The following is a 57671-nucleotide window of genomic DNA, read 5'->3' as shown; positions in this document are numbered from 1 at the left end:
AATGCAGAGATGTTCGTTTAATCATCGTTGAATTCCTCCTTCTTACTCCATGAAAGCAGTTATGGGCCGGTCAAGACCGGCTCCACAGCTGCTTATGGACGGTATTTATTGCACCTGCTTGCGAACTTCCTCCGTAATTTCACGTCCGCCTTGATCATTCCACTCTTTTACAAATTCATCAAAGTAATCCAACGGTTTGTTGCCCAGCACAATTTTCATAAATGCTGTGTCTTCCAATTTCGCTAGGTTAACCCATTTGCGTTCCATTGTTTTGGTCTTGCCATAAAACTCACTGTATACGCGCTTGATGTTCTTCTCAGCCACTAATGGTTGTACACCGATAACACGTGATAACGGTTCACCGTATTTATCATTGTTTTGGCTTAGCCAGTCTTCTCCCTGCTTCCACAATTCTGCTACTTTTGCTGCATCTTCAATTAAATATTCAGCTCCTGCATAGGCTGCTTTGTCCACTGTTTCACCGGCAGCCATCTTCACAACCAGTTCATGCAGCTTTAATACCTCATCAGCTCTCCACAAACCAATATGAATTGGCAGCGCATTGTCATGCACTGGCGGATTTGCATTTTCGTAAGGATTCAGCGATTGTTCTTCATATAGCATCCGTATTTGCCAATTCAGCATTTTTATTGCAGCCTCTGGATTAGAGAAGCCCTTTTTGACAACCAATATATTTCCAACCGGATTTTCTTGCTTTGCATAATACGTGTCATCATCGGAATTTTTGAGTGTATACGCACGCCATTTAGCCGTCGGATCATTCTTGATAGAGTCCGATAGCGGAAACCATCCTGCCCACCATGAGCCAAAGAAAATACCAGCTTTGTTGCTTGCGATAAGCTGCGCTGTTTGGTCCGATTTCATAGCGCCAAATTCTTTGAGGAGTAGCCCCTCTGCATACATATCTCGAAGAATTCCCAATGATTCCTTGGTTTCAGGTGTTGTTGAACCGTATACAACCTCTCCATTGTTATCTTTTGTCCAAATCCCCGGAAAGGATTGATTCATATTGAATACCGCGTCATATGAAAGCATATCCGCTTTAAAGAAATTACTTTGTCCAGGAATACCTACCGTATCGGCTTTCTTGTTGCCATCTGGATCCTGATCGATAAAAGCTTTAGTCACTTTTTTCAATTGTTCCAAGTTGGTCGGCGCTTCTAAATTAAGCTTATCGAGCCAGTCCTGACGTACCCAAACAATGGGAGAGTTATTATCGATGGTTCCCATAGCAGATATACCATATATTTTGTCATCTACTTCAAGCGTTTCCAATGCTTTGCCGCCATCTGTTTCATATAGCCTTTTCAAGCCGTCTGAAGCATATTTCTTGTATACATTTGTCAAATCTTCAATCATGCCATTCTTGGTCAATTCTAAATACTCGTCTAGTCCAACAATGAACATATCCGGGATGTCATTACTAGCAATAGACAGCTTCACTTTCTGAGTGTAGGCATCCCCGCCTTTTACAGTCCACAGATAATTCAAATCAACTTGCAATTTGTCTTCCAGCAAGCGAGTCCATTCATTATCGTTGATAGAATCTCCGGCTGGAAGATTCAGATCGATACTTCCCTCGCTTTTCGCCATATTAATGGTTACTTTTTTGGGAAGCTGCTCGAAAGGATCTGCCGCGGATTCAGCGTTGTTGTCTTCTTTCTTCCCGCCTTCATTTATTCCGGTCTCACTGGAACATGCGCTAGTGAATATCAACATGAGAGACATAAACAGTAGTACTGCTGTTTTTTTCAATTTAAGAAACCCCTTTCATAATTAAAAAGTATATTCTCTAGCCGTTTTTCACATTATAGCACCGCTTGCTCTGAGGACGAGAAAGTCAAATGTCCTCATTATCTGCGGTTTTTGTGTTTAAATAACGCTAATAAAAAAAACGAAAAGGACAATTAACACACCTTTGAAAGACCATTTTCCACCATAAGGGTATTAAAAAAAACGAAGCCGCCGGTTATAATACCAGCACTTCGTTTTATTCATAATAGGTTTTTTCATTATCGCATGCTTGAGCGATACTGGCTTGGCAGAAAGCCTGTCCGCTCACGAAAAAGCTTGCTGAAATACTTTTCGTCCTGGAACCCCACCAGTTCAGCTATACGATAGACGGGATAATTCGTTTCCATTAGCAGTGCTTTAGCACGGTTTAATCCAACGTTCTGAATATATGTAGAAAATGAAACACCCACTACATCTTTAAAGCATTTGCTGAAATAGCTGCGGCTCATATTTACATGCAAGCACAGCTCTGATTGCGGCGGTTGCTTGCCTTCACACTGATGAATATAATCTAATGCAATTAATATCTGCATAATAACTTCTTCTGTATAGTTGGTCCGTATTAGTCGGCTAACTGCTGCTTTACGAATATCACTCATCCACTGAGAAGCTTGTTTCCAATGCTCATCTTTACCCATAGATTTCTCTTCAAAAATATCAGCATAAACCGGTAGACACTGTGCCCAGTATGTACTGGATTCTTTCAGTATTGCTGCATAATTTCCAGATTTTCTATGCTCCATTACACTAATCATTCGTGTGAACAAGCTATCATCCAACAGCCATTTCACCTGAAACCATAGCTCCTTCATGTCTTCACTGGAGGTTGATGCCTCTGCTTGCGTAATCGCCTCGGGTCTATCGCTTTGGGCTTCGCCCATACGTAATACAATTCGCTGCAAGGCTTGTTCCATCACATCTATCTCTAGTTGCGTCTTCACTAAATAATCCACTGCTCCAAAACGGAGCGCCTTCTGTACGTACTCAAATTCCTGGTGACAAGTGAGAATAACCGTTGAAATGTCAGGATAGAGCGTACCCACCCTATTAACTAGATCCAAGCCATTCATCCCTGGCATTGAGATATCGACGAACATTAGGTCAAAGGTTTCCTTTTCAAGCAGTTTGAGTGCTTCCTCAGCATTCCTGGCTTCACCAGTCACTTCGATCGAGAACTTATCCCATGGCATCGTCATTTTTAATCCGACACGTACTAAATGTTCATCATCTACGATCATTGCTCTTATCATCAAATGACACTCCTTCCATTTTAAGAGGTAATATCATCGAAACAATCGTTCCCTTGCCTTCTACACTTTCCATTTTGAATTTAGCCTGCTCCTTATAGTAAACATCCAGCAGTTTGACGACGTATTTCAACCCAATACCAAGTCCCGTCTTCTGTTCCTCATTTCCCTTATCCGTTAATAAGTGCTGCAATTGTTCCTGATTCATACCCGCCCCATTATCAGACACACACATTTCAAACTGATTTTCATTTATCCTACGAATTGTAACCGATATTTTTCCTTTATCATCAGGAAGCCCGTGATACAAAGCATTCTCCACCAAAGGTTGCAAAATGAAACGAGGTATAGGCACGTCCATTAAGTCAGGATCAGCATCCACCTCTACCTGAAATATATAATTATAACGAATATTTTGCAGTTCAATATAATTAGAGAGCGCCTCCACTTCCTGACCCATTCGAACGATAATATTCTGCTTGCCCAAATTGTAATGCAGTACACGGGTAAAAATAGAGACAAGCCGGTCAATTTGCGGTTGCCGATGAATTCTCGCCAACCATTGAACGGTGTTCAGTGTATTATGTAGAAAGTGAGGATTGATCTGAACTAAAAGTTTCTCAACCTCCATTTCGCCTCTACGCTTCTCCTCATGCTTAATCTCTCCGATCAATTCAATCAGCCTGTTACGCATATCGTAGAACCTATCCAAGAGAATATCGAATTCATCCAAACCGGTCTGAACAGTCAGAGAATCTGTCGGTTGTTGGCCGGTAAACAATCGCACTTCTTTCGTTATGATTTGAAGCGGTCGATACACCATTCGCCAGATGACAAAAGCGAAAATAAGACCAATACTGAGCGATAACACCGAAATATATGTATATTGCCGCCACCACTTTGTTGTTTCAGCTTCATATTCCAGCTTAGACACGGCCATTACAAGCGTCCATCCATAACGACTCGAAGATTCATACATTTGAAAATTTCCATCCAAGTTCAGTTTAATAATGTCTGATAACCCTGTACCTTTCGGGGCCAACTCTGTATCATCGCTATAAGCTATTTTACCGCTGGGATCGACAAGGAAGTATAGCGCTTTCATACCGAGTTGACTAGGAGAAAGTATATCTTTAAGATTATCAGCTCTAGTCTCGACATATACGTAATAAGTGGGCTCATCATCGCTTGCCTCTCGCATTATAGAGAACACAAGCCGATTTTCAGCCCCCTTGGCCAGCGATGGGTGCGGACCATAAAAAGATATGCGGTTAGCCTGATAGAATAATGGCAATGCCTCAAGATTCAGATCTTTCGTAATAGGCAAGTTTTCAAACCGAAACTCAACCTCTCTGCCCGGAAAATAATAAAATAATTGTCCCAAGTTAGGGTTGGATAAACTAATAAGATTCATAGATTTTGTAATATCTTTAAAAAGTACAGCTCGATCGTAAGGGGTATCTGCCTGAAAGAAGTCGTACACATCCTGCCCGGTGCCGCTGTCAATGGTAAGCATTTGGGATGCGTCACTCAAGTTATTTAGTATTCTTTCAAGCGCTTCCCTCTCTAGTTTGACACTACTCGATAAATCCTCATCAATTTTGGTAGTTTGGACCACCGACATCCATTGAAAGGATATATATCCAATCAAGATGACAGGAACTAAGACAATGAACACCAGAAGAATACTGAGTCGTCCCCGCAAGGTTTTAGGTAAAAAACGTTTAGGGATTAACTTAATATTGCCGAATTGCAACATGAAACGTTCTCTCCTTAGCTTCTATTAAGTCTCTTTCACATTAATTAACAATACGTCGATGTGTATCATTATGGCAAGCTTGCAGCACCATCTATCTTAATAAAGGTGAATCTATTTCTCTACTTTACTGATCATATAATGGCCCAAAAATTAAAAAGAGAGTACCGTATAGGATACTCTCTTTCATTTAGGCTAGATTGATATTGATATTTATAAGGGTGGATTCTCTCTGTATTATCCTGAGAGTCGCGTATTTCTATACAGCTCGGTGCTATACTCTCTCTCCCTCTCCAGCTGCCACATTCGTGAGTACATGCCTTTGTGTGCCAGCAATTCCTCATGTAAACCACGTTCGCAGACAACACCGTTATGGAGAACGATAATTTCATCCATTTGCTCAAGGCCGGATAATCGATGTGTAATCCATAGAACAGCCTTTTCTTGAAGCATCGGTGCTATATTAATATGAAATGCCTGCTCCGTCAAAGGATCTAGTCCGGTTGCTGGTTCATCGAATAAGATTGCAGGTGCCTTACGCACCAACGCCCTTGCCAAAGCAATTCGCTGACGTTCGCCTCCAGAGAGCTTCGCTCCCCATTCACCAATAATCGTATCATAGCCATTTGGCAGCCGCATAATGGTCTCATCTATTTCAGCAAGCTGTGCAGCTGCACGCAAATCGTCCAAGGTTGCTTCAGCTCGGCCTAGTCTTAGATTGTCGGCAACTGTAGCATTAAACAATTGTACATGTTGGGAGACGACCGCGAATTGAGATCGTACGGATTCCTCCGACAATTGGCTGAGCTCCGTCCCATTAATGGTAATAGAACCAGCTTGATAAGCCCTTAGTTTAAGCATTGCTTGCAGAAGCGTACTTTTTCCCGACCCGCTCTCACCCACGACAGCGATTTGCCTTCCCTGTGCTAATGATAACGTAACATCACGTACAGCAGCAGGCTCATCTGGGGCATACTGCAGGGCAAGCCCTTTTACAGCCGCACTCCAATGCGCTGGACGCTCTTCAACACTACGCAACCCAGATGACTCATACTCTGTTTCTGCCCTATTCTCCTCCAAGCTAAACAATCTCTCGCCGGAAGCAAGGGTCTGGCCAAATTGCTGAAAAGCAAGCGGCAGTGGCGATACTGCCTCAAAGCAAGCTAGCGATATCAATACTAGCGCTGGAATAACAGCTCCGCTAATGGAGCCAGACGTTACTAGCGGAATAGCCATAATGAGAATGACCCACATCGCTAGATGGGAAAGACCTGTCATGGTTCCACCTGCTATAGCAGCAATTCTGTTCTGACTCTGCTGAGATACATTTAACCTCGATTGAATATGCCCAATACGCTTTTGCATCGTTTCTATCTCACCGAAGTTAATTAGTATGGCTAATCCACCGAGCATATCGGATGTTTCTTCATACATATTGGAACGCGCCTCGACCAATGCTTCTCCGCGGCTCCTGCCAAGTCTATGACTGATCCAAGGAACGACAAGCCCGGAAAGAAGCATCATGCCCGCAAGCAGCAAACCAAGCTCCAACTGCTGTCTAGCCATCAGAACAAAACCAAGAATGATTGTTAGTACGAAAATAATAGACGGAGCAACTATTCGCAAATAAAAGTTTTGCAGTTGATCTACATCACTGATAACCGAACCCAGTACATCTCCGCTTCGTTTATTCTCAAACAGCCGTACTCCTTTCGGCTCTAGCTTTCCATACAGCCAGACACGCATACGGTGAAGGATACGGAAGGTCAGATCATGAGAGGCAAGACGTTCCAAATAACGAAGCACACCTCTAGAGATTCCAAAGAATCTGACACCAACAATCGGAATATAGAGCAGTAATACGTTTTCTGGACGCAGCGCAGCCTGAGCAATTAAATGCCCTGAAGTGCCCATCAATCCGACATTTGCGGCTACCGTTGCAAAGCCGAGCATAAGGGCAAGAAGCGCTCTCCACTTATAAGGTGCGATGAGACCCATGAGCCGCATGAGGGTTTTCAGTTGGCCGTTGCCTGCTTTTTCTTTCGTTGTCTCCAACTTTGGCTTGTTCTGTCCCGTCTGTTCCTTCAAAAAAATGACTTCTCGCTCCTCCTGAGACAATGGAAGCATACGAGGCTCGTTCATCTTGTCTCGGTTGTAAGCTGCAATCATTTCTGCGAAAAGTCCTCCCGCAGCAATCAGCTCACCAGGGGAGCCTATCTCAACCACTCGACCTTTCCTCAGCATAATAATTCGATCCGCTTGATGTACCGTTTCTAGTCGATGCGCAACCGTTACGGACAAACGTCCTTGCAGCCATGTATGAAGAGCGTCACTCACACCACGCTGATGAATGCTATCCAGCCCAGAGGTCGGTTCATCAAGTAGAACTAGACTCGCATCACGCAGCATCGTTCTTGCAATCGCAATACGCTGTGCCTGCCCGCCCGACAAACGAACAGCTTCACCAAGCGAAGTATTGTAGCCATGTGGCAGAGCTTTAATAAAAGCACCTGCTTGCGCTCTATGAGCAGCGACTGCAATTTGCTCATCTGTTGCTTCTGGTCGGCTTAATCGAATATTATCCTTAACCGTCCCATGGAAGAGATGAATATGCTGTGAAAGCACAGATTGCTCTTTTCTCCACCAACTCATAGATAGCTGCGACATCTCAATACCATCTATTAAAATACGGCCTTCCGTTGGTTTAACAAAACCCTGAAGCAAATCCAGCAGTGTGCTCTTGCCAGACCCGGTAGGTCCGGCAACTGCGATTCTCTCGCCCGGCTCTAAGGTGAGCCATAGATTGGATAGGGCGAAACGCTCCTCTCCAGCATAGCGAACACTGACACCTTCAAATACAATACGATAACCATTTGGTCGATGCGGAAGGGTTTGGGCACCTTCACATTCCGTCCACCCGCTTGGCTCCGTATTTAGAATGTCGAATATACGGCTTGCCGCCGTTACACCATTCATGCCTGCGTGAAATTGGGTGCCTAACGCTCTAACAGGGGCATAAAACTCCGGTGTAAGAAGCAGCACTAGAAATGCCTGCTCGAACCCTATCTCTCCTTCAACTAACCTCAGACCAAGAAAAACTGCAATAATAGCCGTACTAAGTGTAGCAAACAGCTCCATCGCAAACGCAGACATGAAAGCAAGTCTCAAGGTTCCCATCGTAGAACGGCGATGCTCCTCACTAATTCTTCCGATTATGTCCAACTGCGCACGGCTGCGATTGAAAATTTTTAAGGTTGTCAATCCACGCAGCACCTCATGGAAATGACCGCCAAGGCGACCGAGCATTTGAAACTGTCGATCCGTCTTCGCTTTAGCCGCTTTTCCAATTAGAATCATAAACACCACTAGGAGCGGCAGCGTTACAATATATACAACGGCAGAGATCCAGTCCGTACCTGCTACAACGAAGAATACAGCCATAGGGACAAACATAGATAGGGCCATTTGCGGCAAATACTTAGCTAAATAGTTTTCCAACTGCTCGACGCCTTCGTAAACCGTTCCAAGCAGCTCACCGCTCTGCTCGCCTTTTGCATACTGGGGACCAAGATCTCCAAGCTTTCGGACGAGTCGGAGACGAAGATCACTCTTAATGCCTTGCGCCATTTGAGCCGATGCATAGTCGCTTGCCATTTGAAGCAGCCCGCGGATGGCAATAATACCGAGCAGCATATACAGTGCAGGCATAAGAGCAGATAGACTGCTTCCGCGCAGAAAGGCACCATCTACAACCCCGGCAAGATACAGGGCCTCCGCTATTAGCAGCAAGCCGCCCACCGAACCAAAAATGATACTTGCAGCAAACAGCTTGCGGCTTCCAGGAACTTGTTGGAATAATTTTTTTATCATAGCGTTGCCCTTAATAATCCAAATGATCGTTCATACTGACCCGTTTGCGGAATATCCAATAATTCCATGCTTGATAGGCAATAACAATCGGTACCATGGTAAGAGCGACGACGGTCATCACTTTCAGTGTATAGGCATTGGATGCTGCATTATAAATCGTCAGCGACCATTCCGGGTTTAACGACGAGATCATTACATTCGGGTAAAGACACATAAACACAGTAATGGTGGATAGTGTAATGGTTGCGCCTGTCATAATAAATGCCCAGCCATCACGTCCTGCCTTAAGGAAGAAGTGAACAGACAGTAAAGCAAAGCCTGCCAAAATAGGTACAGAACCCGGATTAATACCTTTACCTGTGAACATATCCGTCTCAAAATAACTTAGCACAACGAAGATAAGCAGCACTGCGCTCGTTATTGGACCGATTTTCAAAGCTAAATTCCGTGCTCTCTCACGCAGCTCTCCTTCTGTTTTTAAGGAGAGGAACAATGCGCCATGCAGAAGGAATAGAAGGACAATGCTTACACCTGCCATTACTGAGTAAAATGAGATCAAATCCCAGAATGAACCGATATAGTTCATATTCTCATCAATGGGCACGCCTCTCATCAGGTTCGCCAGTGCGACACCCCAAAGCAGCGGGGGCAGTAAGCTTCCAGAGAATATGATCCAATCCCAAGTGGTACGCCACTTTGGATTCTCCAGCTTGCTCCGAAATTCGAAAGAAACCCCTCGGCCGATCAGTGCTATGAGCATGAGGAACAGCGCCATATAAAATCCGCTGAACAGCGTCGCATACCAGTTTGGAAAGGCCGCGAACATAGCGCCTCCCGCTGTAATTAGCCATACTTCATTTCCGTCCCAGAAGGGACCAATTGTATTTATAAGCACTCTTCGCTGCGTATCTGTTTTGCCTAGGAACGGCGTCAGCATGCCGACGCCGAAATCAAAGCCTTCCAGAAAGAAAAATCCAACGAACAGCGTTGCGATTAAATAAAACCACAAGGATTCCAGCATAGCCCTTGCCTCCCGCATTTAAATTCGGCGTCAAATCGCCGTGGTATGAATCTTCTCGTTATTCAGCATTCCGTGCGTATTATGATCATCGGTTTCTATGCCTTTACGCGTATAATGGACGACTAAATAGATAAAGATTGCCGCCAAAATGCCGTAAATGACAGTAAAGCCGATTAAACTCGTCGCTACCATACCGGATGAAACCAGCGGTGATACTCCGCTTTCTGTCTTTTGCAGACCAAATACAATCCATGGCTGCCGCCCAACCTCAGTCATAATCCAACCTGACGAATTCGCGATAAAAGGGAGAGCCATAGCAAAGGTCATGAGCCTTAAGAAGATACGATAATTCTCCAAACGCTTGCGAATCATTGCCCACGTACCAAACATAGCTAGAAAAATCATAAGCATTCCTGATCCTACCATGATCCGGAAGCTCCAGAATGTTGTCCGTACCGGCGGAATATAATTGCCTGGACCATACTTTTGCTCATATTCTGCCTGAAGCTCCAGTATGCCAGGCACGCTGCCGGTAAGCTTGTTGTAGCTCAATATACTTAACGCATAAGGAATCTCGATTTGAAATCCGTTTTTTTGCGCTTCTGGATCAATGGAGGCAATGACTGTCCATGGTGCACTTTCTCCGCTCGTATTCCAAAGTGCTTCAGCAGCAGCCATTTTCATAGGCTGAGAGGACATGAGATGCTGCGATTGCGTATGTCCAGCTGTAGCTGTTAGAATACTGGAAATAAGCGCAACTACGATACCAATTGAGAAGGATGTTTTAAACAAGTCTACCTGCTGCTTACGAATAATCTTATAAGCACTAATTCCTGTCACAAACAGTGCTCCAGTTGCAAGTGCGCCGTAGATAACATGCGGGAACTCTACCCAAAGCTGCTTATTGCCAAGCAAGGCAAAGAAATTAGTCATCTCCGCGCGTCCATTCACAATCTCATACCCGACTGGTTCTTGCATGAACGAGTTGGCACTTAAAATCCATAATGCCGAAAGCGTTGCTGCAATCGCTACTAGCCAAATGGATGCCAGATGCACCTTTTTGGAAAGGCGATCCCAACCAAATATCCAAATACCGAGGAACGTAGATTCCAAGAAAAAGGATACTAATGCTTCAACAGCAAGCGGGCCTCCAAATACTGCTCCTACGAAGCGAGAATAGTCTGCCCAGTTCATGCCAAACTGGAACTCCTGCATAATGCCTGTGACGACACCCACTGCAAAATTCAGCAGAAAAATTTTACCCCAAAACTTTGCCAATTGCTTGTACTTCTCATCATTCTTCGTTACGTACATCGTCTGCATAAAAGCGATCAAGTAGGCTAATCCGACCGACAACGGTACGAATAGAAAATGATATACGGTTGTAATACCAAACTGCCATCTAGCTAAATCTAATGCTTCCACAATAACAGCTCCCTTCATTCGGATTAAGTATAAATCCTTGTTTGGCCGTTTACTGTGATCTTCCGCACATCATAAGACTGATTTTTTACCATTTTTGTGACAAAACAAAAAACACCCGCTCTCCCCTGCACAAGATGCAGAAAAGAGACAGGTGTCTCCATAAAGAATAAATAACTAGGAGCATAACCCTAGTAAAACTATATATTTACATGATAGCTTGAAGTCGTATAATCGCTTGCGCGCGATCGACTACCTCTAATTTACCGTATAGATTACTGATATAATTGCGAGCCGTACCCTCAGCAATATGCAGCGTATCAGCAATTTCTCGATTATTCAACCCCTGTATAATTAGCTGTGCTAATTCCTCTTCCCTCTCTGTCAGCGTAATACGCTTCATGCTGGTTGATTGCCATTGTTCATAATCTAACGTCAGCTGGTTCAGCCTCGCCGTTAACTTGGCTGCCACGGCAGCAGGAAGAATAAATTGGTTAGCTACCGTGTCGCGTATCGAGGCGATCATTTTATCCCCGTCCATGTCCTTCAGCATATAGCCATTTGCTCCATTTGCCATGCCATCCACAATATAGTCTGCATCAATAAAGGTAGTCAAAATGAGAACAAAAATTTCCGGGTGGAGCCCTTTAATTCGCTTTAAGGCGCTGATGCCATTCATAATTGGCATCTGAATATCAAGCAGCACCAGATTAGGCCGGAGCTCTTCGGTCATTTCACAAGCCTCTTTGCCATTACTAGCAACCCCAATTACCTCGAAATCATCCTCTAAATCGAGGATTGTTTTTAGACCTTCCCGCGTCAGCATCTGGTCATCGGCGATTAAAATTTTTATTTTTTCCATTATCTATCCTCCATTGGATCGAGCTGAATACGGTAAATTAATTCGCAGAAGACAACCCTGTTGTGGTCTTGAATCGATAGATAAGCTGCCGCCAAGTTGTTCAGCACGGTCTTTCATCGCTTTCAAACCAAATCCCATTGCTATTTCACTAGCACCTGCTCCGTTGTCTTCCAGCCTGAACTGCAAATACGATCCAAAAGGTTTCAAATGGAAGCGAAACACCTTGCTTTCACCATGGCGAATTCCGTTTGTTAAACCTTCTTGCAGCGCATAATAAATCATCTTCTTATGAGCAGTAGGCAGCTCTGGCAAATCATGAAATGCCGCATGAATGACAACTCCCGTATTCCGCTCCGTATCTCGTACAAGCTGATTTAACATGCCTGCTAGATCCGCATATTTATCCTCCTTCAGCATATGGACGGACCCACGAATCTCATTTAAACTGTGCCGAACAAGGTCCTGCGCTTCCTTAAGCCGCTGCACGCCACCCTCCATATCCTTTTGCATAAGGCGCTTTCCTGCTTCAATTTGAAGAATGGTTGATGTAAGCGTATGTCCGACAATATCATGAATTTCTTGCGCAATACGATTCCGTTCCTCATAAACGGATACCTCAGCGAGTGCAGCAGAAGTTTCACGCATCGACCGCTCTAAGCTGTGGGTCCGCTTTTCAACCTGCTCCTCCAAATTATTTTTTAGATATTGAATCCCTGAGTAAAGTCTGGCATTCTCGATGGAGATCGCACATTGCGATCCAAGCAGCTTTAATACACTAAGCCGTTGTGGTGTAAATACACTAGGCGACAGCTTATTTTCCATATAGAGCAAACAAATCAATTTGTTTTGATGCATGATCGGGAGGCAGAGAACCGACTTTAACCCGTTATTTTTAACATATACATTCCGAGCAAACATTCCTTCTTTTGCCGCATCATGCAGGACGACTTCTTCTCTCGTTCTTGCCGCATAGCCGATTATGGCAGCCGGAACCAAGTCTGAATCTTCTTCTAGTGGAATCGTTTCTATACAAAGCTCCTCAGCCGTTCCATGCGCCTCAATGACCCAATTATCCTCATAGCCAAAAATGAGTGCACCAGACTCCGCTCCTGCATTGTGAAGCATAATGCGCATTAACGTGTGAAGCAAACGATCCATTTCCATTTCACCTGATAAAGCTTGAGCAGACATGACCGCTGAAAGATAGTCAACGCGCTCCAAACCTGACTCACGTCTAATTTGCAAAAGATGACTATACTTCCGTTCCATGTCGGCCGCTTTTGCAGCTGCACCCCATTCTATATAAGCCTCATATGCCTCTGTCATATAGATTTTTGCGAGCTGCTGCTTGCCTTGTCGAATGCCGTATTTGCCATAGCACTCAGCTGCGATAGCCACATCATGAATATATCCATACCTGCGGGAAGCATTAATAGATTGTTCGTACAGCTCCTCAGCTTGACGATACTTTCGAATAAGCCGTGACATTTCAGCTTTGATCAGCAAATATCTATGCAAATAATTTTCCGGACAACGAGCAGCGAGCTTTTTTAACATATTTAAATTTTTTCTTATTTTTGATAAGTAAACATTTTGTTGCTTTATTGATGCTTCCTCATATAACTGTGCCCATACTAATGACTCATACGAGTATTGAAGGGTACTGTCAACGCCGACATCTTTACGCGATGCTACAAGAACAGCCGCTTTTTCCAATGCAATTCTAGCTTCATGATATCGTCCAAACAAATAACTCGGTAAATACTGATAGACGTAAACCAGCTCTTGAATGGTATGAAACTGATCCCCATGGACAGACTTGGCGAAATCCTCGCTCATTATATCCTCTTTTGCAAATGGATCATCTGGGACTCGGTAACCAGTCAAACTGCAAAGAATAGCGACGCTTACTGTCGCTTGCTTCCAATGAAGCGTATTATTATGCCGTTGAAACTCTCCCGCATGTGCAATTAACCGATCATAAATATCTCCCAGAGGATGACCATATTGCAAAAGAACGCCACAATTGATTAGCACACTTTGATTCCCATGCCACAAATCTCCGGATTCCAATCCTACTTTCCCAGCATGCTCGGTAAAAGTCTCTAGCATAGTCGGGGCATACGTTTTCCAACTATCGAAGCACAAGGTGAAGGAAGTCAACGTCTTCACATGTAGAATGGGGTACGGCTTCGATAGGTTGCATGCGAGCATCCCCCATCTAAATGCCTCCTCACTACGATGAAAGTAGAAATAGAGGAACAAGGCATATCCAATAAACCCGATTGAACTCTCGGGAGCCATACCGTGATCCAGTGTTAGTTCGACCAGTGTGAAGGAAGCGGCAAGCCAGCCTTTCTTATTCACATAAAAACATGCATTACTCGTATGAACCAATACAGACAGGGCTGCTCTTAGCGTTTCATCTGTCATGGGCGGTAGAAGATGCAGAGAGTCTATTGGATGCTTCCGAATTTTCCTTTTCAGTCTTAACAAATGCAGCGTTAATTCCAATGAACCCGGATTGAAGTTATGACGTACATGTAATAGTTCTAATGCTTTACGACCTAATAAAATAACCTCTTCATAGTTGTCATTGGCTGCTTCTATTTGAATCTTCATGATATAAACAAGCGCTTTGTCCAAATTTGTCGCCGCTTTGCTCAGCAGCAAATTAAATAAATCATTCGACGTCTCAAAATGAGCGCATAAATACTCTGCCTCTGCCTGTTCGATGAAAGATTGGAAGGTCAGCTTATAGCTATTTTCCCAGTTATTCTCCTCCAACAGTCCCGTAGCCTGGCGTAAATAATTTAATGAAGTCTCATATGCAGTCAATTGCTTTGCTTTAAGGCCTGCTTTCAGGTTCAGCTCTGCCAATTCCAGTTTTTTTTCTGGACACACTACTATTCCCCATGCATGATTTAAATGGTCAATGGCTTCAAATAGGTTAGCGTCTTCGCCTAATCTCATACGATTGACAAGATGCGTACCAATCCTCATATGAAGATTATGCCGTTCAGCATCAGGAACAAGCGCATAGGCGGCTTGCTGAATACGGTCATGCTGGAATTTATAAACTTCTTCATCTTCACTCATGACAAACTGCAGCAATTGCTCCCGTACAGCAATATCAAGTACCTCTGAGAGCTCCTTCAAGTTTAGCTCTGTAATGAAGGCCAGTGTCTCTGTCTTGAAGCTGCTGCCTAGAAATGCAGCTCGTCCAAGCGTATAAACCATCTTATAGGGAAGATGCTTCAATTTTTCCGATATATAAGCTGCCGCATTATCAGGAATGCTAATTTCACTAATATGTTGTAAATCCCATTGCCAGCAATGGTTTAATTCATCGAAGCTTACTTGTTTGTCGTCAATTAAATCCTGAAGAAATTGCTTAAGAAAAAAGGGGTTTCCTTCCGTCTTTTTAAGCAATACCGCAGCCAGCTCATTAGTACCAGCAGCCTCATAATGCATAGCATCGTTTAATAGCTGGCTTAGATCGGCCACTTCAAGTGCCTCCAAATGTATTCGACTTGTCGTCGTTTTACGATCAATAAGCTGCCGATCTAATCGACTGACTGGATGCAGTGTCGAAATCTCTCCATCTCGATAAGCTAATACAACGAGTAAATGTTTTGTTTCTCTATCCTCTAGCAAATAAGTAAGATATTGAAGCGAGGCTTCATCTGCCCACTGGAGATCATCTAGAAACAAGACCAAAGGCCGATCCCGACGGAGAAACAGCTTAATAAATCGATTTAAAACAAGATGAAAACGTTGCTGGGCTTCAACTGGCTGTAGGGGCTGTATGATGGGTTGTTCACCAATTAGAAACTCCAAACTGGGTACTAGCTCAATAAGTAGACCTCCGTGGCCTTCAACCGCGTTAAGAATATCAAGCTTCCAGACTTCCACCTGCAGTCTGCTTTCCATTAATAATTGACCTACTAGTTCTCTAATGACTTGAATCCATGCATCATAGGGCTTCGGAGTATGATGTGGATCGAACTTGCCCATAGCGAAAAACCCTTCGAAAGATTCAGCTTTTCGAAGGGTTTCCTTCACAAAGGAGGTTTTCCCAATTCCTCCGCTACCGCTCACCCAGACTGTTTCCGCTGATCCATTTGCCACTCGCTGCAAAGCTTCTTGCAAGCTTAGTTGCTCCAAGTGTCTGCCGTAAAAATGAGTCGGAACAATCCAGTGATTCGGGACATCATAGCTAGCCAGAGCAAAGGTATCTACTTCTCCAGTTGCATGAAATCGAGTCAAACACTCCTCCAGATCCCGCTTAATTCCGAAGGCACTAACATACCTAGCTTCAGGTATTTTTTCCATGCATTTCGCAATAATATCTGAAATCATCTTAGGTATAGAGGGCTGCTTTTTATAAAGAGGCTCAGGTGTACTAGCCAGATGATGATATACAATATCCAGCACATCACTAGGCTCGAAAGGCAGATCACCCGAAAACCATTCGTATAATGTGGCGCCTAAAGAGTAAAAATCAGAACGATAATCTGGCTTTATTCCCGTTCTTCCCGTTTGTTCTGGTGATATGTAAGGCAGTATGGCGTCCGCTCTCTCTGTTGCATGCGATAAAGAGCTTTTTCCCATGTTAGTCGTACAGGTGCGGATATCTATAAATCTCACTTCATAGGTATCAGGATTAACCATCAGATGAAAAGGAGTAATCTCATTTAATGTAATATTTTCACTATGTAAATGCATGAGACTGTCAGCTGCAGCTGCGGCAGTTGCGAGTAAAGCAGGCAGCTCAAACAAACTGGATTCTGATCGCAATAGCTGACCTAGAGTAGTTCCCCCCATATCACGAAAGAGCAGAATCGGCCGATCAACCATGATTTTCAAATCATACGCTTCTAGTGTTCCCCTGCCGCTCAGTCTCTTAAGCATGTCATACTCATATTGAAAAGCAGCAACCACGTTTAATCCCGGATATTCATCACAGGTCGTTTTTGCGATCACACTTAGACCGTCCTCTAGGCGGGACAGTCTGTATAGCTTTATATTTTCATTATTACTTATTTCCTCAATGGTCTGATAACCGGATATCTCGATCATGAAGCCGCACTCCCCAGTTGCATCAATGTGGTCAGAACGCTCGTTATGAAAAGATATATTCTCCAATATTTCTATAAAAAATTATAATTAGTATAACATTGAAGCTATCTTAGTTAACCTAAATATAGTCTAATATTTCATGGTCGAATAGTGGTTGTTGTCATTACTTTTGTCATATTACAAAAAAAATTCACAACCTATTCCAGTTGTGAATTTTAGAGAATGATATAATCATACAACCATTGGGAATTTGAGCGAAAAGACAGCACCGCCCTCTTTACGATTGTCTGCTGTAATAAGGCCGCCGCAGCGTTCAATAATCGCACGTGATATGGCAAGCCCCAGCCCCGATTCACCATCCTTTCCTTTCACAAAACGATGGAATAAATAAGGAAGCAGCTCATCTGCTATGCCATTTCCATCATCAGATACGGATAGAACAATGCGGCCTTGGTTAAGGGAAGCTTGAATGTAAATATGATTATTTGCATGCCTAATAGCATTTGAAACCACATTGAGCAGTGCTTGCATTAGCTTCTCTCGGTCTGCACGAATAGTCAGTCCTTCATATTCATAATAGGAAGTATGCAGTTTGATACTTTTCTTTATAAGCATGGGATTGATACGTTCAATCGTCTCCGTTAATAAATCACTCAAGCATATATTTTCCGGCTTATAAATATCCTCCTCACTGTCCAACTTTGCTAATAGCGTCATCTCCGTTACTATATTTTTCAATCGATCGCTTTCACTCAAAATAATGTCTAAGCCCTTGCGAACATGCTCGCCTTCAAATACACCATCTCTGATTCCTTCCGTGTAGCCAGCAATAGACATTAACGGTGATTTTAGCTCATGAGAAGCATTTTGGAAAAATTGTTTCTGCGCTCGGTTAAACCGATTCAACTCATCCGCCATTTCATAAACGGTCTGAGCGACAGCACCAATCTCTCCACCCGCCTTAACTAGACTAACCTTTGAAAATTGGCGCCCCTTCACCTTCGTTAATTCTTCTTTTAACCGCATCAGCGGTTTTATTAACTTTCTCGTAATCAAATGGCTAATTAGGAGCATACACACTCCGCCAACAAAAAAGACCAACAGCAGTCTGCCAAGCAGCGCTTGCTCGATTTCCTTGATTTTGCTGATCGGTGTAAGAAGCGTTAAAGTCCCCTGAGGAATGGCGGTTACCTCTGTAAGATAACGCTGATCCGTTCCATTCCATATCTGTTCCAGATTGACTTTGCTAACGGATTTGATACCCGTTACTTCACTCTTATTAGAACTAGTCGTCTGTAATTCACTCTTTAATATATTGCCATTCGTATCTGTAACAATTGCTGCTATTCCAGAGGCTATCGGTGCAGCCATTAGTGTATCATCATATAGCTCCACGTTAAGATCAGGTTGAAAGGTTGTACTCGCACTTAACGTCGCTGTCATCTTAGCCCCCATCAGCTTTAGGTCTTCTTTCTGTGCAACCATAAAATGGTCAAGCAATACAAAATGGATCAAAACCGCAGTTATCGATAATACGACCACTAATGCTATAGCAAACGCCAAATTAATTTGATGAACGAGCTTCATATTAAAGCACACCTCGATCCATTCTCATTCGATAACCATGACCCCATACCGATTCAATGGGTAAATGCTCTATTTTTTTCCGAATCCGTTTAATAAGATGATCGACTGCGCGATCGCTGCCGAAATAATCATCACCCCAGACAAGCGTTAGCAAGTCGGTTCTCGCAAAGGCTCGATTTGGCTGTTCAATAAATACTTTAAGCATAGTGAATTCCTTGCTAGTCATATCTATTTCCTCCCCAAGCCAAAACACGCGTCTTTCCTCCAGCATTAATTGAAGCCCGCCCATTCCGATCTGAGCTAATGGCATAGAAGCATCAGATTGGCTATCTTCATATTGATTATATTTATACCAGCGCTGTAGCTGCCGCTTGATCCGAGCCACCAGCTCGCGAGGACTAAACGGCTTAACCAAGTAATCATCACTGCCCAGCTCGAGCCCTAGTATTTTATCCACTTCGGTGTCTTTGGCAGAGATCATAATAATAGGCACATCCGCAACATTTCGAATCCGTCTGCATAGCTCATAGCCATCCATGCCAGGCAGCATGATATCAAGCACCCATAAATCTGGAGGATTATTTTGCAATAATTCAACCGCATCCTCTGCATTTTCCAAACCAATCGTTTGATAGCTTTCTTTCTGTAAATAAATCTCAACTAAATTACGTATATGATAGTCATCATCCACAACAGCGATGCGATAATTGTTATTCACATTCAAGGACCTCCTGATTATTTCTCCTGTAAGTATACCAAGTTGCCGATTCCAATTGGGGCGTGCCATTGTTTTTCCACAAATACACCAATGTTCTGCCACACCCATTCTGTAAAGTAGAGCAAGTAAGACAAACCCATTAGGAGTGTGAAACCATGAACCATAAGTTGATTATTTCTAGAGTTGCGCTTTCTTCTGCCATATTATTGGCCACCGTTGCCAGCCCAGCATTGTCAAATGCAGCCAGTTCACCAAAGCCGGTAGAACTCCAAACGATGCAGAAAACAATATCCAATGATGCCGTTCAGATAGATAATGGCTTTGCTGTTATTAACAGCTTTACTGATCCATTGGAATTGGCTGAAAAATATGCCCCCGAAACCTTAAATGACTGGAAAAAAACGTTGGAGCAATACGAGAAAACAATTGGTGCAACTGCAAAATTGAGCTTTACTAAAATGGAAGCAGCACCTTCAAGTTTAACTAGCCTAGAAGCGATTCACGTCTCCAAAATAGACTCGGTTCCTTCTACAATAGCCGTGAAAAGCTCAGCAGACCTGACTGCTTCCGTTACGTTTGTAAAGGCGGATGATACCATAAAAGCATTAGACGATATTAAAATTCTCCCTTTGGATTCACATGCAGCAACAGCAGTTGCGGTTACTAGTGAAATCAAGGATGCTGACCTGACTTTTATTAAAGCAGAAATTAAGCTTGCTAAAGCCGTTCAGGCCAAGGATCCTAAGGTGATTAAAGAATCATTGAACGAGCTTCTAAACGCTTATAAACAACAAATCGCTGAATGGGAAACAACCAAATAAATGGTACTGCAATACCCGCTAATAGCATTCAAAACCACAACCTCATGAGGTTGTGGTTTTGAATGTATTGGCAACCGCTGCGTGAACTTTGACATTTCATGTGAATATCGCTACGATTATTTCTATCATTTTCGCAGGAGGGTCAGCTTATTTCATGAATAATACTCGCATTTACTTAAGACATCTGGAAATAAACGATGCAGCCTCGCTTCTTGCTTTAAGACTAACGAACCGAGATTTTTTTCAGTCTTTCGAACCGATCAGAGATGAAGTCCACTTTACGCTAGAAGGGCAGCAAACAGAGATTGCTGATAGTATGCAGGGACAAAAAAATGACCAAGCTCATATTTGGGGAATCTTTCAGAAGGAAACAGATGAGCTTATCGGAAGAATAGCATTAACAGGCATTGCTCGCGGTCCTTTTCAAAATGCAAATATGGGTTATTTTATTGATCAGAAGCATAATGGACAAGGCTATGCGACGGAGGCCGTTTCATTATGCGTGGGATTCGCCTTTGAGCAGATCGGATTGCATCGTGTGCAAGCTGGCGTAATGCCAAGAAACTCAGCTTCGACTCGAGTTTTAGAAAAGGCGGGCTTTAGACATGAGGGCTTAGCCAAAAAATATTTGAAGATTAATGGTAATTGGGAAGATCATGCGTTATTTGCCATTACAAATGAAGATTTGGAATGACATAAAGAATTGGTGAGAAATAAAGATTTTCAAATAAAAAGAAGCCCGGTTTCTTTCAACCGGGCTTCTTGTATTACAAGGTAATACCAAGTGTTGCGATTTCAAATGGTTTAATGGACAGCACAACGTTTCTACCGCATATATCAGTTAATTCGCATTTCCCTTAAGCTTTATCATTCTCGCTTATTTTGATATCTACCTCATGCGGTCGGTATACAGATAGTACATGCCCATTTCGATCGGTTGCAAACAAGACTGACCGCTGCTGTTCTAATTGGAATGAGTAAGAAACCCCTGTTTCCGCATCCTTCACGGCAATGTCCCCATCCCAAGCAAACTCGGATACAAAAATGTACAGAAATCCTTTTTTGTAGCTCATCTTACGGCCATACACACCGGAAAGATCGCCGCCCTTCATCCATTCCAAACCGCTTTTCACACCTGCTGCTTCTGTTGCGTACTTGTACAGCTTCACAAGCGGCTCCGTCCGATTATTCAATTCAACAGGCAGAGGGCTCCAAATGAGTCTTCCTTCACCAAACGGAATATCAACCACTGCTGAACCTTTTTCTACGCCACCGTCAAGACCTCCTGTGTGGACTCGTTCTTCCTTAACCGTCTCCGCAATTCGGCGATTTCCATAAGAAATAGGCAGAGCTTCTCCCCCAAGAACCAGCCGTTCCTCTCTCTGTACGTTGACAAGCTGTGTCTTGCCAAGCACATCCTGGAAGCGATTGGATTCATGCCAGTAAGAGTCGAGATTAATCGCACCTGTTACTAGCAAGACTGCGCCCGTTTGCTCCACCATATGGAGCAGCTGCTGCATTGCTTCATCATCCACATTATGAGCACTTGGCAGAATAATAAGCTTTGCTGGCTGCGCTTCAAGATCCCTTAGGTGATATTCCGAGGCGCCGCGAAAAGGCATATTCAGCTCGTATGCCAAAGCACGGGTCAGATGTGTCGTTGCTTCAAAGGCCAGTTTCCGATTTGAGAAATCATTCGAATACGGAAATACAACCGCAATCTCCTCTAAGTCACGATCTCCTAAAATGCTGCCGATCTCACTCATAAAACGCCCGAAATCATAAGAAACATCAGCCTCCGGCTTCTCCGTGCCATCCGCGCGAAGCGCCCCGATTTGTGACTCATTCGCGTTATCCATGTAGAAATTGGTATTCCAAATCCATTGAATAGCTCCCGCTCCACCCGTTGCAAAAGCATAAGCATACTTGCGCTCCAGGAAGCTGCGCAGCTCCGTCTCGGTACGCTTGGCTCTGCCATCAGGTGTCTCAACGTACATAATACCGGTTTCTTGTACAAGATTCGGCTTATTTGCCGTTTTCGCAAAAATACCGTCCCACAGCAAATGATCATTTAACCACCAGGAGTGAACGGTTGTATAATCAACAGCCTCCTCATAGAAGAAAGGAGAAGGTCTTTGTGCCCCAAGCGCTTCATCCTGTCCAACCGTAACGAGATGATCCGGGCATAGCTCCTTTATCGTATCGGATAGCTGCATCGCCCAAACATTGTGCATATCCATCGAGAACAATACGTAATCCAGCCAACGTGTTCCTTTCTTGCCTGAATGAATATCTTGAATGTTGAAATTAATTTCATTCGCTTCAGGCGGTTTTGCTGTTGCAAAATCCGGCAGCTGTGTCGGCGACATACTCCAGCGTTCTTGAAGGATTTCAATGGAGCCATGACGCTCCTCCAACCACTCTGAGAATGCACGCAGCTCGAATGGATCGCGGCAAGACCGTGGACCATCAGAGAAAATCTTCTCAGGATCAAACATCGAAGGCTCATTAATAAGATCCCAGTCTATATTCGTTGTATCCTTATGTCTGGAGACAATGGAGCGAATAAACCGTTTTTGTGCCTCCACACTCCGTGGGTCCAAATACGGATTAAGCCCTTCCCATGGCTCAGGTGTAAAGGAGAAGAAGGTAAACGTTAGCTGCAAATCATGACGCTTTGCCGTCAATACAAATGCATCGATTGCCCGCAGCACCTCCTCTGAGGCATGACCGTCAACCTGCATAATGTTTCGATAAGCGGTCCATATGCCCGTACGAATCCAGTTAATGCCGGCCTTTTTCATTTGCGCCATATCGCGATCCCAGACATCGGCATTTGGTAAGAATAGAAATTTCCTCGCAACATCGGATGTCATATAGGTCATTCCTACAACAGGAAGCGTATTTCCATCCTTCACAAAAAAGTCTCGTCCCGCACTAATCGGTGTCCCCTGCTTCAGCAGCTCCGCATCAAAGCCCCAAAATGCCCCCTTAAGAATGCGAATTTCTCCATCCGGTCCTTCTGCTTTGCAGATGACACGATATAGACCACACTGAATATCAATCGGAATCGGCAGACGGACAATGGTTAGTTCATCCTTTACCTGCTCCTGCAGCTCCTTCGTCCATACTGCAGCAGCATCACCATCACGCTTAATAGAAATATGAAACGTCCATGTATCAGAAGAAGAGGATGGTCTGAGAGTGCCGCGGCTAAGTCGCTCCGTTTGCAGCGTCAGCTGTGCGCGTTCACCATTTTCATAAGAGGCATAATTAGGCTTTATCCATAGCTCGGTAACTCCCTTGCTGATAAATTGCACCCATTGAGTGATTTGTTCTAATCCGCCCTCCGTCCAAAAACCATCCCGCAAATTTTGACTGACGAACAGCCACCTTGCGCTCTTGAATGGACCGCCATTATGCTCCCATAAGACAACAGGAGCGGATACTTCTCGGTCATCTGCGGTTATCCCTTTGAGCAGCGAATAGACGCGCGTATCCATCGGACCAGATGAGCCCATCTGATGAGGAAGGTCACTGCTCTTCGTTACATGCGGAACCAAATTCCATGTATCCGAAAGGGGCAGCAGCGCTTCTCCTCCAACGAGGAGCGGTATTTCCGATGCAGCTTGATAGCGAACCACACGGGTGCTGTCTACCTTTAATGCTTCATGTATGTGTAGCTCCTGATGATAGACTGTCTGCTCAGCTTCTACTATCCATTGCCCGTCTTTCAGACGAACAGGATATTTAAACGGTGCTCCCCCGATGTTGAGCAAGCCGCCTCCCCGCTTCAAATAACCGAGAATCGCCGTCCACGCTGACTTAGGGAAATAAGGAGCATGCATATTAATAAAGCTGCCTCCACTGACTTGCTGCAAAGAAGCGGCAAGATCTGCCGCCCCCACTATCGTACCGATATTCGATAACGCTTCCGTCGCTGCTGCAAGATCCATTGCTCCGCTAATCGGAAACTGCGGATCGAAAAATAGAATGTTTTTACTCATAGCAGACCATCCTTCATCGCTCTGTATACAAGCTGAGAAAATAGACTGTTCGACCAAGCAAACCAGCTTCTGGTGAACACCTTCGGATCATCGGAATGGAAGCCCTCATGCATAAAGCCCGTATCCGCATCCGTCGATTCCAGCATGAGAATCATCTCAAGCTTTTCCTCATTTGTTAATGCAGTAATGCCTTGCATAGACAGCGCCATATGCCAGATATAGCCTGGCGGTGTATGCGGACTGCCTATGCCCTTCGCAGCTCTTCCTTCATAATAGAAAGGATTTTGCTTGCTGAGTGCAAACCTTCTGGTATTCTGATAAATTTCATCATCCGCCGTAACGTAGCCCAGATAAGGAATGGAGATTAATCCTGGCGTCCCAGCATCATCCATCAGACAATAATTACCGAAGCCATCGGTTTCGTATGCATAGATAGGTCCGAATTCCGGATGACGGTAAATGCCGTACAACTGGATGCCATGATCAATATCCGCTTCCAGCTCTTTAAGCTCCTGTACCAAATTCATGTCACGGAATACCCATTCTGCGAACTCCTGCATTTGGCGCAGCGTAACAACCGCGAACATATTACCCGGAATGTTGTAATGAAAATCGCAAGCATCATCGCTTGAACGGAAGCCCGACCATACCATTCCTGTGTAATTAACAGGCATGCCAAGACCTTGATTGCGAAGCGAATCCGTTGGAATACCATTATTGCGTGTAAAACGGTACGGCGATTGCTCAAAATGACGCTGTTCCGTCTTAAACAATGCAAGAATGGTACGCATCGCTTCCTTGAAGCCTGCATCGAAGATATCTGTCCGCTCCGTTTCCTTCCAGTAGGAATGAGCTAACCGAATGACGAAGCATAAAGAATCGATCTCGAATTTACGCTCCCAAACCCATGGGGACATGTCCGTCACATCGGATGTGTCCCAGTGCCAGTCATTTGGGGATTCATTAAAGGCATTGGCATAAGGATCAATTCCGATATAAGCAATTTGACGCTTTATTAAGCCGCTAATAATACGCTGTAAGCTCTCATCATTTTTGGCAAGCGGTACATACTGTATAACCTGCTCCACGGAATCTCTCAGCCAAAGGGCTGGAATATCGCCGGTAATGATGAAGGTTGTTCCGTCATCCATTAGCTTTGTTGTCGTTTCCAGCGTGTTAGGAAAACAGTTTTTGAACAGCTGCAGCAGCTTTGGCCGATGAGCAAGCTTTTGCTCGGCCTCTTTCAGTACATCTAGTACCGCTTGCGGCAGGTCCAGCTTAGGCATTTGTATTTTCGGGAGTCTGAATTTTTCCATACCGTCTCGCTCCTTTATATCTTCTTATGGAGTTCTTGATGAATAGCCTCGAGCAACCGATGCGTCTCATCGCAGCCGTACTCCCAAAACATAATCCCAGCTAGTTGATTGCTCTTCACATAATCGCTTTTATGTCCAATTGATTCTTCATCGTCATAGGAGATGAAGCTCGTTCCGTTATAAAGATAAGGCGCCTTCGCCTCATTGTCCCAGTAACGAATATAACCATTCTTATTAATGTAATCCGCCGCAAGAGTGGTAAAATCAGGTCCATAGCCGCCCGTGCTTCCAGCCATTTGGTGAAGCCCGTTAGCGATATTAGGAACGTTATTCCACACCCGAGAATAGAATGCCGCACCAATGACGATTTTCTCTCTCGGCACGCCCGCACGGATGAATAGGTTAACGGATGCTTCCGTACTGATGCGGAACAAATCCCCAGTTGGTGTATACAGATTTGTATGGTGACCCGTCAGAACCTGAAATCCGCCGCGCATATCGTAGGTCATCAGCTGTACAAAATCCAAATACTGCTGGACCTGATCCATTTCTGTTCCATCTACATAATATTGATCCGCACCTGCTGCAATAGTCAGCGAATAATGGCGATTATCTTGTGCGCCTTTCAAATCCAAAGCTTCGCGCATCGTCTTTAGAAGCAAGGTAAAGTTCGTCTTATCATCAGGACTCGAAGCAATGCCAGCCTCGCCGTAACAAGGATACTCCCAATCCAAGTCGATTCCATCGAATGGATAGTCGGTTAGTATCCGAACGGCAGAGTCAGCCATACGTTTTCTTCCGGCTTCTGTTGATGCCGCTTCGGAGAACCCGCCAGCACTCCAACCGCCAACAGACAATAGAATAGAGAGCTCTGGATGCTCACGTTTAATCTCTCGAAGCGTATCCGTATGCTGCAAATGATCCGTAGTGATCTCATCTTCGCGAACATGGCCAAATGCCACATTCAAATGAGTTAGCTTATTCAAATCCTCCCGCGTCATTTCGGGAAGCTTCGAATCGACGGCATAACCCGCCACAATATAATTCCGTTTTGTCATTACGTATCGCTCCAATCTATATTTGTTGTTGGTATACGCTGGCTAGGACCTGCAACGTTTCCTTCCCGGTTCCAATCTTGTATCCTGAAGTTGTATACCGAATTTGGTCTTGGTTATCCAGTACAAAGAGATGAGGGAAACCAGCTTCATTAGCTTGAGATTCTGCTATAAAATCCGGCAAAGAAGCATAGGTAGAATCTCGGACAAACAGGGTATGGGATGGCAGCTTTGGATATTTGGCTGGGTCAAATGATGTTGTCCACTCCGGATTACCGATAATAAAAATGATCGGAGCACCGAGCTCCGCAAACGGCTCAGCAAGCTCGCTGATCTCACGAATTAAATGCTTGGTTGGCTCCCTTTCCGGTTCCATCCAGGCCACCACAGCTCCATTCTTGCCTATAAACTCTCCGAGTGTCTTGTCAGCCCCATCCAGTGTGGTTAGCATACTATTCCGATTCATTGTACCGAGAACAGGAATTTCAAGCGGCACCTCGCGGTAGGTTAGCTGAGCATCCGTCTGCTCCCCTGCCTTCACCGTGAAGTAAGTAAAGCGCACTCTCACCGTACCATCCTTCAGACGAATACCCGACGTCATGCGATAGGAGCCTTGTTCCAGCTCAAAGGGCTCATCATATACGTCCGATTTGCCGTGAGGATAGACTAGCGTCTTATAAATACCCTTCTCCAATCTAGCAAATGTAAAATTACTAGAGTATGAAGCAGAAGGCGCCTCTACTGGCGCATTGCTATCTGGAAGCAGTCGCAAAGTTCCGCTATCTATCTTCTCTTTTTCCACTATAGTTCCATATGTAAATAATGCATCATGCCAACTGCCATTCAACATATATTGCGGCTTCTGTTCGCTTGGGTGCAAGCGCGCCGGAATGCCCAGACTTCGGCAGATCGCCACAAACAGAATAGCCAAGGAAACAGGGTCTCCCATCTTCATCTTAAAGGTGCCAATCGGATTTCCTTTGCCCATTAAGTTCGGAAGGTCCTCCCAAATCCCGTATTCTTTATCCAGACTGCGGACAAGCTCGGAAGGATCCTCTCGATAAGCTGCAGCTTCCTTATCCGTGAATGCATGTTGGAAAAAATGCCTATACGGTACGATCATTTCATATAACACACGCGGGCATAGGATATAGGAAATGAATGTTTCATCCGATAGCTGTCCCTGCTGTTTCAGGGAGCCAATTAGATGATCGTCAAGTACAGGAAGGAATGTATCAATAAGATCCTTCTCGTTCATGCTCTCCAGCAAACGAAGCGGCCATTCCCCATACTGGGAAGAACGCTCTAGCAGGAATGCAGCAATCTCCCGGCTGTTTCCGCGAGCCTTATGCAGCACATCCCATACCCGCTCCTGTGGAAGAGCCATTTTCTGAGCAAGCTCCAATGCTTCTTCCTCGTTCATAAATGTATGTTCATATTGCGTTCGGATTCCTGTACCTTCTTCAAGCCGATTATTATGCAGCTGGAGCTTTTCCTCGGAAACCTGCTCCGAAGTCTCTCCCATGCCTTCAGGCGGGGGAACCATATCAAAGTCCGACACGCCTTCTGGCTGCTGCATCTGACTCAGAACAATTTCAAAGTGTTCACTGTCAGCAACTGTAATCTTCTCGACTCCCCACTGATTATCCTTCACTGCACGGATTAATAGATCGCCAAAGCCCGTCTTCAATACGGCTTCACCCTTTGTATTTGTTGGCATCACAGCAATGGGGTAAAATTCAGCCATGTTGTAAACCTCGAAATACACATTCGCTCCGCTAACCGGTTGACCATGCTCGTCCTTTACAAGAACGGTAATACTGCGCGTTGGTGCATACCCTTCAAGCAAATTGATTTCTGTAAACCAATCGTCGGCGAGTGTAATGTCCTCAGGCCCCGGATAATTGGCAAAAATCCGTGTGTTAATGAGCATTGCCCGCCGAGCAGGGGGAGTGAACCATCCTTGATTCAGACGAGCTTCTGGTTCGCAGGCGCCAATATAATACCACTGTCCATCAGCCCATGCTTCAACCCATGCGTGGTTATCATCACAATGGGCCCAGCGCGGTGTATAGACTTGGCGAGCAGGGATGCCGATACTGCGAAGCGCAGCAACCGCAAGCGTCGATTCCTCACCGCAGCGTCCGCGCGCATTTCGGATCATGGTAAGCGGTGAAATGGTTCGCAAGTCGCTTCCAATATAATTAGCCTTCTCGTGGCACCAATAATTCGTCTCTAGAATAGCATCTGCCATGGATAAGTGACCGGTACGATCCGCCAATTCATGATATAAAATACCGCGAGAGTCCTCGATATTTTCCGTATTCACTCGGTATGGCATGACAAAGTGCAGGAAGAGGTGATCGGGAATTTTCCAAGGTACTTTTCCTCGAATCTCCAATGTTTGACGCACATGGCTTAAAAATAGCGATCCATCATAATCAGCCAAATCATTGACTGGCATATAGGCAAATAAATATTTGAGCGCCCAAGTCTCTTCATTCGTTAGCTTATTCTGAAAAACATCGAACAACTCATGCGCTCTTGCCTTTGCGATTTGCTGCTTCTCGCGAAATTTACTTTCAATAAGCGCCATAGCCTCTTGATCTAATGAGAATACCGAAGTCTGTACAGTCATTTGTCCTCTCACTCCTTCCATAGCTTTCCGTCCTCTTTGATACAGAACGTGGACTTCCCATCCGTTGTCGGCGCAGAAATCTGAAACAGGGACCTTGTCGTCTCAATGATAGGTGTAATACTCCATTGCTCTCCGTCATTCATGAGTAATTGAGGATCAGCAGCAAATTCGCCATGACTTTCAAAGTAATTACGCTCACGATAATAGAGCTTCCGAAGCTCCCACTTTATGCGCTCATCCGGCGGCAGCTGGAATGATTCTGGACCGTCTTCATCAGCAAATACGACGTATCCCCATAGCTCCGGATAATGCATATTAATAAGACCCATCGGTGACCATACCCAATTATCTTCTGGAAACGATTTACCCGTCTCAGGATTGATAACCTTCCGGTATTCGCCTCCTTCTACCTCGACCTGCCATTCGACACGTGAAAAATTAACGCGCCAAAAATCGCCTTTTACCGGCGGATTCCCCTGAGATGCGCATTCACGCAAGCTTTTCCAAGGCATAGCTACCTCGACGCTCCATTTCCGATTGGTTGCACTTGGCTGATTCAGCTCGCCATCAATATATACCGCCGTCTGAAGTCCGCTAATATCCCAGCCATTAATCGGAGGACCTCCGTCTCGGTAGGGTTTGACTAAGAGAAGATCCCATACCGTGTTTAGCGCATTAATTTCAAACTCATAATAGTTATGGGTATCGCCATCCGGATCAATGAAAATCTCAAAATCATTATCATAGAAAATAACCGATTCCCGCTCCGTCAATGTTGCCCAAATCTGATCTTCAATCATTTCCGCAGCAAAATAGAAGTATTCATCATCCCATAGCATTTTTACCCGGGTCTGCTTTGCTGGCTTCGGGCGAAGGTCACCCTCAATATCGACAAAATCCTCCGTCCAATCCACCGCTGCCCAGAATGATTTATCGACACGTCCGTCAAGAACGAGCTTCTCCGTTGCGCGTTGGCATATATAGTGCTTGGGCGCATATTCGATGTTCGGCTCCTGCAATCCGCTTAGATTCATAGGATCTCCTCCAGTTGTCTGTATCCTTATTTACGAAAATCTCTTAAAGTGAACATTCATCCCAGAAGCGCCGCAAGTTGTCCATTGCGATGCGAGAAGCCGCTTTGCATTCTTCCATGCCTTCAAATTCTATGGTGATATAACCATCGTAGCCGGATTCCTTAATAAGCTTGACGATTTTGCGAATCTCAATATCTCCGTGTCCAACAATTGCACCGCGCAAGTAATTTCCGTTCGAAGTCAAAAACCAATCGCCGCCGCCCGGATGCTGATCGTATGGACGGAAATAAAAGTCTTTAAAATGAATGAGCGATGCGTAAGGCAGGTTTTTTTTGACGCCAATAATGGAATTCTCGTCTACACACATAAAGTTGCCGACATCAAGCGTCGTCTTGAAGTTAGGACGATCAACTTCATGCAGAACTCGCTGTACGCGGTCACTCGACTGTACACTGAACCCGTGGTTTTCAATGGTTGTCGTAATGCCATACTGTGCAGCATAGTCTGCAATTTGCTGACTGCCCTTCACCATAAGATGGAGATTATCCTCGAACCACTTAATGGTCATCTGTTCTTGCGAGATGGTAAAAGCAGTAACATCATGGCGAATATGCTTCATTCCAAGGCGGTGTACAAGATCAACATGCTCCTTAACCCGGGCCACCTCCTCGTTGAATAGCTCCAGTGTATCCTGCACAAAATTCGCCGGCATTGAATAATTGGACAACGCAATGCCCGCTTCCTTTGCTGTCTCACGGACGGCATCTGCCAATTCTGGATTATCTATTAAGGTATAGCCATATGGGACAATCTCCATATGCTCACCGCCGTTATCCGCAATCCAGCGAATGGCATCAAGAATACTCATTTCTCCCGATTTAATGGCATTTAATAGACTATAAGAGCTTAATCCAATCTTCATTGTCTTCTCCTCCTTGGAGCTTTTTTCTAGTTATGAGTGACTACAACGCCAGAACCGCCGTACATATCCAGTTCTTCATCAAATTCGAGCTTAAGCACCGTGACTTGATTATGCGTATCTTCCGGTGTCATATGAATCCAAGTCGTTCCCGGGATATTAAACCACGGCACGCCGCCATGAATTTCATGCGTTAGTTCCTTGCCGGAATGCAGCACCGTTATTTTCTTGATCGGGTTGGATAATCCTTTTAGACACACGTTCTCTTTCGGATCATCATATACAAAGAGGTACAAGCTCTTTCTGTCCTTCGAAACAGTACTGCCGCCCAAATAATAACGTGGCATAATGCCTTCATCTGTCCCAAATACAGCTTCCTCATGCGTTCGAATCCATTCACCTAGTCCTAACAAAATATCTTCTTGTCTCTTATCAACTGTTCCATCTTCCATGGGCCCGATATCGAGCAACATATTGCCTCCCAAGGTAATGCAGTCACAGAACATCCGAATAATCTGATTCAAAGATTTATACTTTTCATCCGTTGGCACATAGCCCCACGAACTATTGATCGTTGTACAGAACTCCCATGGTCCTTCCGGACGTGTAATAGGAATCCCTTGCTCCGGCGTTTTGTAATCCCCATGGCCTTGCAGGCGGGAATTGATGATGATATCCGGGTTGAATGATTGAAGATATTGCTTAAACTGGGGTAAATTCCACTGCTCCGCGCTTCGTTCCCAATCCCCATCGAACCAGAGAAGATCAACCTTCCCGTAGTTGGTTAAGATCTCTCCCAGCTGATCATTATTAAACTGCAGGAATCTATTCCATTTTTCTTCATCCTGAATGCCGTCAACAGGGCTCGAAAATTTATTTACACTGCTTAAATCATCAGGTACCCTGCCGCCTTCAAATACACTTGGATAGTCGGGATGCGACCAGTCGATCAGTGAATAATACATGCCAAGGCGAATGCCTCTTTTGGTAACAGCTTCCGCATACTCTTTAATCAGATCTCGTTTCACCGGCGTCTTCTTCACAACGTTTAAGTCGCTGTACTGTGTATCCCATAGCGCTACTCCGTCATGATGCTTGGTCGTGAGAACGGCATATTTCGCTCCTGATTGTTCGATCAAATCAGCCCATTTATCAGCATCAAATTTGGATGCGGTAAACCCATCTAATTGCTTCATATATTCCTCATAAGGGATTCTCCCGTTATAGAAGGACCATGACTCAGAAACCCCATCTACCGCATAAATACCATAGTGAATAAAAATACCCAGCTTCGCTTCCTTAAACCACTCTTGCATCATTTACCGCTCCTTTTAATTAAGATAATAGAAATAAATGTGTAGTTCCTCTGTCGCTATTCATCGCTCACAGTATAGATATGTGCTATTGCAATCAAAGCTTTATCGTATTCTTCTGCTCTATGTCCAAATTTCTAAATTGTTGATATGATAGGATAACAAGCATGGGTTGGCAGAAATCAGGAGGCTTAAAATGAAACGACAATATTTTAAATCCAAACTTTTTCTAAAGTATATTTGGTCTTATATGTTCATTTTGCTTATTCCCTTAATTCTTATGACGATATTCATTTATCAAAACGCAGTCACCAATCTACGTTCCGAGATCGAACAATCAAGACTTAATCAATTAACGCAAGCTAAACAAATTATTGACGGTCGGATGAAGGAATTAAGTGAGATAGCCTCCCGCATCTCCTATGACCAGAGGCTGACTCCTTTTCGCGTTCATGATTCTTACTACAGCGGGGAAGCCATTCAAGCGCTGGATCAATATAAAGCAACAAGCTCCATTATTGGAGATATGTTCTTATACTTTCACAAGGATGAGAACGTTTACTCTGCTAGTGGATTATCGAGTTTTGATGTGTTTACAAGTCGTTTTAGCTTTAACAACTGGAAAAAAGAAAAGGTTTATCAGGATCTAAACAGCGTCAAATTCCCAACAATGCGTCCAGCTGATACGCTTATTCGCAACTCTACTATGCAGAATTCGATGCTAGCCTATCTGGTTCCCATTACGCCTAACAATCCTAATCCGCATGGAACGATTATGTATCTAATTAAGGAATCGGAGCTCACGGGCTTAATTGAATCCATTTTAGGCAATTATCAAGGATTGACCTATATACTAGACAACAATGGTCAAATCCTAATTGATAATCAACAAGGGGAAACATTAACACATACTGAAGCGAAATCCTTATACGGTCTTACGCCTGGTATTCATAATAAGATATTAAATGACAAGCCACACTCCATCGTATCCGTAACGTCGGAATACAATGGCTGGACATATGTGACCGCTATGCCGAGTTCACAGTTTTTCAGCAGTGTTTTGCATGTTCGCAGCTTTATCATTATGCTATTTACCATCGTCGTTATCGTTGGGGCTGCAATTGCACTCGTTTTCGCAAGAATGCAATATCAACCCATTTCAACACTTTTGGAATTTGCAAATTCTAAATCTAAATCTAAGCACCCTGCAGATGCTTCTGACACAAGCGGCAACGAGCTTGATCGTATCCGAACAGCACTGCAAGAGTATAGCTCGCGTGTAGATCTTCAAGAGCCGTATGCACGCAATCATTTTCTGAGCATGCTGCTCAAGTTTGGGAATGCTCAAAGTCTTACGCCTGAGCTTCAGGAAGCATTTAATCTTCATTTCGACCGAAGCCATCACTTTGTTATGGTGATTGGATGGGACGATAAGCTTGATGAAAGACAGGAAAGACAGGAAATTCTTCAGCTGCTTGCTGGAATTGAATTTCCGGAGTTGGCTGCTTATGCCTATAGCGTAGAGCTCCCTCAACCGGATCAAATAGCGCTAATTATCAGCTTCAATACCGATCAAGCGAAGCAAGAATTTGATTCTATTCGCCACATTGCAGAAGCGGTGTACAGCGGCATGCTAGAAACATTCCATGTTAATCCTACGATTGGCGTTGGAACCTGTTACTCCAGCCCGGATCAGCTCAATCAGTCCTTTATCGAGGCTTGCTCTGCATTTGAATTACGTACAGCTAACGGTGATAGCTCGGTCACATATTTCGAGAAATTGCTCTTAACGCCAGACCATACGTTTTGGATTCCGAACAACTCGCTGCTTAAGCTCTCTCAGAGTCTAAAGCAGGGAAGCTATGATGTGGCTGCACAGATCATTAGTCCATCTATCCGAAGCCTGCAATCATCGGAGCTGTCTACTTTTCTTAAACGTTGTATATGCTTTGACATTCTAAATTCGATGCTAAAAACCGCATCTGAACTGGGCATTCCTAATTTAATACAGGAAATGGCTCCGAATATGATGTACAGCCAATCATTAGATGAATTGGAGAGCGGTTTTCTCAATCTTGCTTCCCGAATCTGTACGCAAGTGGAACGCAATAATCAGAAAGAAGTACAATCGCAAATTGATCGAATCGTATCCTATATTGATGAGCACTATACGGATCAAACACTCAGTCTAGACATGATTGCTTTTGAGTTTGATATCTCGCCATCCCATGTAAGTCGGTCATTTAAAGAAAAAATGGGACTTAACTTCATTCAATATATTTGGCAAAAACGATTGGAAGAGGTTAAGCGTCATTTAAAAACGACCAACGCTCCTCTTAAAGACATTATTATTCAAGTTGGTTATCTGGATACACCTAACTTTATTCGCAAATTTAAGAAAGAAACGGGCTATACGCCTGGACAATACCGCAAGCTATACTGGGAGAACGGATCGATAGAATCGCTGACCGAACTCGATGATGAATAAGGAACCATAAACAAACACCCGGTCATCAGCTCGCATGACCGGGTTAGGTTTCTTGTTACTTCATGCTGGAATCGTTTTATTTGACTGAGCTCTATCTGTCGTATGCGCTTTGATAAAGCTCAGCGATACGGTCACCGCCCATTTTTTTGATTTGAGCACGATACTTGTCCCAATTAGACATTGGTTCTTGACCGGTTACAAATTTCGCTTCCATTTGTTTCACGTATGTGTTTAGGTCTGATAATAAAGCAGATGCTTCAGATTGTTCCGAACTTGTTAAGTACACGTTAGGATAAGGAGTTTTTGCAATGGGTAAAAGCTTTTCTGCATTTTCCTTATTGATCCATTTGTCAAAATCGTTCTCAATCCCTATGCTAAGCTCAGCAGAGTTCATGCCTGGCGGAACAATAGCATAGTTCGGAGTAATGGTTCCCTTATACTCATTGCGATCGCCACCGCCTGGAACAGGAAGCCATTCCTTCGCATGTGTAGCCTTGTCTGTGTATTTCCACAGTAAATTTTCAGGACCTTGACCAAATAACGTTGCACCTTCATAGCTGTATAGGTAATCTACCCAACGCATTGTTGCTTCTGGTGCAGGATTGTTGCTTGTAATCGCAAAGGTACCGTTTGATGATATACCTGGATGTTTTCCATAAACAGGAGTACCAGCAATATCACTGCCAACTGGTGTCATTAATGGATTATCTTCGCTTGGCTCACCGCCTAGTGTAAAGAACGGGTAGTAGTCGCTGAACAACGCAACTTGGTTATTAGATCCTTTTGCCTTCTTCTGATCATTGGTTTGTGAGAATGTCTCACTATCCAGCAAGCCATCTTGCCATAAACGATTCAGAAACGTTAAATACCCCTTGTAGCCTTCTTCTTGAGGCGTATAGTGCACTTTACCTTCCTTGTCGGCATAAACGAGCTCATCATAGATGCCCCAGAAACCAAGGAAGTACATCCGCAAATCATCTAATTTAACTGAGCTAAGCGGAATTTCATCCTTTTTACCGTTTCCATTTGGATCTTCGTTCTTCACACGCTTGAGAAAGTCATACAATTCTTCAGTCGTCTTAGGCAGTTCTGTAATGCCTAGAGCTTTCAAGAACTTACCGTTATACCACATCGGACCCCGATACCATACTGCTGATAGATCAACGTTCGGCAACGCATAAATATGTCCATCAGGTGTAGTGAATGACTTGCGAACATCTGGATTCTCATCAAATATTTTTTTGATGTTAGGCGCATAACCGCCATCAATATATTTTTCAAGAGGAATAAGAATGCCTTGCGTACCGTAAGTCACTTGCTCTGCTGGTTTAAGTTCTGCTGCATAAAAGATATCCGGCAAATCCCCACTTGCAAATACAAGGTTTTTCTTAGTCTCAAAGCTGTCAAGCGGAGCATTTTGATACTCGAACTTGATACCTGTCAATTTCTCCATCTCTTGCATAACAGGCATGTCTTTCCAATTTGCCATACCGGCATCCTGTGACATCATCTTGAGCGTAATCGGTTTATCAACAATAGGATATCCTTCTTTATTGACACCAGCAGCTTCGCTAGTACCCGCATTACTGCCTTTTTCACCCTCATCTTTCGATGAACCACAAGCTGCCAATACGGAGATGAGCAGCGTGATGCACAATAACAGTGATGATGCTTTACGTAGCTTTTTCATCCAAAAAAACCTCCCCAATTTCTATTATTTATGAGCAAAATCAGCCCTTAACGGAACCAATCATGACACCTTGCACAAAGTAACGCTGAAGGAACGGATAAACGGCAATAATAGGTAAAGTCGCTACAATAATAACAGCATATTTAACTAGTGCAGCAATTTCTGCCTTATTGTTGAGAGCTGCCGCTGTTGTAGAATCCATCACTCCACCGCCCTGAGAAGACATTTCCTGAAGCACAAGTATTTGACGAAGGACTAGCTGCAGCGGATATTTCGCGGCATCGTTCAAATAGATGAGTGCGGAGAAATAGCTGTTCCAGTGGCCCACACCATAGAACAATGCCATTACTGCAATTATTGGCATGGACAACGGTAATATAATCTTCAGAAACAACCGTATATTGCTGCATCCGTCAATTTGTGCAGCTTCCTGCAGCTCTTTCGGAATGGAAGATTGAAAGAATGTTCGAGCCACAATAATGTTCCAGATCGAGGCAGCTGAAGGAATAACAATCGCCCAAATCGTATTAACCATTCCTAAATTCTTGATGAGCAAGTAACTTGGAACGAGGCCGCCGCCAAAGAACATCGTGACCATGAACATTCCCATGAAAAAGTTGCGTCCTGCAAAATCTTTACGGCTTAGCGCATAAGCTGCGGGCAGTGTAACAATGAGGTTAATTGTCGTACCTATCACCGTATAGAGAATGGTGTTGGCGTATCCTGTCCAAATTTCGGAATTCTGAAATACTCTCTTATAGCCTTCAAATGTAATTCCTTTGGGCCATAACCACATTTCACCTGAACCCACTAGCTTTGGATCGCTTATAGAAGCACTAAGCATATAAATTACAGGATAGGCTACCAAAATGAAAGCTATAAACACATAAATATAGTTACAAATAACAAACACTCTATCCCGTCCGGTTTCTTTAACAGCGGAAATCATCGCTCATTCCCCCTTCTTCTACCATAAGCTGTTTTCATTGGTACGTCGTACAATTTGATTCACAACTACTAGAATAACTGCGTTAATAACAGAATTGAATAAGCCTATTGCTGTCGAGAAGCTGTACTGAGCGTCCACAAGCCCTGCTCGATATACGAAAGTAGAAATAACATCCGACGCTCCCATATTCAGCGAGTTTTGCAGCAAGAGTATTTTCTCAAACCCAACGCCAAGTAAGCTTCCCATATTTAGAATTAATAGAATAGTCATGGTTGGAATGATGGTTGGAATATTAATGTTGAGCACTCGCTGGAATCTCGAAGCTCCATCAATAATGGCTGCCTCATGAAGACCAGGATCAACTCCCGAAAGCGCTGCCAAATAAATGATCGTACCCCAACCCGCGCTTTGCCAAACACCCGACAACACGTACATGGTCTTAAACCAACGAGGGTCCGTCAAAAACTGGGGTGCATCAAACCCAAGCCATTGAATGAGATGCGTGACAATTCCTGATGAAGGTGATAGGAACGAAATAATCATTCCGGACATCACGACAACAGAAATGAAATGCGGTGCATAAGTGACCGTTTGAGCCATCTTTTTAAAGAGTCCGCCCTTTAATTCATTAAAAGCAAGGGCAAGAATAATCGGTATAGGGAACCCTATAGCTAATTCGTATAAGCTGATGCTTAATGTGTTCCAAATTAAATCCCAAAAATAATAAGAATCAAAGAACCGAACAAAATGATCGAATCCTACCCAAGGGCTCCCCGTAATCCCTTTCGTAGGGATGAAATTCTTAAACGCAATTTGAATACCGTACATGGGACCGTAAGCGAATATTAGAAAGTAAAAAAATGCGGGAGCAATGAATAAATACAGTTCCCAGTTCTTAAGAAGACGCTTCCATGAACCTTTGCGATTCTTCTTTTTTGTGAGAAGAATGTTTCCCGCTTCAACACCTGTTACCTCCTGCATGGAACCCCTCCTTCCAAATTTTCTTCATGGTGACTTTCTCCATGACCAGAAATAAGAATACTAACTTGTTGTTGCCTTCCTATCCAACATAGCTGAAAGGTTAAAGTATCGTAAATATGTCATTTTCGCTTTACCCCATAACCTCATCTCTTTATTATGAAAACGCTTCAAAAATGGACTAGTCTGACAATTGAGACAACAGCGGTTATGTGTCATTTTTGTTATTACTCCAGCTTTATAAGGGTTTTGCGCAAATTTGACCTATTCCATACATGCTTAAAAGCTTGATAATAGGGGATTTCATAACGACAATCGTACATTCAAAAATGACATCATCCGTTTTTCTTTTGATACTCATCTTGACCGCCCATAATTAGTACTATATAGTACTAATTATGACGAACAATAAACATAAAACTTCCAACAGGGATATTGCCCTTCAAACTGCCGCCACTCTTTTCCTAACAAAAGGCTTTCAGATTACAAGCATGGATGATATCGTCGTACAGAGTAAAGTTTCGAAAACAAACATTTATTACTATTTCAAAAGCAAGGAGGAGCTCTTACTAACCATCGTGGATCAACTGGTCTCCCATTACGAGCAGCGCATTCAATGGATTCTTTCTCAGAAGGATGTCCATGTTTTAAATAAATTAGAACAATTGATGATAAGTCTTACAGAAGAACAAGCCGAGAATGACTATCTCGGAGGGTGTCCCTTTCTAACCCTTTATACACAAACGTCGAGTGAATCACCTGAAGTGAAGGAGAAGATTAAAACATTCTTCGAACGACAATTCGAGAGCGTACAATTCCTTCTGACCGAAGGCGTAGAGAAAAAGGAATTAAAAGAAGACCTTCCTATTCCACAAATGGCTGCTCTCATTATCTCATCGATTGAGGGTGCACTATTCGTAGCCAAGGCCTCCAATAAACCGACCCTATTAAAAGATCTTTCCCTTGCTTTAGCTTTAATGCTAAAGTAATTTTTTTCGAATATTTAGTACCAGTTAGTACTATTAAAATTAAAAGGTGGGTTCCCTATATGAATATATTTATAACTGGAGGAACTGGATTTATCGGCAGACCGCTATTGCAGCAATTATCGAAACAGCCTCATCAATTGTTTGTTCTTGTGCGAAGCCTAGAACGATTTCAACACATCATGAATCAGATCAACCTATTGGAAGTGGGAAACATTACTCCTGTGATCGGAGATCTAGCCCAGCATAAACTCGGACTGCAAGAGGATAGCTATCAGCATGTTCTTACTGCCGACGTCATTATCCATGCAGGCGGGCAGATGAATATTGAATTAACAGAGGAGGAGGCAGAACAAGCTTTTCTTCATCCTGCCGAGGAAATTGTCCATATTGCCAAAGAAATTCATAGGGCAAAGGGATTGAAGCAATTTATACATGTTGTTGGATTTATGAGCCCCTTTAACGAGCAAACGACAGGGTCAGATCCTCATATGCTTCTAATGAAGCTACCGCCCTATGAGCGCATGAAGTTCCAAGCTGATGCTCATATTCGCCAATCTCTTGTCCCTCTGAATATTCCGCTTTCCACTGTAAATCCAAGTGTAGTTATTGGAGACTCCCAATCTGGTACAACCGAGCAAATTGGTGGGCTTAGTATTTTAGTGGATGCCGTACGGAGAAAACTCATGCCAGTTGTGCCAGGGGGACGGGATTATTGGCTGCCGATGGTTCATGTAGACCATGTAGCTGCATTTATTTTAAATCTAGTTAACATAACAGACATCAAGAGTGACACTTACTATTTATTAGATCGGAAAGAAGACAGCTTATCCATCAAAGTATTACTTGATCTAATTGCCAAAGAGTTAAGGGTAAAGGCTCCTATTAGTGCCATTCCGATTCCTCTATTAAAGATGTTTCTAGGATTGGGCGCAGGGAAATTTTTAGGTATTCCAAAAGAGTCTATGGACTTTCTTGTTCAGACGGCATTTTCCACCGAATCAAAAGCCAAGATAGAACAAAACCATAAACAGCCTACTTCCATAGTCCGTTCCATGCTTCCCGCAGTAATTGCTGATCTTGATTTTCGTCTCTCTCACCCGGCATTACAGCAGGAAATTGGATTTTCTCAGCGAAAAAAATCTAATCTTATCTCCTTGGAGCGCCATACGCATAGTCAGGAAACACAAGGAATACCCATAATCTTTCTTCACGGCACCTTTAGCGGTGCAGCCTGTTTGATGCCTGCAGCAAAATTAATAACAGGAGCAAATGTCTCATTAATCGATCTCCCGGGCTTTGGAAGAGCACCTTACCATCACAACCCTTCCGTTATTGATGGCTATGTGGAAGCTTTGACAGATCGAATTGCAAGTCTGAATACACCTGTTATTCTCGTCGGTCATTCTTTCGGCGGTCTCCTTGCTGCCAGGGTAATGGAGAAAATAAAAACAAGTATCCACCAGCTGTTGCTGCTGCAGCCTGTCCTTCATCCGATTGCCCCTCTATATCGGCGTTCTTTCTTAACCAAAAGAATACTGAAGCATGCTACACGATCTACTTTTAGAAAGGTAATGGTTCAATCGGGTGATTTTGCTAATAAAGAGGAAAAGCTTGAGCATTATATAGACTATGTTCTTCATGATCTGAAATCGCCTAGAGTAAGATCTACCACAGCGGAAGTCATGTCCGCATTAACACAAACGGAATGCATTACCTTACAGCCTCAGGTCTGGGATCGCGATAAAGTAAAAATATTATGGGGGGAGCGAGACAACAAACACTATATTCCTAAACCTTTTGAGCATATCCATACTACATTCATTCCGTTTGGTCATCAATTCCCTATTGCTGAGCCCGAGCTCACTGCTGAATGGATTCAGCAAGCAATAAAGTTATAACCAGCACTCTTATTACCAAAAAAACAAGCAAAATGCTGGAGGCCATGTCGCACTCCAGAATCTTGCTTGTTTTCGTTTACTGCTGGACGAATCGCTTATATCCAGCGTTCCCTATCGATAATATGATTAAGGCTTATAGTTATTGCTCGGTTTCTAATGTATCCCCAGGTATGAGTGAATTTAACCCTTCAAAGCCCTCTATTGTGAGCTGAGCGCAAAGAGAGTCGGTATCTCTTTTTCCCGTATGAACTAGCAAGATCTGCTGGCTGCGAATCATTTGAAGCATCCTGCGAACATCTGGCAAGCCTTGATGAACCTTATAACGAACCGCTACTATTTGTGCTTGATTGTTAACCGAGTCAGCAAGTTGCTCCTCTAACAGTTTTTGTCCGAAAGAGCCTCTGGCTAAGTGTCCAGTCAAAATAACAACATTCCTATGACACATCTTCAGTTTACTGTAATACCATTGCGCTTTCTCCGATTGCATCATGCCATCACTGGTAAAGATAATTCCGCTGCCGCCTTGGCTAAGAAACTGCTCTCGTTCCTTCTGCGTACTTATGGTCACAAATCTACCAGATTGCATCCATTGAAGGATCCCATCAGCTATGCCGGGAAGCAGCCAGTCCGGACTCTCCAACATCTGCTGCAAACCCTCTATCAGCTCAGATTCAACATAGATGGGCGTTTGGGGAAACTGCTCCGCTGCCCAAATCATTAAGTCTTGACCCCGTCCATAAGCGGGTACTGGAAATAAGACCATTCCATCAAGCGCTACAATTCTTTTGACATGCTTTGCAAGCTGATCAATCTTCTCCGCCTGCGACTCCGCATCCATACCATATGCGGCATCAATAATAGACATATCCACCCTATCTCCAGAAGGTAATCGCGCTGCAGGAGAATCGGCCATGAGTAGAGCGGATTCTGACGAATAATCGCCTGAGTAAAACAATCTTTTCCCATGAGCTTCAATGTCGAGCCAAACCGAGCCAATTAAGTGCCCGCTCCGTCCCCAACGCAGTTTAAAGGCTGGATCCAATTGAAGCCATTGCCCAGACGTAACCTTTTCATCCAGATACTCGAATGGAATAGCATCGATATGCTTCTGGTCATACGGCCGTTCTTCCCCATGCTCCTTCACATATTTCTCCCAAGATGCAAAATAGCCTGATAACTGCTGCACGGTAGCGCGTGTCGTCCATACTTTCCCTTTAAAGCCCAGTTTAATTAGAAGCGGTATCGCCATGGAGTGGTCCTCATGCGCATGGGATAAAAAAACAGCGTCCAGCTGCCCCACCATATCCCTATCTAGGAGCGGATACTCGCCCGCATTTTCCTTCTTAACGCCGCAATCAAGCAAAATGCGCTTGCCTGCCATTTCTATATAATAGCATGAGCGGCCATGCTCACCAGAGCCGCCCCAAACGGTCAATCGTATCATTTTACACATTCCACTTTCTGTTTGAACTTATGATGTTAAGAGCTAGCAGAAGAAGCGTTGTTAATCCTACAGAAATAACAGCCATAGCCATTCCTAGCGATACCTCACCCTGCTCGAATTGCGCAAAAATATACGTTGCCGAGGTTTCCATTGAAGGAGGAAGAATCATGAGTGAGGCTACAAGCTCACGTACCGAAATCGTAAAGGTCATCATCCAACCGGCCAGCATGCCCGGAATAATTAACGGAAACAAAACCCTGCGAAAAATATAAATAGGTTTGCCGCCAAATACTTGACCGGCCTCAAATAATGACGGGTCCAGCTGTCCAAAGTTAGCTTTAACATACTGTACCGTATAGGGTATGAAAAAAACGACATACGTCAGCACAACCATTCCATATGTGTTATATAGCGGAATCGGCATCCATGGCGAATTCCAAAAAATGATTAATGCAACAACAATAACGATTCCGGGTACGGTATTCGGCAGTAAACTGAACAAATCTGTAATGCGCTGCGGCCATGTCAATGACTTCTTGATTGTTAAGGCAAACCATGTTCCCAGAATCACCGAAATGGTCGCGGCAATAAGCGAGAGACTAAGACTATTCATCAGCGCTTGCATACTTTTGGAGCCCCAAGTGAGCAGCTCTCCATAATGCCGGAAGGTGAAATTCCCCCATGCCAAACCTTCACCGCGCAGCTTCATCATAGAAGCAGCAATAATAGAAAAGTATGGAACAGCTATAGAGCAGACGAGCAAGCCCGCCGTATAAAGCCAGCATAGCAGCTTTGTTACGGTATTTAATCGATACTGCTTGCTTCGTGAACCCTTCCCCCCAACTAAGCGATAAGTGAATTTTTGACTCACGACAGTCTGTAAATACCATAGCAGCAAGCATGTGCTCAATAAAACAGAAGCAAGCGCAGTGGCTTTGCCGAAATCGATTGGCCAACTAGAAATATATTTATGAATTTCTGAAGTCAGCACATAAAACCCAATTTTTCGCCCAAATGTCGTTGGTGTACCGAATTCGGCAATGGTTTTCACGAAAATAAGTAAAGCTCCCATCGCGTAGCTTGAGAAGAGCAGCGGCAATACGATACGTCGAAATCTGTAAAAAAACCTCCCGCCATGTATGGCTGCGGCATCCTCCTTGCTCCCGCCGATCTGAACCAGCGCATTGCGCAAAATTAAATAGAGAAAAGGAAATAAGTGCAGGCACATAATGATAACCATACCGAAAAAACTGAAGAAAACCGGTGTAAGTTTCGCTGCGGATGGAAGCAGCTGTTCTAAGTAACCATTTGTCTGCATGAATAAAATCCAGCCCATTGAACCAATATACGGCGGAGTCATAAAAGGAATTAAAAGTACAACATCCAGCCACGTGTGGCGGCCAAGCTCCGTCTTTGCCATAATCCATGCAAGAGGCAGGGCGAGCAAAGTGGTCCCAAGCACTACGCATAAGCCAAGCCCTATTGAATTTAAAAATACGCCAAGCAGATGATTTCCCAAAATAGTTCGCGGCGGAGCCAGCAAATCAAGAGAACCATTCGGATACACGCTTGTTAGAAAGATGAAAAAAAGAGGAACGACGACTAGCAGCATTAATAATAATATTGCTAGCGTCACTCCGATAGATTTTACATTCATTTTGCCTATAAATTGCATGAAGTCACCATCTTATTCACTTCTATTATTTGAAAAGCTCCGTAAACTTCTTCGTGATATCATCGCTATTGCTGTCCATCCATGCCCAGTCTACTTTCAGCAATGGAATATCGTTCATGCCAGGACGGCCCTTTGCTTCCACATCTTTGCGGCCAGGCAGTAGATAGGTATCCGCAACCATTTGTTGAGCCTCATCTGAAATTAAGTAATCAATAAAAGCTTTTGCATTGTCTACGTTTTGACTCGTCTTAATAATGGCAGCTGGGCGTGGGCTAATTACCGTTCCACCGGCAGGATAAACCAAATCAATCGGTTCGCCCTTTGCTTTTGCTTGGTAGGTCATGTAATCCACACCTGCTGCTACCATGCTTTTTGCACCGGTAATAACAGGATCGAGCGCTTCTTGGTTTGCACCAGCCAAAGCAATACCGTTAGCTTTGAATTGCTCGAACAATCCCCAGCCCGCATCGCCTTGGGCGCTTAAATAACCTGTAATGAAATCTAGTGCAGATCCAGATAACGCAGGGTCTGGAATATTCACTTTGCCCTTCCATTCCGCCTTCGTTAGATCCTCCCACTCTGTTGGAGGTGTAGTTACCAGCTTCGTATTGTAGGCAATGCCCAAAGCCGAAGCACTGTATCCGAAATAGTTGCCTTCTAAATCGGACCAATCAGAGATTAGCTTGTCTGCATTTGGAGCGTCTGTATACGGCAGAGTCATTCCGCTGTTCTTTAAGCCTTGTGCTGAAGGCAGTGAAGCAAGAACAACAACATCTACGACAGGATTTCCTTTTTCTGCTTCCATGCGAGCCAAGATCTTGCCTGTCGTTCCTTGGAACATTTCAACTTTAACGCCTGTTTTCTCCTCGTAGCCCTTTTGAATCGCTTCCGCTAATCCCTTTGGCCCTGCGCTATACACAACCAGTTTCCCACTCAGCTTGATATCTTCCGGTTTTTCCGTTGAAGCCGCTGTTTCTGTTGGTGTATCCGTCGCTGGAGGCACTGAAGCTGACGATCCCCCTGTATTTTGCGAATTACCGCATCCCACGAGTCCAAATCCAACCATTGCTGTTAACACAATAAACGCACCGTTTTTAAAACCCTTTGTAAATTTCACTTTGTAATCCTCCCTTAATTTCCATTAATATAATGAATATTTGATTTATTTATTGCGATCTGTACCGTGTCCCCGACAGGAAGACGCTTGTCATGATAAGCAATCCAGCTTCCTAAGGAACCCATATCCAGCCCTATTTCATAGCGATCCCCCACATAGCTAACCGCATGAATACTGCCTAAATACCTCTGTTGCTCGTCATTGCCTTCCGCTAAGAAACGAATATGCTCTGGACGAAATACTTGCTCGTTCTTCACCAGCCAATTTGATTTTCCAATAAATTGTGCAACGAAAGGATGCGCCGGTCTGTGATAGATGTCCTCCGGTGACCCGATCTGAAGAATCTGTCCCTCCTGCATAACCACAATTTCATCCGACATCGACATAGCTTCAACTTGATCATGCGTTACATAAAGCGCAGTCAATCCAATGTCCCGCACCAGACTCGTTAGCTCAATCCGCATTTCATCCCGCAGCACAGCATCAAGCGCGCTTAACGGTTCATCGAATAGGACAAGCTGCGGTCTCATTGCGACTGCTCTGGCAAAAGCAACCCGTTGCTGTTGTCCGCCGGATAGCTGATGCGGGTAACGCTTCTCCATCCCTTGCAGCCTGACCATCTCTACCGCTTCTTGTACGCGAAGCTTGATATCCTTCGTCCTTCCTGATGCTCGCAGTGAAAAAGCTACATTCTCAAAAACCGTCATATGCGGCCATAACGCAAAATCTTGAAATACCATTCCAAAATTACGGCGGTGTGCTGGCTTGTTCATCTTCTGAGCAGCAGAGAAGTAACAATCCTCACCGACATAAATTTCTCCACGTTCGGGTATATCAAGACCAGCAATCATGCGCAGCAATGTCGTCTTCCCACATCCTGAAGGACCGAGCAGAGTCGTAAATCTGCCCTTTTTGATATGAAGATCCGTCGGTTTTAGTGCGCGTACTTGATCGAATGATTTCTCTAAGCCTTTAATAATCACATCCATATTATCAACCTGCCTATTTGCCTATTCTTGCTGAACTACCTTTAGTTTACTTGTCCAAATGATGCAAAGTATTATTCTAGCGTTAATCCTGTGTTAATTTTTTCGATGGATACTATTCAACAGCATAGATTTTATCTATACTAATGGGGGACTCATACTGTCAGCGAGGAGATTGGAACACGATGAACCTTAACTTGATGAAGTTTAGAATCGTTGAATTATTAGCACAGCATCATAAAATCACTCATGTCGCTGAGCTGCTCGATCTCAAGCAGCCAACCGTTACCTTTCATATGAAAAATCTAGAGAGGGAGTTTGGCGTTCAGCTATTTGAGTCTCGTGCGAACAAAATATATTTGACTGAGGCAGGAGAAGCACTCCGTCATTACGCGCAAAAAATTAATGTTCTCGCCCAGGATGCAGAACGGGTAGTAAAGGAATTTAATAAGCTGGAACGCGGCTCCATTCGAATTGGTGCCAGCTACGTTCCGGGAACCTACATTTTGCCTGCTATTCTAAGCAGCTTTGCACAGGAATACCCGCAAATCATGATTTCACTGGTTGTGAAGACATCACCCGTTATAAAAGACATGCTAATTAACCATGAAATCGACATCGGCATTATATCAACCGAGCCTTTTCAACTCCCGCCGCTTGTCAGTGAAATGATTTGCGAGGATGATCTCGTCGTTATCCTCTCTCCCAATCATCCATTAGCAAAGTACCCTGAGCTGAATCCTGCTCTGCTCGCTAAGGTTCCATTCATTCTGCATGGTCCAGAATCAAGTACAAGACAATTAACCGACAAGTGGGCTTTAGCTCATAACATGATGTTTCACGCACATTTAGAGATGGATTCCGTGGAAGCCATTAAACAGTCCGTCATGCTAGGAAGCAGCGCCGCATTCATTTCAAGGCTTGCCGTCAATAAAGAGGCTGAGCTTGGGGAGCTAGAAATCCGCCCCATTCCCCATAATCTATTTAAGCGATATGTTTATCTGAGCTATAATCAAGAACGGAGACAATCCGCATTAATCGAACAGTTCACTCAGCATCTACAGCATTTCATGCAGCAATAGAAAAAAGAGATGATCCACTCCTTAATAGGAGAATCATCTCTTTCGCTTCTCTAATCCTATTTATTGAAAAGGAACAACCTCGTCATTTATGCGAAGCTCCTTCATGTTTTTCATTTCTACCGGCACATTTGGAAAATATTTAGATCGCCATGTTCCATTTGTTTCTTGGACTACCGTATGGTTATAAGGTATCTTCGAACCATCTATCAGCATCATTTCTACTTGGATCTTATCCGTAAAATCTATATGTCCCGTAATCGTTATTCCCATTCTTTGAATGATGACTTCATCTAATATGGCTTCATCCAGCTTAACGTTTTGGACGACCCTCTTCGCATCATCCACTGCTTCCAGCTTAAATGTTGTTGCCCAATTTCCTTCCGTATAGTTATTATTTTCAACAAAAAAACCATACAAAGCGTAGGAAGCAATCTGAGATGAGTCTACATCAAAAATATATTCAGCATACTCATTGCCGTAGATTGTGTTTCCAGCTTCATCTATTCCAAACGAAATATTGCTCGCATATAATTTCTCACCGCTAGCATCCAGCAAATACAATCCTCCATGATTATCTACACTAGAATCCCATTTCATTTGCACATGAAGTCTCTCATCGATATAGCCAATATTGGATATATGTGCAAAATCGATTTCAGGTAGGACAATTTCTTTCCCATCTGCCTTTAATATATCAATTATGCCCTTTTCTTGTAATTCAGAATATAAATCCCCCCCGCCGCCGGGTATATGATTCATATCAAGTTGTACCGTTTCAGGTGTTTCTTTGACTACATCAGCAAGCGGAATAAGAGTATTTACTTCGTTATAATATTGTTTACCGCTCAGAAATGAGCTTACACGAACCGTTACCTTTTTGCCGTTCAATTTATTGCCGCCATTTGCGATCATTCTTATCGTTGCTGTTCCTGTTGCTTCATTATAATCAACAAGCTCATGCGAATGAATATTTGCACCATTGATGGAATAATTGTATAGATCAACCGTTTTGTCTACACGCTCTCCCGTTAAATCCTGCAGCGTTAAATAAACAATAGCTGTTTCATCATCATTCATGGCTGCAACAACTTCCATTTTTATTCCCTTATCCTCAGAAACTAGCTCAACAGGCTGCAGGAATAGAGCCGTATCCGGACTTACTACTTGCAGTAGCCCATTAAAAGCAGGAATTTTCGCTGCCATTACCGGAATGGAAAGGACCAGACAAATACTTATTGCAGCTACAAATGATAAGGGCTTCCTGATCGTTTTTTTCTTATGCAGGGTGTTGTTTCGTATCCTTTCCTCAAGCTCGCTGCTAACAACAATGGAGGATAATCTCGAATCAATGATAGGTTTAATTTTGTTTTCACTATTATCATTCATAATCATTCCATCCCTTCAAATGTGTCTTTAGCTTTTCCCTAGCCCGCGTTAACCTCGTAGCAACAGTAGACTCCGGTATTTGCAGAGCCTCAGCCATTTCACGAATCTTCATATCCTGATAATAATAAAGGAGAATGACTTCTTTATATTTGGATGACAGCTTCATAATGTGATAGATTAGCGCATCATCTTCTACTTCTTTGTTTTCCCCAGGTATATTTTCAAGCACAGCTGAAGCATCTATTCTTCTCCACCAGGAGCTGCGCAAATAGTTTTTACAAACATTAATAGCAATCCGCATAACCCACGTTTTTTCACTGGCTTTACCTTCAAATTGAGAGTACCTGCTATAAACCTTAATTAAGGTATCCTGAACGGCGTCCTCTGCCAAGCGAATGTCCTTCAGATACAGAAAACACATGCGTAGTAAAGAATCTCCATATTCTTCAACTATTCTATGTATATCTGGCTTCGCATTTTGATCTGTTGCCGATCTTGAAATCATCCTGCTAAACCTCCTTTCAGCCATTAGACACATGATAGAACCTTTTTCTTTCATATTTCATAAAAAAAAGGGTCAATTCAAAATATCATTGCATATATAGATACGGAAAAAATAGAAAAGGACCTCCTAGTTTATAGGAGGCCTTGTTGGTGTGATACCTTTATTCATCTAACATACGTTTCTTGTACACGTATACAGCTAATGCGTGAATAGCAATCGCCCACAAAAGAATGATTCCTAAGTTAGACCATATATCCGCAAAGCCTGCTCCAGTCTCAACCTGCTCCGCTAGATCAATAAGCTGTTGATTGGGCAAGTATTCCACGACTTTTAGAATAGGATATTTCTCAATTAAGGGAACTAGGAAAGAACCAAAATTAAATATTGCAATAACAGGCAGAATCGCAACCGAAGCTTCCATGACCGACTTTGTTAGCAGCCCGACCAATGTTCCTGCTCCTAAGTAGAAAATGGCGGAAAAGAACAGTGCTATTGTGATAATTAGAAAGTTACTAGTATGATAATCCATTAATAAACCTGAACCTATAACAATGATGACTGTAGCAATCAGGCTTAACAGGCTTTTACCCGAGAAAATCTCGATCGTACTCGCAGGAGATAACATAAGTCCCCTTAAGGTATTCTTTTCCTTCTCCTCAGCAATTAGCGCTGATTGCACATAAGTCGCCACCAACGTAAAGGCTAAGTTAAAAATCATAAATTCAGCATTAATTGATTCTAAGCCCATTCGTCCATAAAATGCAGCCATAATTAAGGGCAGAATCACCGTAGTCGTTACATACAGGTTTCTTGATACATCCTTATAATCTTTATTTAGAATAGCGAATACCCGCTTCATCGAAAATGTCATGATAATTTCCTCCCTGTTACTTCTACAAAGATATCTCCGAGTGTAGGATGATTAGATTGAACGGACGAGACCCTATTTGTGCTCATGTATTGGAATAACTGCTGAGCCCCATCAGAGCCTGACGGAACGATTACCTTTGAGCCATCCGTCAGCTCTACGGTGAGAGTTGCATCACTGCGCTGCTCACGCAGCTTTTTTGGGGAGTCCAGCAGCTGAATTTCGCCATTGTTGAGGAAAGCAACGCGATCACATAGGATTTCGGCTTCGTTCATATCATGCGTCGTTAGAAAAATCGTTGTACCCTTCTGCTTCAGCTGCTCTAACCCTTCATAAATATGCTTCGTGTTAGTGGGGTCCAAAGCAGATGTTGGCTCATCTAGAAATAACAGCTGGGGCTCATGCAGAAAAGCGCGCGCTAATATGACCCTTTGAGTCATCCCTTTGGATAACTTTGAGACGATCTTCTTGCTTTCTTGAGCCAGGTTCACCATTTCTAGCACTTCATTAATACGCTTCTCAGCCACATCGTATAAGTTACAGTAAAGCTTCAAATTATCGTAAACGGTCAGTCGACCATATAGGGCAGTGTTGTCTGTAATGACTCCAACTTTTTTGCGGAACTTCTCTTCTTTTAATTGATGAGTAGGTACTCCGAAAACGTACGCACTTCCCGAGGTCGGGTTTAACTGTCCCGTTAATATTTTAATTGTAGTTGTTTTACCCGAGCCGCTCGGTCCCAAAAATCCGAAAATTTCGCCCTTTCTCACATTAAAGGATACATTCCTCAACGCTCGAAAGTCTGAAAATGATTTCTCTAATGAAGCCACTTCAATCATGTTTTCCATGTTCCTCTCAACCTCCATCATGTTTCCTGCTATGCCTTCATACTAGGCCAGATGGGGAAGAGGCGCATTATAATCCCATTGAAAGGAGCATACACAATGGCGAATGGCGCATTATCAGGGGTGAATGGCGCATAAAACAGTGTGTTTGGAGTATGTAATTCCGCGAATGGAGCTTATTTGAGCCCGATCATTTCCTTTAATTCTGCCATTTTCGTTTTGGACAACGGAACCGATGACTTCGCCTGATCATCCAAAACGAGGCTATAGCTATTTCGTGTGTAGGTTACGACTTCTCTTACCTTTTGAAGATTGACGATATAAGAGCGATGACAACGGAAAAATCCATACGTCTGCAATCTTTCCTCCAGCTCGTTAATTTTAAAAGTGGTTGGATACATTTCACCCTTAATGTAGAGATTGGATTGTCCATCGCTGCTCTCAATGTAATCTATCTCAGGCGGATTAAATAAGATGATCTTATCATTCATTCGAGTTGGAATTTTCTCAAATCGAACCAACTGGACAACGGGTTCCTCTTCGCTCACTTCACCTTCATCTGTTAGATGTGATTCCGTTTCATTTCCATTAGGGACATCAGAAGACAATCCATTTTGAACATCTGAAGGTTCAGGTGTATCTGACGTGTCTTGCACATCAAAAGCCTTTAATCCCTTTTCGTCGAGGCGATATACCTGACTTGTCACACTCAGCGCAGTTTCCATATTGCCTGTCAGTATGAGGACGGCTTTTCCACTTTCACCAAAAAAACGGATCAGCTTCTTAAAAACGAGCTTTGTCTCATTATCGACGTTCTGTTCCGGTTCTTCAAACACGAATAGAGCCGCATTTTGAAATAATAAACGGGCATACTGAACCCTTTTCTTCTCCGAAGCGCTCAGCTTCACTAGACGGGTATTTACTTTCATATCCAGATTAACCATCCGAATAGCATCGGCGACCGATAGGTCGGATTCATACAAGTTTTTAAAGAAGGTCATATTTTCTTTTACCGTTAGCCGCTCGTAAAATCCTTCATCCAGCAATAATAATCCGATCTGTGACATATAAGCTCTTCTATTATGACTATACGTCTCTTCCTTTACTCGAATTTCTCCGTTAGAAATCGGTAATTTTCCTGTTAACATAGACAACAGCGTATTACGTACGTTCATGCTCGAATAGAGCGCAACCACTGCATGCCGAGCAACTTCTATATGAAAAGCGGGGAATACTAACACATTCTCCGTATATCTCTCTAACTCTCTTATTACTAGAACCGACACTTTATCACCTAATCCACATATAGTTCCAATGAAATATATTCCATTAGACCATGTTTATTATACATGACGGAACTCTATAGCTGAACAAAACATCTCGCACAAAATGAAAAAACGACCTCGTAAGGTCGGTTCTTCATTTTATCGATGGAATTGCATCAATCATTAAAATGATAGAAATTCCTGCTAGATGAGCTGGGTAAAAAGAACGCCATAACCATCTTGGAATTTTATATGCTTCTATCCCCTTTATAATATGCGGCATATATAATATGGCAATCGTTGGCCAAATACTGATGATTTGCAGCAGCCAGCCTTTGTAGAAAAGAAAGAAAAGATTCAATAAGATATGGAAAAAGACCATTTCCTTTTTACTTGTATATCTATAGATAAGAATAAGAAATAAGCCATACATGCCATAATCAAAGTTAAAGTACTCCAAGATAAAGCTTGCAACGACAATGAGCAATATTTTAAAAATAAATAATTTCATTTTATCCATACCTAACAAGACAATTAAGCAAATAGAAAAAGATCCAACTACATTAATGCCAGTCGCACTAAGCCCATACATGTAAGGAAATTGCGATAATAATGCAATCAATACTAAGCGAAAAAAGTATTTCTTTTTATCTTTGGTATGCCGGTAACCCGATACGATCATATAAGCATAGATCGGAAAAGCAATACGTCCTATCACTCTCCACGCTATTTGATCTTCAAAAAAGACCTTTCCAACATGATCAATGACCATTGTCAGCATGGCTAGAAATTGCATCTTTTTCACCCTTCTCATTCATAGAAATTTCATATGCTGAAGCAGCTTCTCTTGTCTCATTATATAATGAAAAAAACCCACAATCATTAAGATTATGGGTTAAAACATAGCATTGTCCTCTTAATTATCTCCCTCCAAACCCTCGTCCTCCGCCTCCGTTTGAAGTTCTGCCGCTTGTCACGCCCGACTCTGTTAAATAGGTTATCGAATTAGCAATTGTCATACTGACGACTTTTGTGCCGTTTTGATAATTGCCATCCGTATAAAGACCGTCTGACTCATCACCTGTAGAAGTACCGCCAGAATAAAATGTATACGAAGAATCCTTTGTTAGTTCAGGTGAGGATATGACTACGGTTTGATAATCCTTAGCCGGTGCAAATGTGGCAATTGTCTCGCCCGTGTTGTTCTGCACACTCACAATTGATCCCGCCTGCTGCGTGCTTGAATATTGCATCATAATGGAATGCTGTGTCGATTGTTCGGATGGCGTCTGTGCCATGCCCGCACTTCCTGCAGCAATCAGCAATCCACCGCTTATTTCAAATTCACCGTCATAATCTAATGCACCATTATTATTAGCTGTTGGCCCGTTCACAATAACCGTTCCGCCAGTCATATAAATAGACCCGTTCGAATCTAATCCATCGCCTGTTGCATTAACGACCACATAACCGCCATTCAAATGAAGCGCACTGTCACCGGAGGAGCTAAACGTATTTTGTCCCTGACGCCCATTTATAGAAGATTGATCATTGCCACCGCTAACATTAATACCATCATCACTGGAAACTACATGTATGTTCCCGCCTGAAATCGTTATAAGATCGCTTTCTATGCCTTCATAGCTTTTACCAATGTCGATGGTGCCTCCAGCAATTGCAATGGATGAGTCAGCATGAATGCCGTCATCACCAGAAGTAAGGGATAAATTATCACCTGCAATGGTGACACTATTATTGCTGTGTATCGAATCATCAGCTGAATCAATTAGAAAGACGCCACCGCTAATGGTAATATCTGTTGAAGCCTTAAGCCCCTTAGCGCTTTTCGTTTCCGTCACATCGCTTGCCTCAGTTGTTTCGGCTCCCCTTCCTTCACGTGCTCCCCCCTTATTATCCTCTGCTTTAACACTGCCATTGGCGCTGCCGCCGCCTGAGACAATGGTGTATTGCCCACCGGAAATAGACAACTGTGTTTCTGCTTGAATGCCGTCAGATCCTGCTTTTATATGAAAAGCACCTCCTTCAAGCGCGATATATCCTTTTGAGGTATCAGTATCATTTGTAGATTTCATCCCATCTCCAGCTGCATCGATAGTGAACGACCCATCTTTTATGGCCAGCATGTCCCGTCCAATGATGCCATCGTCAACGGAGTCAATCGTAATACTTCCTCCTGTAATCATTACATCATCTTTACCAGTAATTCCATCGTTGAAGTTACCGCTCACTGTTAAGCTGCCTGTTCCGTTGATCGTGAGATCATCCTTGCTGAAGATGGCAGCATTAGGAGCATCTTCACTGGTATCTGCGTAATTCTCTCCGTCCGTTACGATATTTTGCGTTCCTTCCTGTAAGGTAAGGATTGTTTTGTCGGCTTGTTTGACAAAGATTGCAGCACCTTCAGAATTATGAATTTCTGCTCCGTTTAAGACTATTCTGACAGTACCGCTGTTTTCAAGATCAATTATAATCTGACCATCGTCCAGTTTTCCGCTAACGACATAAACACCTGGCAATGCAATCGTAATCTGATTAGCAATCATTATTGCTCCAGACCCTTTAAGGCTTGCAGAAGTGCCGTTTAGCTCCACATAATTAGGATCCTCATTTTCCCAATCGCTATAATAGTCCTCATCTTTATATGCAACCTGCTCTATAGCTGCTGTGCTGACTGTAGATCTATTGTCTACGGCTACTTCTTTAGTTTCTTCTATCTCGGTATCTACATTTGTCGTCGCTACATTGTTGCTGCAGGATACCAACAATAATAGACTGAAAAATACAGATGCTAGCTTCAGCTTATTAAATGTACGATTCATCATTTGCCATCTCTCCTTATCTTCTACCTTATTATTCTTTGCCAGTTTAATCCTGTTATTAATGTATCAACTCAACCTGAACCATCCCTGAAGCCAAACTGAAACAATTCTGAGTGTCTACTAGTAACAAGCCTAATATTGAGTACCCATAACGATTAAGTAATTGCTCAATTTCTGGTTTAAAGATAATATAGCTCCAATAAAATAAGGACATTGCCCTTCCGGGCAATGTCCTAGCTTAATCTAAGCTTCAAATTTGAGCAGTTCCCTATTACACCGAACCGGGTAATGTAATGACGACCTTCGTACCTTCCCCTTGTACGCTAAACATTTTAACGCCATAGGCATCTCCGTATTTAAGCCATATCCTGTTATTCACATTTTGAATGCCAATATGATCGTTTGACGTAATGATGTTATTATTCATTTTTTCATTGAGTTGATGCAGGTAATCACTTGCTATACCAATACCATTATCCGTTACGGTAATCTCCAAACAATCCTCGCTGAGTTTCTCCACACTTATACGAAGAAGACCAAGCCCGCCTTTTGCTTCAAGTCCATGTTCTAGAGCATTCTCCACAATCGGTTGAATAATCATTTTCGGGACGGAAATGGTATACAGTTCCTCTGGGCATAGCTGTTCAAATTCGATTTTACCCGGAAACCTGCCTTGATGGATTTTGACACAGGCTCTAGCAATTTTAAGTTCTTCCTCCAAGCTTACTTCGTCGCTGCCTTTAATACTATAACGAAGCATCGTGCTAAGTGCGTTCGTCATTTCGTATATATCCCTGTTGCCCTTCACCAAAGCAATTCCTTTTATGGAATCGAGCGTATTACTAAGAAAGTGTGGATTAATCTGACTTTGCAAATAGGCATACTCCGCACGCTGCTTCTCCAAGTCGACTTGATACAGCTTCGATGTTGCGTCGATCAATTGGTTCGTTAAATCATTAATCCGCATCAGCATCGTATTAAATTCATTAGAAATGACCTCAATCTCGGCATAACCTTCAAGGCTAACCTTAGAGTGCAGAACCTCCAAATTTCCACCCTTTAGACTCTTCATAAATCGAATTAGCTTCGTTAGCGGTTTTAATAGATTCATCATCAGTACGCCGTAGGGAATAAAGACGAGAATAAGAGTAATTAACATGAGAAAATAGCTCGTTTTCTTCAACTTCTCCAGCTCTTTCATCAGGTTGCTAATCGGTACTGCCATTATAATTTTCCCTGATATTTCCGGCAAATCAAAGGATTGCAACGCATAGCGCTTATTATCAATCGTCTCAAAGACAGCCTTCTCGCTATAGCTGTCCGCATGAGTGGACTGGACATGTTTAAGCATTTGTCCCTTCCCGTTATTATTCGTATATACAACCTCATGATTATCCATAATAAAGAAGCTCGTTCCAGCAAGCCTTGGATATTTCTCAAGCTCTGTATTAATCGATTTTACATCCATGATAATCGTTATGAAGCCTATTTTCTCTCCATAGAGCGGCGTATCGCCAGAAGCAAAAATATTCATCCCGAATAAAAACACGTCACTCTTGAGAAATGGACCGGCTTGCCGAAAGCCTTCATAATGAACGACCCCATCATCACTGGAGGATTCCATGCTCTCATAAGCATATTTAATTTTTCCATCTAAAGAAGCATGAATATTAGGTCCACCCAAAATGACGATATCGAGAATATCCTTATTCATGCTTTTCACGACACCCATAAGACTTTCTACCTTTTTTGAAAAATCATAGATTTTGAGCTTATCGCTCTCTAGTAGAAATTTTTGCACCGTTGTATCGTAACCGAGATTAATCATCAAGTTAGAAGTGTTGGTGTAGTTTGCGGATACTCTTTGCTTAAGGAGCGAAACTAGCTCTGTATTATACTGTGTATTTTGCGTAATAATTATCGTACTAGCCTGTTGATAGACCTTGACGATTACGAAGGGAATAATACCAAAAATAATAGCACCAATGATTAAAACCTGCACACGAATCGATAGCTTCTTAAAAGGCTTCATTTGCTCTCCCTATACTGCGTCGGCGTCATTTTAACCATTCGTTTAAAAATTCGGGTAAAGTAGAAATAGTCTTGGAATCCACATTTTTCACCTACCAAATAAATAGAGAGCTTCGTTTCCGTCAAAAGCTTGCAGGCGCTTTCAATTCGTA

Annotated in this window: 40 protein-coding genes (2 of these 40 cut by a window edge); 6 read left to right on the top strand and 34 right to left on the bottom strand. The window is 43.3% G+C overall.

Features of this window, described 5'->3' with window-relative positions; genetic code table 11:
- The 11 genes from AC0YOD_RS11725 to AC0YOD_RS11675 all read right to left on the bottom strand — a co-directional run.
- On the bottom strand, positions 1–25 hold the start of the coding sequence (locus AC0YOD_RS11725) for an ABC transporter permease (RefSeq protein ID WP_475799482.1). 863 nt of this gene lie to the left of the window's left edge; 25 of the gene's 888 nt are visible here — the first part of the coding sequence; its start codon is at positions 23–25; its stop codon lies beyond the left edge, outside the window.
- 80 nt (positions 26–105) lie between these two features.
- Positions 106–1776, bottom strand: a complete 1671-nt coding sequence (locus AC0YOD_RS11720; RefSeq protein WP_475799481.1) for a type 2 periplasmic-binding domain-containing protein — start codon at positions 1774–1776, stop codon at positions 106–108.
- Between the two features lie 257 nt (positions 1777–2033).
- Complete coding sequence (locus AC0YOD_RS11715; protein WP_475799480.1) at positions 2034–3065, bottom strand: response regulator transcription factor; 1032 nt, start codon at positions 3063–3065, stop codon at positions 2034–2036.
- Positions 3040–4596 (bottom strand): sensor histidine kinase, encoded by a 1557-nt coding sequence (locus AC0YOD_RS11710; protein ID WP_475799479.1) that lies wholly within the window; start codon positions 4594–4596, stop codon positions 3040–3042. The genes AC0YOD_RS11715 and AC0YOD_RS11710 overlap by 26 nt, the downstream gene beginning before the upstream one ends.
- 459 nt (positions 4597–5055) lie before the next feature.
- Positions 5056–8688, bottom strand: a complete 3633-nt coding sequence (gene cydD / locus AC0YOD_RS11705) for a thiol reductant ABC exporter subunit CydD (protein WP_475799478.1) — start codon at positions 8686–8688, stop codon at positions 5056–5058.
- A 10-nt stretch (positions 8689–8698) separates the two neighbouring features.
- Complete coding sequence (gene cydB, locus AC0YOD_RS11700) at positions 8699–9709, bottom strand: cytochrome d ubiquinol oxidase subunit II (RefSeq protein WP_475799477.1); 1011 nt, start codon at positions 9707–9709, stop codon at positions 8699–8701.
- A 30-nt stretch (positions 9710–9739) separates the two neighbouring features.
- Entirely contained in the window at positions 9740–11134 is a 1395-nt protein-coding gene (locus tag AC0YOD_RS11695; RefSeq protein ID WP_475799476.1) for a cytochrome ubiquinol oxidase subunit I, read from the bottom strand.
- Between the two features lie 205 nt (positions 11135–11339).
- On the bottom strand, positions 11340–11993 hold the full coding sequence (locus AC0YOD_RS11690) for a response regulator (protein WP_475799475.1): 654 nt from the start codon (positions 11991–11993) through the stop codon (positions 11340–11342).
- Positions 11994–11996: 3 nt separating this feature from the next.
- Entirely contained in the window at positions 11997–17075 is a 5079-nt protein-coding gene (locus AC0YOD_RS11685) for an AAA family ATPase (protein WP_475799474.1), read from the bottom strand.
- A 231-nt stretch (positions 17076–17306) separates the two neighbouring features.
- Positions 17307–18662, bottom strand: coding sequence for a sensor histidine kinase (locus tag AC0YOD_RS11680; protein WP_475799473.1), 1356 nt, complete (start codon positions 18660–18662; stop codon positions 17307–17309).
- A gap of 1 nt (position 18663) precedes the next feature.
- Positions 18664–19380 carry a response regulator transcription factor gene (locus AC0YOD_RS11675; RefSeq protein WP_475799472.1) on the bottom strand — a complete coding sequence of 239 codons (717 nt, stop codon included), beginning with the start codon at positions 19378–19380 and terminating at the stop codon, positions 18664–18666.
- A gap of 155 nt (positions 19381–19535) precedes the next feature.
- Between AC0YOD_RS11675 and AC0YOD_RS11670 the strand changes: the two genes are divergently transcribed.
- Positions 19536–20201 (top strand): hypothetical protein, encoded by a 666-nt coding sequence (locus AC0YOD_RS11670; RefSeq protein WP_475799471.1) that lies wholly within the window; start codon positions 19536–19538, stop codon positions 20199–20201.
- Between the two features lie 154 nt (positions 20202–20355).
- On the top strand, positions 20356–20895 hold the full coding sequence (locus AC0YOD_RS11665; protein WP_475799470.1) for a GNAT family N-acetyltransferase: 540 nt from the start codon (positions 20356–20358) through the stop codon (positions 20893–20895).
- A gap of 163 nt (positions 20896–21058) precedes the next feature.
- Here the strand turns inward: AC0YOD_RS11665 and AC0YOD_RS11660 are convergent, their stop codons facing one another.
- Genes AC0YOD_RS11660 through AC0YOD_RS11630 form a run of 7 tightly spaced genes read right to left on the bottom strand, consistent with a single transcriptional unit; the run spans position 21059 to position 32486 of the window.
- Positions 21059–24208, bottom strand: coding sequence for a beta-galactosidase (locus tag AC0YOD_RS11660; protein ID WP_475799469.1), 3150 nt, complete (start codon positions 24206–24208; stop codon positions 21059–21061).
- The gene (locus AC0YOD_RS11655) at positions 24205–25524 is read right to left on the bottom strand and encodes a glycoside hydrolase family 125 protein (RefSeq protein ID WP_475799468.1); all 1320 of its coding nucleotides are present in this window, start codon (positions 25522–25524) and stop codon (positions 24205–24207) included. The genes AC0YOD_RS11660 and AC0YOD_RS11655 overlap by 4 nt, the downstream gene beginning before the upstream one ends.
- A 14-nt stretch (positions 25525–25538) precedes the next feature.
- Positions 25539–26582: a glycoside hydrolase family 18 protein gene (locus tag AC0YOD_RS11650; protein WP_475799467.1), complete on the bottom strand. Its 1044-nt coding sequence runs from the start codon at positions 26580–26582 to the stop codon at positions 25539–25541.
- Between the two features lie 16 nt (positions 26583–26598).
- Positions 26599–29238 carry a transglutaminase domain-containing protein gene (locus AC0YOD_RS11645; RefSeq protein ID WP_475799466.1) on the bottom strand — a complete coding sequence of 880 codons (2640 nt, stop codon included), beginning with the start codon at positions 29236–29238 and terminating at the stop codon, positions 26599–26601.
- A complete protein-coding gene (locus AC0YOD_RS11640) occupies positions 29226–30251 on the bottom strand; it encodes a carbohydrate-binding family 9-like protein (RefSeq protein ID WP_475799465.1) in 1026 nt (341 codons plus the stop codon). The genes AC0YOD_RS11645 and AC0YOD_RS11640 overlap by 13 nt, the downstream gene beginning before the upstream one ends.
- Before the next feature lie 43 nt (positions 30252–30294).
- A complete protein-coding gene (locus tag AC0YOD_RS11635) occupies positions 30295–31173 on the bottom strand; it encodes a sugar phosphate isomerase/epimerase family protein (RefSeq protein WP_475799464.1) in 879 nt (292 codons plus the stop codon).
- A gap of 26 nt (positions 31174–31199) precedes the next feature.
- Positions 31200–32486 (bottom strand): alpha-L-fucosidase, encoded by a 1287-nt coding sequence (locus AC0YOD_RS11630; RefSeq protein WP_475799463.1) that lies wholly within the window; start codon positions 32484–32486, stop codon positions 31200–31202.
- Between the two features lie 193 nt (positions 32487–32679).
- Here AC0YOD_RS11630 and AC0YOD_RS11625 point away from each other — a divergent pair, with 193 nt between their 5' ends.
- Positions 32680–34971: a helix-turn-helix domain-containing protein gene (locus AC0YOD_RS11625; RefSeq protein ID WP_475799462.1), complete on the top strand. Its 2292-nt coding sequence runs from the start codon at positions 32680–32682 to the stop codon at positions 34969–34971.
- Positions 34972–35062: 91 nt separating this feature from the next.
- Here AC0YOD_RS11625 and AC0YOD_RS11620 read toward each other — a convergent pair whose 3' ends face one another.
- The 3 genes from AC0YOD_RS11620 to AC0YOD_RS11610 are packed head-to-tail and all read right to left on the bottom strand — an operon-like array spanning position 35063 to position 38591.
- A complete protein-coding gene (locus AC0YOD_RS11620) occupies positions 35063–36661 on the bottom strand; it encodes an extracellular solute-binding protein (RefSeq protein ID WP_475799461.1) in 1599 nt (532 codons plus the stop codon).
- Positions 36662–36701: 40 nt separating this feature from the next.
- Positions 36702–37610: a carbohydrate ABC transporter permease gene (locus AC0YOD_RS11615; protein WP_475799460.1), complete on the bottom strand. Its 909-nt coding sequence runs from the start codon at positions 37608–37610 to the stop codon at positions 36702–36704.
- 18 nt (positions 37611–37628) lie between these two features.
- Positions 37629–38591 (bottom strand): ABC transporter permease, encoded by a 963-nt coding sequence (locus AC0YOD_RS11610; protein ID WP_475799459.1) that lies wholly within the window; start codon positions 38589–38591, stop codon positions 37629–37631.
- Between the two features lie 395 nt (positions 38592–38986).
- On the opposite strand from AC0YOD_RS11610, the gene AC0YOD_RS11605 reads away from it, so the two are divergent.
- Positions 38987–39577, top strand: a complete 591-nt coding sequence (locus AC0YOD_RS11605; protein ID WP_475799458.1) for a TetR/AcrR family transcriptional regulator — start codon at positions 38987–38989, stop codon at positions 39575–39577.
- Between the two features lie 59 nt (positions 39578–39636).
- The gene (locus tag AC0YOD_RS11600) at positions 39637–41475 is read left to right on the top strand and encodes an alpha/beta fold hydrolase (RefSeq protein WP_475799457.1); all 1839 of its coding nucleotides are present in this window, start codon (positions 39637–39639) and stop codon (positions 41473–41475) included.
- Between the two features lie 139 nt (positions 41476–41614).
- On the opposite strand, the gene AC0YOD_RS11595 is transcribed toward AC0YOD_RS11600, so the two are convergent.
- The 4 genes from AC0YOD_RS11595 to AC0YOD_RS11580 form a co-directional block, all read right to left on the bottom strand.
- Entirely contained in the window at positions 41615–42919 is a 1305-nt protein-coding gene (locus tag AC0YOD_RS11595) for an MBL fold metallo-hydrolase (protein WP_475799456.1), read from the bottom strand.
- A 1-nt stretch (position 42920) separates the two neighbouring features.
- Positions 42921–44594 carry an ABC transporter permease gene (locus AC0YOD_RS11590; RefSeq protein WP_475799455.1) on the bottom strand — a complete coding sequence of 558 codons (1674 nt, stop codon included), beginning with the start codon at positions 44592–44594 and terminating at the stop codon, positions 42921–42923.
- A 25-nt stretch (positions 44595–44619) separates the two neighbouring features.
- On the bottom strand, positions 44620–45660 hold the full coding sequence (locus AC0YOD_RS11585; protein ID WP_475799974.1) for an ABC transporter substrate-binding protein: 1041 nt from the start codon (positions 45658–45660) through the stop codon (positions 44620–44622).
- Between the two features lie 65 nt (positions 45661–45725).
- Positions 45726–46700: an ABC transporter ATP-binding protein gene (locus AC0YOD_RS11580; RefSeq protein ID WP_475799454.1), complete on the bottom strand. Its 975-nt coding sequence runs from the start codon at positions 46698–46700 to the stop codon at positions 45726–45728.
- A gap of 182 nt (positions 46701–46882) precedes the next feature.
- On the opposite strand from AC0YOD_RS11580, the gene AC0YOD_RS11575 reads away from it, so the two are divergent.
- Positions 46883–47779, top strand: a complete 897-nt coding sequence (locus tag AC0YOD_RS11575) for a LysR substrate-binding domain-containing protein (protein WP_475799453.1) — start codon at positions 46883–46885, stop codon at positions 47777–47779.
- Between the two features lie 60 nt (positions 47780–47839).
- Here AC0YOD_RS11575 and AC0YOD_RS11570 read toward each other — a convergent pair whose 3' ends face one another.
- From AC0YOD_RS11570 to AC0YOD_RS11530, 9 genes are all read right to left on the bottom strand, one after another.
- On the bottom strand, positions 47840–49165 hold the full coding sequence (locus AC0YOD_RS11570) for a DUF4179 domain-containing protein (protein ID WP_475799452.1): 1326 nt from the start codon (positions 49163–49165) through the stop codon (positions 47840–47842).
- Positions 49158–49670 (bottom strand): sigma-70 family RNA polymerase sigma factor, encoded by a 513-nt coding sequence (locus AC0YOD_RS11565; protein WP_475799451.1) that lies wholly within the window; start codon positions 49668–49670, stop codon positions 49158–49160. Before AC0YOD_RS11565 ends, AC0YOD_RS11570 begins: the two co-directional genes overlap by 8 nt.
- A 160-nt stretch (positions 49671–49830) precedes the next feature.
- Positions 49831–50541: an ABC transporter permease gene (locus AC0YOD_RS11560; RefSeq protein ID WP_475799450.1), complete on the bottom strand. Its 711-nt coding sequence runs from the start codon at positions 50539–50541 to the stop codon at positions 49831–49833.
- Positions 50538–51386: an ABC transporter ATP-binding protein gene (locus tag AC0YOD_RS11555; RefSeq protein ID WP_475799449.1), complete on the bottom strand. Its 849-nt coding sequence runs from the start codon at positions 51384–51386 to the stop codon at positions 50538–50540. The genes AC0YOD_RS11560 and AC0YOD_RS11555 overlap by 4 nt, the downstream gene beginning before the upstream one ends.
- A 173-nt stretch (positions 51387–51559) precedes the next feature.
- Positions 51560–52558, bottom strand: a complete 999-nt coding sequence (locus tag AC0YOD_RS11550; protein WP_475799448.1) for a LytTR family transcriptional regulator DNA-binding domain-containing protein — start codon at positions 52556–52558, stop codon at positions 51560–51562.
- A gap of 244 nt (positions 52559–52802) precedes the next feature.
- Positions 52803–53444: a TraX family protein gene (locus tag AC0YOD_RS11545; protein WP_475799973.1), complete on the bottom strand. Its 642-nt coding sequence runs from the start codon at positions 53442–53444 to the stop codon at positions 52803–52805.
- A gap of 124 nt (positions 53445–53568) precedes the next feature.
- Positions 53569–55491: a carbohydrate-binding domain-containing protein gene (locus AC0YOD_RS11540; RefSeq protein WP_475799447.1), complete on the bottom strand. Its 1923-nt coding sequence runs from the start codon at positions 55489–55491 to the stop codon at positions 53569–53571.
- Between the two features lie 268 nt (positions 55492–55759).
- Positions 55760–57520, bottom strand: a complete 1761-nt coding sequence (locus AC0YOD_RS11535; RefSeq protein WP_475799446.1) for a sensor histidine kinase — start codon at positions 57518–57520, stop codon at positions 55760–55762.
- On the bottom strand, positions 57517–57671 hold the final stretch of the coding sequence (locus tag AC0YOD_RS11530; protein ID WP_475799445.1) for a response regulator transcription factor. 1273 nt of this gene lie beyond the right edge of the window; only the last 155 of its 1428 coding nucleotides appear in the window; its start codon lies off the right edge, out of view; it ends in the stop codon at positions 57517–57519. Before AC0YOD_RS11530 ends, AC0YOD_RS11535 begins: the two co-directional genes overlap by 4 nt.

It is taken from the genome of Paenibacillus sp. J31P13, assembly GCF_056269295.1.
This window is presented reverse-complemented; position numbering and strand designations above follow the sequence as displayed.

Excerpts from the sequence above, each read along its gene's own strand:
- AC0YOD_RS11715 (WP_475799480.1), bottom strand. The coding sequence starts at position 3,065 with ATGATAAGAGCAATGATCGTAGATGATGAACATTTAGTACGTGTCGGA.
- cydD (WP_475799478.1), bottom strand. The coding sequence starts at position 8,688 with ATGATAAAAAAATTATTCCAACAAGTTCCTGGAAGCCGCAAGCTGTTT.
- cydB (WP_475799477.1), bottom strand. The coding sequence starts at position 9,709 with ATGCTGGAATCCTTGTGGTTTTATTTAATCGCAACGCTGTTCGTTGGA.
- AC0YOD_RS11690 (WP_475799475.1), bottom strand. The coding sequence starts at position 11,993 with ATGGAAAAAATAAAAATTTTAATCGCCGATGACCAGATGCTGACGCGG.
- AC0YOD_RS11685 (WP_475799474.1), bottom strand. The coding sequence starts at position 17,075 with ATGATCGAGATATCCGGTTATCAGACCATTGAGGAAATAAGTAATAAT.
- AC0YOD_RS11680 (WP_475799473.1), bottom strand. The coding sequence starts at position 18,662 with ATGAAGCTCGTTCATCAAATTAATTTGGCGTTTGCTATAGCATTAGTG.
- AC0YOD_RS11670 (WP_475799471.1), top strand. The coding sequence starts at position 19,536 with ATGAACCATAAGTTGATTATTTCTAGAGTTGCGCTTTCTTCTGCCATA.
- AC0YOD_RS11665 (WP_475799470.1), top strand. The coding sequence starts at position 20,356 with ATGAATAATACTCGCATTTACTTAAGACATCTGGAAATAAACGATGCA.
- AC0YOD_RS11660 (WP_475799469.1), bottom strand. The coding sequence starts at position 24,208 with ATGAGTAAAAACATTCTATTTTTCGATCCGCAGTTTCCGATTAGCGGA.
- AC0YOD_RS11655 (WP_475799468.1), bottom strand. The coding sequence starts at position 25,524 with ATGGAAAAATTCAGACTCCCGAAAATACAAATGCCTAAGCTGGACCTG.
- AC0YOD_RS11650 (WP_475799467.1), bottom strand. The coding sequence starts at position 26,582 with ATGACAAAACGGAATTATATTGTGGCGGGTTATGCCGTCGATTCGAAG.
- AC0YOD_RS11645 (WP_475799466.1), bottom strand. The coding sequence starts at position 29,238 with ATGGAAGGAGTGAGAGGACAAATGACTGTACAGACTTCGGTATTCTCA.
- AC0YOD_RS11640 (WP_475799465.1), bottom strand. The coding sequence starts at position 30,251 with ATGAATCTAAGCGGATTGCAGGAGCCGAACATCGAATATGCGCCCAAG.
- AC0YOD_RS11635 (WP_475799464.1), bottom strand. The coding sequence starts at position 31,173 with ATGAAGATTGGATTAAGCTCTTATAGTCTATTAAATGCCATTAAATCG.
- AC0YOD_RS11630 (WP_475799463.1), bottom strand. The coding sequence starts at position 32,486 with ATGCAAGAGTGGTTTAAGGAAGCGAAGCTGGGTATTTTTATTCACTAT.
- AC0YOD_RS11625 (WP_475799462.1), top strand. The coding sequence starts at position 32,680 with ATGAAACGACAATATTTTAAATCCAAACTTTTTCTAAAGTATATTTGG.
- AC0YOD_RS11620 (WP_475799461.1), bottom strand. The coding sequence starts at position 36,661 with ATGAAAAAGCTACGTAAAGCATCATCACTGTTATTGTGCATCACGCTG.
- AC0YOD_RS11615 (WP_475799460.1), bottom strand. The coding sequence starts at position 37,610 with ATGATTTCCGCTGTTAAAGAAACCGGACGGGATAGAGTGTTTGTTATT.
- AC0YOD_RS11610 (WP_475799459.1), bottom strand. The coding sequence starts at position 38,591 with ATGCAGGAGGTAACAGGTGTTGAAGCGGGAAACATTCTTCTCACAAAA.
- AC0YOD_RS11605 (WP_475799458.1), top strand. The coding sequence starts at position 38,987 with ATGACGAACAATAAACATAAAACTTCCAACAGGGATATTGCCCTTCAA.
- AC0YOD_RS11600 (WP_475799457.1), top strand. The coding sequence starts at position 39,637 with ATGAATATATTTATAACTGGAGGAACTGGATTTATCGGCAGACCGCTA.
- AC0YOD_RS11595 (WP_475799456.1), bottom strand. The coding sequence starts at position 42,919 with ATGATACGATTGACCGTTTGGGGCGGCTCTGGTGAGCATGGCCGCTCA.
- AC0YOD_RS11590 (WP_475799455.1), bottom strand. The coding sequence starts at position 44,594 with ATGCAATTTATAGGCAAAATGAATGTAAAATCTATCGGAGTGACGCTA.
- AC0YOD_RS11585 (WP_475799974.1), bottom strand. The coding sequence starts at position 45,660 with ATGGTTGGATTTGGACTCGTGGGATGCGGTAATTCGCAAAATACAGGG.
- AC0YOD_RS11580 (WP_475799454.1), bottom strand. The coding sequence starts at position 46,700 with ATGGATGTGATTATTAAAGGCTTAGAGAAATCATTCGATCAAGTACGC.
- AC0YOD_RS11575 (WP_475799453.1), top strand. The coding sequence starts at position 46,883 with ATGAACCTTAACTTGATGAAGTTTAGAATCGTTGAATTATTAGCACAG.
- AC0YOD_RS11570 (WP_475799452.1), bottom strand. The coding sequence starts at position 49,165 with ATGAATGATAATAGTGAAAACAAAATTAAACCTATCATTGATTCGAGA.
- AC0YOD_RS11565 (WP_475799451.1), bottom strand. The coding sequence starts at position 49,670 with ATGATTTCAAGATCGGCAACAGATCAAAATGCGAAGCCAGATATACAT.
- AC0YOD_RS11560 (WP_475799450.1), bottom strand. The coding sequence starts at position 50,541 with ATGACATTTTCGATGAAGCGGGTATTCGCTATTCTAAATAAAGATTAT.
- AC0YOD_RS11555 (WP_475799449.1), bottom strand. The coding sequence starts at position 51,386 with ATGGAAAACATGATTGAAGTGGCTTCATTAGAGAAATCATTTTCAGAC.
- AC0YOD_RS11550 (WP_475799448.1), bottom strand. The coding sequence starts at position 52,558 with ATGAACGTACGTAATACGCTGTTGTCTATGTTAACAGGAAAATTACCG.
- AC0YOD_RS11545 (WP_475799973.1), bottom strand. The coding sequence starts at position 53,444 with ATGCAATTTCTAGCCATGCTGACAATGGTCATTGATCATGTTGGAAAG.
- AC0YOD_RS11540 (WP_475799447.1), bottom strand. The coding sequence starts at position 55,491 with ATGATGAATCGTACATTTAATAAGCTGAAGCTAGCATCTGTATTTTTC.
- AC0YOD_RS11535 (WP_475799446.1), bottom strand. The coding sequence starts at position 57,520 with ATGAAGCCTTTTAAGAAGCTATCGATTCGTGTGCAGGTTTTAATCATT.